The following is a 57671-nucleotide window of genomic DNA, read 5'->3' on the forward strand; positions in this document are numbered from 1 at the left end:
GCTTCCATGGGCGCATCCTCCTATGCCAAGATCGCCATCGCCGACCCCAAGGCCGTTGATCCGATCCTGACCTATACCGGCTCTGATGGCTCCAGCGGTTACTACACGATCATGGTTGCCCGCAAGGACAGCGGCATCAAGACGCTGGCTGATGCCAAGGGCAAAAAGATCGGCTTCGCCGATCCCGACTCCACCTCCGGCTTCCTGATCCCGAACGTTGCGATCCCGAAGGAGACCGGCGTTCCAGTCAAGGAATACTTCTCCGAAACCGGTTTCGGCGGCGGCCATGAGAACCTCGTTCTCGCCGTTCTCGACAAGAAGTTCGATGTCGGCACCACCTTCGGTTCGGGTGTTGGCAAGTGGGAAGAAGGTTACTCCGGTGGCAACCTTCACCAGATGGTCAAGAAGGGCAACCTCGACATGGACGATATCGTTCAGGTCTGGAAGTCGCCGCTGATCCCGAACGGCCCGCTTCTCGTTTCCAACAAGATCGGCGACACGATGAAGCAGAAGGTCGAAGACTTCTTCATGGAACTGCCGAAGAAGGATCTCGCATGCTTCCAGGGCTTCACCCAGGGCAAGAACACCGCCTACATCAAGGTCGATCCGTCCTTCTACCAGACGATCATCGACGCCCGTAAGTCCGTTATCGGCGGCTGATCCTGCGATCATATCCGGAAGCGGCGGTGCCCCACGGCGCCGCCGCTTTTGCCAATAAAGGAAAAGCGGCATGGCGACCACACTGCACAATGGTACCCTCTCGCCCGAGGGGTTAAGCGCATCGTCCAGGACGGTCATGCGCCATTATCAACAGCAGCTTGCGACACGACGAATCTATACCGTCATTTCGCTCGTGATCTTTCTCGTCATCCTCGCCGCCTCCCTGAATTTCGCCAATGCGGCCAATGCGGGCAAATTCTTCGAGCGCCTGCCCTATTTCTTCGATTTCATGAAGACCTTCGTGCCTGACAGTCCGCTGGAAATCTTCCGGGCGATGTTCGACCTGCCGTCGCCCTATGCGGATGGTTCGCTGAAATATAACTACGTCGCGGATCGCGTTTACATCACCGACGGTTTCTACATCCCGCACTTCATCTACCAGCTGATCATCACGCTCAATATTGCGCTGGTCTCGACAATCATCGGCACGAGTTTCGCCTTCGTGCTCTGCTTCTTCGCCTCCACCAATCTCGTCGGCGCCGGGCTCGTGCGCTGGGTGGTTCGCCGGATTATGGAAGTGCTGCGCGCCTTTCCCGAAATCGTCGTCGCCGGGCTGCTGACCGCCATCCTCTCGATCGGACCGATCGCCGCCATTATTGCGATTTCGGTCCATACGATCGGTGCGCTGGGTAAGCTCTTCTTCGAAGTGGTGGAAAATGCCGATATGAAGCCGGATGAAGGCTTGCGTGCCGCCGGTGCCAACTGGCTGGAACGGGTGCGTTTCGCCATCGTGCCGCAGGTTCTGCCCAATTTCGTCTCCTATGCGCTGCTGCGCGCCGAAATCAACGTGCGCGCTTCCACCATCATCGGCGCTGTCGGCGGCGGTGGCATCGGCGAAGTCTTCCGGCTTTCGATCGGTAACGATCACGCGTCAAAGACCTATGCCATCATCATCCTTTTGCTGATCACCATCATCGCCGTCGACCAGTTTTCCAGCTGGCTGCGCCGCAGGCTGATCGGCCAACAATCCTTCGAATTCGGACGGGGAGCGGCCTGATGTCGTCCAGCTTCATTCTCAACACCGCCGACCGCGAAAGACTGACGGCTGCATATCCCGGCGTATTCAACCGCAGTTTCATGCAACGGTATGGCCTGCTCGTCGGCCTTCTTGCCGTCACCGCCTATCTCATTGGCTGCTTTTTCTTCTTCAATGTCGGACCGGCCTTCATGCAGGGGCGGTGGGATCGCGCTTCGAGCTATATTCAGGACTGGTACTCCTGGCGCGCCCAACCGCGCCTGCGTTTCGAAGACGGCAAGGTTGAACCGCAATGGTCGAGCCGCGGACAATATCCGGTTGATGCAAAGATCGACTGGCTGCAGCCCCTGCCGGGTGGCGGTTACAGCGTCGTTTATAGGGGTATGGAAAACCGCCTCGACGTGACCCCGACTCAAGTGGATGTCTATATCGACGGCAGGAACTATCCAATTATCATCAACGACGACGGGGCTGTCGCACCACAGGGGATACCCGACGAAATCCAGCAGGACGGCAAGAAGGTCCTCGTCCATTATGGCTTTGCCGGTCAGGCAGAAATCCGTACCAGTCAGGTCTATGTCCAGCGCCGGTTCCTCGGATGGGCGAATTTCCTGTTCGACACCAAATCGGAATTCTGGGGCAAGGGTTATGGCGAGCTTGCCGCCCTTGCGCTCTGGGGAGAGCGGCTCGATCCCGCACGCTCCAATATCGGACATATGGTCGATGATTTCCTCGACAACAGCGTCTGGCAGCATGCCGATATTCTGTCCAAGCTGATGCAGACGCTGGTCATGGCCTTTGTGGGCACGCTGTTCGGGACGCTCGTCGCCCTGCCGCTCGCCTTCATCGCCGCCCGCAACATCACCGCCAACAGGGCAGCAAACTGGGGCATGAAACGTCTGTTCGACTTCCTGCGTTCCATCGACATGCTGATCTGGGCACTGTTCTTCACCCGCAGCTTCGGTCCCGGACCGATCCCCGGCATTGCCGCGATCTTCTTCACCGATACCGGAGCGCTCGGCAAGGTCTATGCCGAGGCTCTGGAAAATGTCGACGACAAGCAGCGCGAGGGCGTCAAGTCGGTCGGCGCATCCCCGATTGCAGTCAACCGCTTCGGTGTGTTGCCGCAGGTGTTACCGGTCTTCATTTCCCAATCACTCTATTTCTGGGAAAGCAACACCCGCTCCGCCACCATCATCGGCGCGGTGGGCGCCGGCGGCATCGGCCTGAAACTGCTAGAGGCGATGGGTACGAATGCCGACTGGGACAAGGTCGCTTATATGGTCCTGCTCATCCTCTTTGTCGTTTTCCTCTTCGACCACATCTCCAATTCTCTGCGTTCGCGGCTGATCGGCAAAACACAACACTAAGTCTGAAGGGATGGAATGGCGAACGTCGTAACGATGTTCGTCCTCTCCGCGGAACACCCGCGCAGTCCCGATTTATGCCAGTCGTCATCATCTCCGTCTGTGTCTTCAGCACATTCCGAAGCCTGCCGCATTTCCAATACGCTTTTTTCCCTCCGCATCATCATTCTGTCACGGAAACCAATTACCTCGCACTCCTGACCTTGCGGGAAGCTGGCGAGTCACGCCAAATAGCTTCTCATCCCTGGTCTCCCATGACACTAAAGAGTGCTTGCCGTGCGCTATGCCATCTATTTCTCTCCGGCTAAAGATCACCCGCTGACTGAGACAGCATCACGTTGGCTTGGCCGCAATGCATTTTCCGGCACGTTGCATGACGACAACGACGACTATGCCGACATGACGGAAGAGCCCCGCCGTTACGGTTTCCACGCGACCCTGAAAGCTCCTTTCGAACTTGCCGAAAAATATAGCGAGGCGGATCTGCTCTCGGCCTTCGGAGATTTCGCAGCCAGCCAGTCCGCCTTCGAAATTCCGCGCGTCGTCGTCGGTGCGCTTGGCCCCTTTTTCGCATTGGTCCCGGACCGCACCTATCAACCGCTGCAGGATTTTGCCGCCGAGATCGTCGATTATTTCGACCGGTTTCGCGCGCCCCTGTCCGAGACAGATATTGCCCGTCGGCGGCCACAGATGCTGACGGAGAGCCAGCGGCAAAATCTGTCTCTTTGGGGTTATCCGCATGTCATGGATGATTTCCGTTTTCACATGACGCTGACCGGCCGCATCGGCGAGAGCGAGCAGCCCGCCATGCGCGAGGTGCTTTCGGCGCGGTTTTCCGAATTCACCGATCGACCTCTCAGCATTTCCGGCCTTGCCTTGTTCATTGAAGAAACGCGCGGCGCGCCATTTACCGTTTATAGCTGGCGCCCCCTTGGCCAGCCTCCAAAGAAAGATGCGACCCCATGACCGAGCACGCCCTTTCCAATGCCCGTATCGTTCTGGAAGACGATATTATTCTGGGCTCCGTCCTGATCCGTGACGGCAAGATTGTCGATATCAGCGAAGGTGCCTCCAAAACCGGAGAAGATCTCGAAGGCGACTTTCTGATACCCGGCCTGGTGGAACTGCATACCGACCATCTGGAACAACATTATTCGCCGCGTCCCGGCGTGATCTGGGATAAGATCGCCGCCATTCAGGCCCATGACGCACAGGTCGCCTCTTCCGGCATCACCACCGTTTTCGATTGCCTGCGGCTCGGATCGGATGAGGATGGCGGCTTCAAAAAGGGCGAAATGCGCGAAATGGCTGACGCCATCGAGGCGGCGGCGGATCAGAACCGCCTGCGCGCGGACCACCTGCTGCATCTGCGCTGCGAAGTGGCTTCCGCTGATGTGCTTGAGCATTTCGAAGACTTCGAAACCGATCCGCGCGTGCGGCTGATTTCGCTGATGGATCACTCCCCGGGGCAGCGCCAGTTCCAGTCGATGGATCAATATATCTTCTATTATCAGAAGAAGCGCGGCTTGAGCGACGAGGCTTTTGCCGAATTCGTGCGTCGCCGGCAGGCTGCGTCGGCAGAATATTCCGCCAAGCACCGCGATTATCTGGCGGCCAGCTGCGCCAAGCGCGGCATTACGGTCGCAAGCCATGATGACGCCACCGAGGCGCATGTCGGCGAGGCGATCGGCCACGGCGTGAAACTGGCGGAATTTCCCACCAGCGTCGAGGCTGCAAAAGCCTCGCACAGCGCCGGCATGAGTGTGCTGATGGGGGCGCCGAATATCGTCCGCGGCAAGTCCCATTCCGGCAATATTGCGGCTCGCGATCTGGCCGAGATCGGCGTGCTGGATGTTCTTTCCTCCGACTACGTGCCGTTCAGCCTGCTCTTCGCGCCGTTCCTGCTCGCCGATCAGGTGGAAGCCATCAGCCTGCCGGAAGCGCTGCGCATGGTGACCGCCACGCCGGCACGCACGGTTGGCCTCGTTGACCGTGGCCGTATCGCGACGGGCTTGCGGGCCGATCTGGTGCGGGTCCACCGCGAAGATGGCGTGCCGGTCGCCCGTTCGGTCTGGCGCCAGGGCAAGCGCGTGGCATGACCCCCGATGGAAACGATAGCCGGCGCACATTGTCGCCCGGCACGATGATCGTAATTGTCGGCCCGAGCGGGGCCGGCAAGGACACGCTGATGGATTATGCGGCGGCACAGCTGTCCGGCCGCCCGGGTTTTCATTTCACGCGTCGCGTCATTACCCGCAGCTGCGATGCAGGCGGGGAAAATCACGATGCCGTTTCGATGCACGAGTTCAACCAGCTGGAAGAGGCGGGTGCCTTCGCGGTTTCCTGGCAGGCGCACGGTCTGAAATACGGTATTCCTGCTGCCGTCCATCGCCATATCGAAGCGGGAGACGTTGTCATCGCCAATGGGTCGCGCTCGGCGCTTGCACATTTTGGCACTGCCTTTTCCCGTCTGAAGGTTGTGAACATCGTTGCTCGACCGGATGTGCTGGCGAGGCGGCTGGAACAGCGCGGACGGGAAAGCCGGGACGATATTCTCCGGCGGCTGGAACGCAGCTCGCTGAACGTCAATGGAGATTTCGACGTTACGACCGTCGATAATAGCGGCGCTATCGAAGATGCCGGCCAAGCCATCATGCAGGTGCTGGAGCAAAGCGCAGACACCAATCGCACTTAAAATCCCGAAGCCGGGCTGCTCGACAAACGCTCTCTCAAAGCTTACCATCAGGCGACAATTTCCAAACATGGTACGCCAAGGCGAGGGATGCCCGAAAAGAGGGTCAGTGACGAGATAACTGTGGTGGCCGGTCTGGCTGCCGACGTCAGCAATTATGCCCGGTCCCGGGGCATCGATATCGTGCCGATATGTGCGGCTTTGGACATTGATCCAGCCACATTCAGCAGCCTGACGGAACGCATCAGCCTCGATAGATTTTCCCGCCTGCTCGAAACCTGCGCACTGATTTCCGGCGACGACGCCTTCGGTCTGCAATGCGCCTCCACCTTTCCGGCGGGTGCATCCGGCGCGTTCGGATATGGGCTGATCAGCGCACCGACGGTACGGGCGTTCCTTCGTTTTCTTCAGGACCATGTCTATTACGCCACCAACAACAGCAATTTCACCATGGTAACGGATGCCACGCAGGTAACCCTGTCATGGTCTTTCGCGCCGGTTATCGCCAAACGCGATCAATATGTGGATTTGTCCCTTGCCATCCTGGTGCAGCGTCTGCGTGATATTCTCGGAGACCGTATCAACCAGATAGAGATCGGTCTGGAGCGGCCGAAACCGAATAATATTCAGCTATTTAAAGAAAGAATGACCAGGCGCGTCAGTTTTTCCCAGCCGATCCATACCATGCGTCTTCCGATATCGCTTCTCGATGTGGTCAATCCGGCTGCGGATGAGCGGCTGTTCGAGTTGATGAACCTGCAATGCCGCATGTTGCGACCGGAAACATCGGCGGATGCGACCCATTTCATTGATCAGGTAAAGCGGTACATGCAGATGCGCCTCTCGGATACCGAGCTTTCACTCGGTGAGATCGCTCCTTATTTCAACCTGTCGGAACGCAGTTTTCAACGGCGGCTCGCAGAGCTCGGCACCAATCTCAACGAGATAAAGGACGCCATTCGCAAAAATGCCGGTTTCAAGCTTCTCGTGGAAAGCGATCTTCCTGTCTCCGACATTAGTTACAGGCTCGGTTATTCGACGCCCGGTGCGTTTTCGCGTTCCGTCTCCCGCTGGTTCGGGGCGACCCCGACGGATATTCGCAAGAAACACGCGCATCATTCCGCCGGATAATACATGTTGACGGCATCAATATTTCGCAATGACGCATTAAGTTTAAGAAATATTTCGGCGACCATCGCAATATGTGCCGAAACATAACAGTAAAACGGAAAACTTGGCGCGCGATGTTATTCTATCGGTGAGGCATATCACCTATTAGAGCGCCGCATATCCCCAAGGCGTGACGAAAACATTCCAGGGCCTTGAAGCTGCATTTTCCGCAAGATCGATTTTGTCTCTGGCGATATCGGTGTCGCAGTTCCTCTCAATGCTCAAAAATAGAGCGTCCGCGCCGGGATCGGCTGGCTGGGAAGCCAGCTTTTACTGCGTAATTCCCAATTCCGGATGAAACCTATTGGCGAATTTAGCGTTTCTGTTCGCGTGTAGACAGAGCGGTAAACGAGCTGGTTTCGGGGAATGAATCATTGCCTGATCGTGCGCCGGAAAGGCCAATCTATTTTGAGGCTGAAAGAAAATGTCTTCAAATACACCGCATGAACATCGCCAAACGCGTGAAATTATCCTTTCGGAGCGTGAGCGGCATTATCTGGGTCTGGTCGCGAGGGGCAAGCATCCCTCCCATGTCGCCTTGATGACGGGTGCTGACGAGGCGGACGTAAAGGATACTCTTGAGCGCGTGCGACACAGGCTGGGTGCGGCCAATCTGCTGAACGCCGTCAGCATCGCATTGCTGCGCGGCCTGATCGAGCAAGAGGCATAGTCGCCGTTTATATTCAAGCTTACGCGAAACGTCTCCTCCCGTAAGCTGAAAACCGAATGAGCAGCTTTCTGCGTCAAAATCCTTCCATATCAGTGGCGGGATGGCGGACCAAAGCGGACCGGACATGATGCCCGGCCCTATCGACGCGAATGTAAAGCAGCCATGTACGGTTTGCCCGGCGGGTCATATTCGACCCGCCGGGTTTTTATCATCACATCAGAGCGATTGAATTTCGGCCAGAATATCGCTTTCGATCACGATGCCGCTTTCCAGTGCCTGTTTGCGAATCCCCTGACTGCGGCGGCCGGGCAGACGCACATTTTCCTGCTTTTCTATCTCGCCGGCGATAAGCGCCAACCGCTCGGTAAAGGTCGCGCCGCCTGACGATACCGGGTCTATGGCGATGATCGTGTGGCCAAGAGAGGGTGGCGCTCCCTTGTCGTCCAGAAGCGAAGAAGCCTGGAATGCGAAGTTCCCGCCGGTAATCGCGGCGGCCATGATCTCCACCATCAATGCCAGCGCAGCGCCCTTGGCCTCGCCCGCGGGCACCATGGTTCCCTCTATTGCCTCTTCGGGATCGGTCGTCGGCCGGCCGTTTCGGTCGAGCGCCCAGTCGCCGGGTATCGTTTCACCCTTCTGGCGGGCGGCCATGATCTTCCCGCGAGCGACCTTGGAGAGCGCGAGATCGATGACCAGCGGATCGGCGCCGCTGACGGGCGTGGCGAAGGCGATTGGATTGGTTCCATAAAGCGGTTTGTTGCCGCCCCAGGGCGCCATGGATGCCGGCGCGTTGGCGAACATGAGTGCAACAAGGCCCATTTCGGCGATCCGCTCGACGGTCAGCGCCATAACGCCTGCATGATGGGAGCGGTGGATTGCGGCAAGCGCAATGCCCTGCTGCCGGGCCATTTCAGGCAATTCCTCGAGAGCGCAATCGATCGCCGGATAGGCATAACCGTGGTTGGCGTCAACCGAGAGTACGCCCGGCTTCACGCGGGTCGCTGCCGGACGCGCCTCGCCATCGACCTTTCCAACCCGCGCCTGCCGGACATAAACGGGGATACGGCGAAAACCGTGACCACCTTGACCGGCCGCCTCGGAGGCGACGAGTGCCTTTGCCACCGAACGGGCGTTTTGCGGCAGAACGCCGTTGCGCTCAAAGATAGAGGATACGAGATCCTCCGCCTCTGCGATTGAGAATTTCATTCCGGAATGCCTCTGCTCGTAAAGTCTCCAAGACCTACACCATCGAAAACATTCGCGAAATGTTATTCGCGCGCAAACCGCGCCGTACGCGCGGAATTGCGGGTGCGCCCCAAGCGGGACGGCCTAGCGGATGCTGATCGGCAGTGTGATCGTTTTGTTTGCGTCCGGAGGTGGAGCAGGCACAGGTGATGCGCTCTGAATCCATGCCGCAATCTGCTGGTCGATAGAGGAATCTCCCGTAGACTGCACAACGCTGACACCGCTGATGGCGCCAGCATCGTTGACCCGGAAGCGAACCGTCGCGGTCATAGCATCACTACGCAGAGACCGGGGCTTGCGCCGTTGAATATGCGAGCGGACCTTCGACCCCCATTTCGCCGGTGAGGCGGACGATGACGAGAAGAAGCCGGCGTTGCTGCGCGATGCCGCCGTCCGGTCGGACTGCTGCGCTTCAGCTTTTGCCGTTTCGCGAAAGTCCGAGGCCTGCTGCCGTTTGGGACGCTGGCGCTCGATCTTCTTTTTCTCTTCCGGCTCTTTCTTTTCCACCTTCTTTTCAACAGGTGGCGGCGGAGGACGCATGACGGGCAGAGGAACCTCGATATTGTCGAGTTCCGCCATCATCTGCTCCTGAACGGGATCGACCGGCTCGACGGGTTCGGAAATTTCCTGCGGTTCGACGATCTCCTCGACGGGCGGTTCGGGCAACTGCACCGGCTCTGGCGGCGGCTCTTCCGGAGCGGCTTCCTCCACCGGTTCGATGCTATCGCTCTTTACCTCTTCGGCGTCTTCGACATCCTGCGCCTGCGTCGTTTCTTCGGTGTGGACGGCTTCCGGTATCGCCGCCATTTCGATCATGATTGCGGCAGGCGGTGGCCCACCGGCATCCACCTCCTCGGGCTCCTGCATCAGATAATAGGCAAAACCGGCGTGAACGCCCAGCATGAGCAGCGCCGCGGCGGACCACAGCGTCACTTCCCCGAGACGGGAATGGCGGGCCTGCGGGTAGCCGTTTTCACTCATGGCGCGGTTCCCGGCGCTGCGGGTTGGCCAACGGTAGCGGGCTGCGATGCGGCAGCCGCGTTTTCCAGCCCTACAAGGGCGATCTTCAGATAGCCGGCATCTCTCAGCAGGTTCATGATTTCCATGAAGTGGCCGTAGTCGACGGCCTTGTCGGCCCGCAGGAAGATGCGCGTATCCTTCTTGCCGCCCGTCTGCCGGTCGATGGCGGCGGCCAATTCTTCGCGGGCAACCGCATCATTTCCCAGATTGAGCGACAGATCGTCCTTGACGGTCAGATAAAGCGGCTCTTCCGGGCGCTCCGCCGGTTTGGCAGTGGATGCCGGCAGATCGACATTCACATCGACGGTGGCGAGCGGCGCGGCCACCATGAAGATGATGAGCAGAACCAGCATCACGTCAATAAAGGGCGTGACATTGATCTCGTGGTTTTCGGAGAGATCGTCTCCGCTATTTTCGCGAATACCGCCAGCCATGGCCGATCACCGTCCAACCAGCGATACTGCGGGCTTGCTGGCGCTGCCCGGCGGAATGCGGCGGAAATCGAGGTCGCGGCTGACAAGGCGCTCCACGCCGGCTGCGGCATCCGCCAGCAGGTGGCGGTAACCGGTGATCGAGCGGGCGAAGACATTGTAGATGACGACAGCCGGAATAGCGGCGACAAGGCCGATGGCGGTGGCGAGCAGCGCTTCGGCAATGCCCGGCGCGACGACGGCAAGATTGGTCGTCTGCGATTCCGAAATGCTGATGAAGGAGTTCATGATGCCCCAGACGGTGCCGAACAGACCGACGAAGGGAGCAGTGGAACCGATGGTCGCCAGAACACCCGTCCCGCGCGACATGCGGCGGCCCGCATGGGTTTCGATACGCGAGAGCGCCGAAGAGACACGTTCCTTGATACCGCCGCCATCAGTATGGTCGACCACCGCATCGGAAAGCTGCATTTCATGGGTTGCCATGCGCAGCATCAAGGCTGCCGGACCGCCCTTCTTTTCAACCGCTTCGGTGGCCTCAGTCAGGGTTTTTGCCTTGCGAATGACCTTGAGCGTCGAGCCGGCGCGCACCCGCGCACCCGCAAGCTCGATAGACTTCGCGACCCAGACCGTCCAGGTGACCAGCGATGCGAAGGCAAGACCGATCATGACGCCCTTCACGACCCAGTCGGCCGCCATAAACATGCCCCAGGGAGAAAGGTTGTGCGGGATATCCGCTCGATGTTCAGCGCTCGCGGGTTCGGTGCCGAGAGGCTCTATCGGGGTCGCGGCTTCATTCGGCGCGGTCGTCTGGCCCGTCTGTGCGGGTTGCTCGGTTTGCGTCGGCTGCGGCGCCAGGCCTTCGGCTCCCGGTGCGGTATTCGTCGCAGGCTGAGCGGGTGCAGACTGGACTGCTGCGGGCTGAGTTGACTGAGGCTGCGAGGGTGCGGTGACAGCCGGCTGTCCCGGCGCCGTCGCGGAAGGCTGGACTGGCGCGGCGGCCGGAGCGCTCGGCGTTACAGGAGTTGTCGGCTGAACCGCTTCTGATTGCGGTGCGGGCTGTGCCTGGGTTTCCGATGCCGTCTGAGCGAAAACCGCGCCGGCATTCAAGCCGGCCAGCAAGGTGACAGCCATGGCAAGGGAGATATGCCTAGTTGTGTTTGCCTTGTTGAAGGATGCGGAAGAAGTTGAGGTCTCAGCTGACATAATTTTATCCCGGATTTCCGTCGATGAACTCATCCGCAGATTGACCGGTTCTTGAAAACCGGGGCCTTGAACGGATGCCGTCGTGAAAGCTTGACGTTCCGATAATAAACCTGAGTTCCTTTGACAACTATTATATTGTCAAAAGACGACTCGTAAACTCTTCTTTACAAAAAATTGACCGATCGACGGCTTTCAGCTGTTCTGCGAGGGCGAAAACTGTGCGACGAGCGCATGGCGGTCACCAGGATAGGTGACACGGACGCGGGTGACATAATCCGCCCCATGCCACGTCCGTCGATCGATGACCAGACAGGCAGCACCGGAGGCAATACCAAGCGCCGCCGCATTTTTACGGTCGGCCGAAACAGCGCTGATGCGGTGTTCGGCAGCGCTCCAGGGCACCATTTTCAGCAGCCACGTCCCCGGCCCGATCTGTGAAAAATCCGCAGCTTCCGCATCCGGAACGGCGGTAACATTGATGATGCGTTCCTCAAGGCAAAAGGGAACGCCGCCAGCGAAATGCGTGCAGGTGAGTTCCAGGATCTGGGCGTCGGCAGCAAGCGCCATGGCCGCACCGTCTTTTTCCCCCGCAGGACGCAGCCTTCGTTTGTCGAGATGGTAACTGTAGACGAGACCCAGCGCCTGCACCTCCCGTTCAATATCGTGGATTTCCAGAACGGCGGATTGCGCATGGGGTTGGCGAACGAAAGTGCCAAGCCGGCGGCGTCTTTCGATGAGTCCGCGCTGCACCAATTCACCGAGAGCCTTGTTCACCGTCATGCGTGAACAGGCATATTGCCTGGTCATCTCGTGTTCGAAGGGAATGCGATAACCCGGCGGCCATTCGCCCGACATGATGTGGCGCTCGACATCATTGCGGATGCGCTCATGCAACGATTTTTCTTGAAGATCGGCGCCAGCACTTCTCATCCCGATGCCTTTATCCTCCCCTTTCGCCTATCCATGGGCCGCAGCGGCAATCGCCTCACTGCGGATTTCCTCCGTAAGCTTCGCGCGCAGCTGCGAAAATTCCGGACTGGCCTTGATCGTGTAGTGACGCGGATGCGGCAGGTCGACCGGCGTGATCGACTTGATGCGACCCGGCCTTGCGGACATGGTCACCACACGCGACGCCATGAAGACCGCCTCTTCGATATCATGGGTGACGAAAATGACTGTCTTCTGCTCACGCTCCCATATGCCGAGCAGCAACTCCTGCATCAGACCGCGTGTCTGGTTGTCGAGAGCGCCGAAAGGCTCATCGAGCAGCAGAATTTTCGGGCCGTTCGCGAGCGCACGGGCAATGGCCGTTCTTTGCTGCATGCCGCCAGACAATTGTTTCGGCCAATGATTTTCGAAACCGCGCAGGCCGACCTTGTCGATATAGCTATCGACGATCTCCCATTTTTCCGTCTCGGCCACGCCGCGTTCGCGCAGGCCGAAGGCGACGTTTTCGCGGATCGTCAGCCAGGGAAACAGGGTGTAGGACTGGAACACCATCCCGCGATCCGCCCCCGGGCCCGTCACCGCCTTGCCGGACAGCAGGACTTCGCCGGTTGTCGGACGGTCGAGACCGGCGATGATGCGCAGCAAGGTGGATTTTCCGCATCCCGACGGGCCGAGGATGGTGACGAAATCATTGCGGGGGATTTCCAGATCGGTGGGCTGCAAGGCCAGTGTCGGCTGCCCGCCCTGCACGCCCGGAAAGGTGCGGCTGACGCCCTTGATAACGAGCTCGTTCATCAGGCAAGCCTCCAGGCGAAAAGCTTCCGGTTCAACGATTTGAACGCGAAATCCGAAATAAGACCGATAATGCCGATGACGATGATGCCGAAGATGATCTGCCCGGTCGCCATCAGCGCCTGACTGTTGATGATCATATAACCGATGCCCGAGGAGGCGCCGATCAGTTCCGCGACAATGACATAGGTCCAGGCCCAGCCGAGAACGAGACGGAGGATTTCCGCGATATCGGGCGCATTGGCAGGAATGAGAACACGGCGAACAACACCCCGATCCTTCGCACCCAGCGTATAGGCGGCCTCCACCAGATCACGCCGCGTGCCGGCGACAGCCACGGCCACCATCAGGATGATCTGGAAAACCGCGCCAATGAAGATCACCAGCAGCTTCTGCATCTCGCCGATGCCGGCCCAAAGAATGAGGAGCGGCACGAAAGCGGAAGCAGGCAGATAGCGCGCGAAGGAGACGAAAGGTTCCAGTAGCGCCTCAATGGGCTTATAGGCCCCCATGGCGATGCCGACCGGCACCGCGACGACCGAGGCCAGCACAAAACCGCCCACCACGCGCCAGATCGTCATGCTTATATCACTGGCAAACCCCTGATCGGTGAGGAGGTAGATGCCGTCCTTCAGCATGGTGATGGGGTCAGCCAGAAAGGTCGGCGATACGAAACCGCCCAGCGTGGCAAAGCCCCAGGCGAAAAAAAACAGCACGAAGAACAGGATGCCGAGAGCAATTCTCGCGCTGTTCCTGATAGGTTGAAGAGGTTGCATCTGTCGCCTGTCCGGAAAACCGGCGCGGCACCTTTGCCGCGCCATTAGAACGCCATGCGCGTTTCGTGACGCACAATCGACGCACTCACCTGTCTTTGGCTGCTAGATTCCCTGCAGGGAATGCGGCCGCCTTTTCTGTTACTTGATGAAGGACGTATCCGCGAGTGTCGAAAGATCGGGTTTCGACTTTATCACGCCGATTTCCAGCAGCAGATCCGCCGATTTTTCCGAGAATGTCTTGAATTCACCCTCGAAAAACTTCTGGTTGGCGGCCTTGTCCTGCCATTCGAGGAACTTTGCCGAAGCGGCAAAGGCCTCGCCGGTCTGCTTCACATCCGCGCCCATCGTCGCATAGGACTTTTCGGGATCGGCCTTGATGAGTTCGAGGGCCTGGAAATAGCTGTCCGCCAGGGCTTTCGCCGCCTGCGGATTGGCCTTCAGGAAATCCGTGGTGCAACCGAACGTATCCATGACGGCGGGATAATCCAGCGTCGTGGCAAGGATTTTACCCTTGTCAGGGGCGGCGCGGACAGTGGACAGATAGGGCTCGTAGGTCATGGCCGCGTCATTTTGACCGGCAACGAACGCCTGCGCGGCCGGCCCCGGTTCGAGGTTGACGACCTTGACGTCCTTCAGGGTGAGGCCGTTTTCCTTGAGGATCCAGGCAAGGAAGAAATAAGGCGAAGTGCCCGGCGCGGAAGCGGCAACCGTCTTGCCTTTCAGGTCTTCGACCTTTGCCACATCACTGCGCACGGCGATGCCATCGGCGCCATGCGATTTATCCATCTGGAAAATCTGGGTAGATTTCACGCCATTGGCGTTCCAGGCAATCCATGTTTCCACTGTGGTGGCTGCGCACTGGATGTCACCGGAAGCAAGAGCCAGATGGCGGCTCGCCTGCGGTATTTTCTTGATATCGACCTTGAGGCCATTCTTTTCGAAAATGCCGGCCTGTTTAGCGAGCGTCAGCGGCGCAAAACCGGTCCAGCCGGACATCCCGATCGTTACAGACGTCTCGGCATAGGCGGAAGCGGATGAAAAGAGCGCGGCGACTGTGGCGAGAACCCATGTTTTCTTCATGATCTGAACCCCTTTTGATTTATTTTTGTGCGATGTTGTTTTTCGCTTTATTTGAGGCATGGTAGGCAGGGATTTTGTATTTGTCTAGACAAAATAGAGGTTCCCGAGCGCCTCCAGAACGATTGCAAATGTACCGTCCGGCATTTTAGACATAGGATAACACGGCCCCACCCACAGGCCCGCCGTTTTTCCATATCGAGCGCTCCATGACCAGACAAAGACGCCGCAGTATCATCAGGGCAAGGCGAACCGGAACCGGAATTGCGCTGGTTGCCGCCATTTCCTTCATCGCGGGCATGACGGATGCGGTGGGCCTGCATATTTCAGGTGACTTCGTGTCGTTCATGACCGGTAACACCACGCGCGCCGCAGTCTCGATGGAGGCTGGCCTCTATTCTCATGCCGCGAAGCTGCTTTTCGCAATCGTTGCCTTCGTGGCGGGCAATGCCGGCGGCATCGTGGTGGCGCATAAGTTCGACCGGCGCATCTTCGCCGTTCTGATGGCGGTGGGATTGCTGGTAACAATTGCCGCGCTGCTCGGCGGCGAGACGTCCGCTCTTGCGCAGTTTTACCTCGTCGTTTTCGCCATGGGCATGGTCAACGCCGCCGTTGAGCACATTGAGGGACTGCCGATCGGGCTCACCTATGTGACCGGCGCGCTTTCCCGCTTCGGCCGCGGCATCGGCCGTTTTCTTCTCGGCGAGCGGAGCCTCGACTGGGGCATTCAGATCGTGCCATGGCTTGGCATGATATGCGGCGCGATCTGCGGCGCCGTTCTCGCCGCCACGCTGCAATCGAATGCCCTTTGGGTGGTTGCGGCCACGGTTTTCACCGTCGCCATCGCCACCTTCATCATTCCGCGCTCGCTTCGCCAGCGCTACAATCAAAGGGTCAAAATCCGGCGAATTACGCCCTGAAAATCGTCGTCGTCACTTTCGCGAGATGGTGACGAATTTCGTGCCGCGGACCCGCACCGTCATCAGGCAGGGTTCCTTGTCGGTACGCTCGCAATAACGCGGATGCATCTTCAGCACGAAAACCATGTTGCCGAACCGCTTGATGAAATCATAACCGTAAATCCGGGCCGTCGCGATCATCAGATAGCCGCCCTCTTTCACCTGGACATAGAAATTATAGGGGCATCCCTCGTCGTCGCAGGCGCGGCCTTTTTCGCCGTCGCAATCCAGAACGCCATGATTGACAACGGCATCCATCAGCCCGTCATTGTTGATATCCAGCCGTGTAACGAAATCGTCGCCGAAGGCCGCCACCCTGCACTCGTTGCGGAAATGATCCTTCTCGTAAATCTCCGGATCGTTCACCAGCTGCTGCTGCGCCGCGAGCGCCACCGGGAACATCAAGAGAACCAGCGCCTGAAGAGCGGCAACGAGAGCGATTCGCACGGCATTTTCCTTTGCATCCGTTTGAGTTATGGATGTTGCGATCATCCGGGCGGCCAGCCTAGAGTTTAGTGCTTGCGCGACACTGACGTGTTCGCTGCCCGTGTTCCGGGAGGAACCTTTTCATGACACTTCTCGGTTTTCTCGATTATGCCGGCGTCGCCGTGTTTGCCGCAACCGGCGCACTCGCCGCCTCGCGCAAACAGCTGGATCTGATCGGCTTCCTGTTTTTCGCAGCCGCAACCGGCATCGGCGGCGGTACGGTGCGCGATCTGGTACTGGGCAGAACGCCAGTATTCTGGGTGATAAACCCCACCTATATTCTCGTCTGCGTCTCGGTCGCGGTTCTGCTGTTCTTCACCGCGCATCTTTTCGAATCCCGTTATCGCGTACTGATCTGGCTCGATGCCCTCGGTCTGTCTGCCTATTGCGTCATGGGAGCAGCCAAGGGCCTTGCCGCGAGCGGCTCGGCAACCGTCGCCATCGTCACAGGCGTTCTGACGGCGACATTCGGAGGGGTGCTGCGCGATATTATGGCCGGGGAGCCTTCCGTTCTGTTGCGCCCGGAAATCTATATCACCTGCGCGCTTCTGGGTTCCTCCACCTTCATTATCGTCTATTTCTTCGGCGCACCGCTTTATGCCGCATCCGCCGCGGGTTTCCTGACAGCCTTATCCGTGCGCTCCGGTGCGTTGCTGTTCGGCTGGACTTTCCCACCCTATAAGGCCAAGCCCGGCAGACGGCCGGAAGACGTGATGAAGTGACCTGTCGAAAGAGACGCTGAAAACAGAAATGGCGCCCTTCGGCGCCATTTTCATATCCGTCATCAGATAGAAGCGTCAGCCGCGCTTGCGGCGAAGGCGGATCACCACGTCCACATGGGCGATTTCCATGCCCTCGGGCGCTTCCGGCAGATTGTCGATCTGAAGATTGTTGACGGGAATATCGAGAACCTCGTTCTCACCTTCCACGAAGAAGTGATGGTGATCCGAGACGTTAGTATCGAAGTAGGTGCGCGCACCTTCGACGGCCAGAACTCGGATCAGGCCGGCTTCGGTAAACTGGTGCAGCGTGTTGTAGACCGTGGCGAGAGAAACGGGCACGCCAGCGGTGACCGCCTCGTCATGCAGCTCCTCGACCGTCAGGTGGCGATCACCCTTTGCGAAGAGAAGATCGCCCAAAGCAACGCGCTGGCGCGTGGGCCGCAGCCCCGAGCGCCGCAGCCTCGTTCCGATATCCAATGTGGCGTCAAATGCCATGCCATCCCATTCCAAACAGGGGTATGAAACCCGTCAATTGCAATAGCATATATCTTTTGCAGGGATTGCTTTCAATAGTTTCAGCGCCGCCGAGTGTCGCAAATGGCTGCAAACCGGCCATTCCTGCAAATTTCCTCTGGTTCCAGCCGGATGGTTCCTGTATGCGGACGGCATATTGAGGTAATGACTTCGGCAAAGAAGGTTCTGAAGACAAAGAATGGGGGCGAAACCGCCTCTGCCCTTGCAGCGCTTCATTTTGAACCTAACTTGCTCTAGTGAAGTCGATCAACACCAGTGATTGGGGAAGTGAAAGCGGTATGGCAACGAGGCAATCAAGTTACAATTACGAGGAGATCCTGTCCTGCGGTCGCGGCGAATTGTTCGGCCCGGGAAATGCACAGCTCCCATTGCCCCCCATGCTCATGGTCCATCGCATCACCGAAATTTCCGAAACCGGTGGCGCGTTCGATAAAGGTTTCATCCGCGCCGAATACGATGTCAGCCCCGACGACTGGTATTTCCCCTGCCATTTCCAGGGCAACCCGATCATGCCGGGCTGCCTCGGCCTTGACGGCATGTGGCAGCTGACCGGCTTCTTCCTCGGCTGGCTTGGCGAAGAAGGCCGCGGCATGGCGCTTTCCACCGGCGAAGTGAAATTCAAGGGCATGGTTCGCCCTCACACCAAGCTCCTGCAATATGGTATTGATTTCAAGCGCGTGATGCGCGGCCGTCTGGTGCTTGGCACCGCCGATGGCTGGCTGAAGGCGGATGGTGAAACCATTTATCAGGCATCGGATCTGCGGGTCGGCCTGTCCAAGGAAAAGTCTGCCTGAGGCAGACGAAATAATCGAGACAAACGCCGGACGGCCTTAAGTCGCCCAGCCGAAATCTAAAGAAAAGGTCCCTTTGATGAGACGAGTTGTTGTCACCGGCCTCGGTATTGTTTCCTCCATCGGCGGTGATGCCGCTGAGGTCACCGCGTCGCTGCGCAATGCCAAATCCGGCATTTCTTTTTCGCCGGATTTTGCCGAACACGGTTTCAAGTGCCAGGTCTGGGGCAAGCCGTCTCTGGACCCCACCGATCTGGTCGATCGTCGCGCCATGCGCTTCCTGTCGCAAGGCGGCGCTTGGAACCACGTCGCCATGAAGCAGGCAATCGCCGATTCCGGTCTCGAGGAGAGCGACATCAGCGGCAATGAGCGCACCGGCATCATCATGGGTTCGGGCGGTCCTTCCACCCGCACCATCGTTGAGGCCGCCGATATCACGCTGAAGAACAACAGCCCGAAGCGCATCGGTCCCTTTGCCGTGCCGAAGGCCATGTCCTCCACCGCTTCGGCCACGCTCGCGACCTGGTTCAAGATCCACGGTGTCAACTACTCCATCTCTTCGGCCTGCTCCACCTCGGCGCACTGCATCGGCAACGCCGCCGAAATGATCCAGTGGGGCAAGCAGGACGTGATGTTCGCCGGCGGCCACGAGGATCTCGACTGGTCGATGTCGAACCTTTTCGACGCCATGGGCGCGATGTCGTCCAAATACAACGAAACACCCGACGTCGCCTCGCGCGCCTATGACGTCAACCGCGACGGCTTCGTCATCGCCGGCGGTGCGGGCGTTCTGGTTCTGGAAGAGCTGGAGCATGCGAAGGCACGCGGTGCAAAAATCTATGCCGAAATTGTCGGTTATGGCGCGACCTCGGACGGTTACGACATGGTTGCCCCGTCAGGCGAAGGTGCAATCCGCTGCATGCGGCAGGCGCTTGCCACCGTGAAGGGCGACATTGACTACATCAATACCCACGGCACCTCGACGCCGGTCGGCGACAGCAAGGAAATCGGCGCGATCCGCGAAGTTTTCGGCGACAAGATCCCCCACATCCAGTCGACCAAGTCTCTCACCGGCCATTCGCTGGGTGCGGCCGGCGTGCAGGAATCGATCTACGGCCTCTTGATGATGCAGGAACGCTTCATCGGCGAGAGCGCGCATATTTCCGAGCTCGATCCGGAATTTGCGGGCGTTCCGATCGTTCGCAGCCGCATCGACAACGCCAAGATCGACACCATCCTCTCCAATTCCTTCGGCTTCGGCGGCACCAACGCCACGCTCGTCTTCCAGCGTCATAACGGATAATTGCCCATGAACGGCATCATGCAGGGTAAACGCGGCCTCATCATGGGCGTCGCAAACAATCATTCGATCGCCTGGGGTATCTCCAAGGCGCTTGCAGCACAGGGCGCGGAGCTGGCTTTCACCTATCAGGGGGAAGCGCTCGGCAAGCGCGTGAAACCGCTCGCCGCCGAACTCGGTTCCGATTTCATCGTGCCATGCGATGTCGAGGATATCGCCTCGGTCGACGCCTTGTTCGCGACCATCCGCGAAAAATGGGGCTCGCTGGATTTCATCGTCCATGCCATCGGCTTTTCCGACAAGAACGAGCTGAAAGGCCTCTACGCGGATACGACGCGCGAGAATTTCAGCCGCACCATGGTCATCTCCTGCTTCTCTTTCACGGAAATCGCCAAGCGCGCTGCTGAGTTGATGACCAATGGTGGCTCCATGCTGACCCTGACCTATAATGGTTCGCAGCGCGTCATTCCGAACTACAATGTCATGGGCGTCGCCAAGGCGGCTCTCGAGGCGTCCGTGCGTTATCTCGCCGCCGATTACGGCCCGCGCGATATCCGCGTCAACGCCATTTCGGCCGGCCCGGTCCGCACGCTGGCAGGTGCCGGCATCTCGGATGCACGCGCTATCTACGCGTGGAACCAGAAAAATGCACCGCTGCGGCGGACGGCTGACATCGACGATATCGGCGGATCCGCACTTTATCTGCTGTCCAGCATGTCGCGCGGCGTGACCGGCGAATGTCATTACGTGGATTGCGGTTACAATATCACCTCGACACCCACGCTTGAGGTTCTCTCCAAGGCAGACGCGGAATAAGCCTACCTTTCGCAATCAACAAAGCCCGGCCCTGTGCCGGGCTTTTTATGCGCCGTATCGATTTTGGAAATCACTAAAGTATAGTTTATCGAAGTAACTGATTTTAAACATCGGGTGGTTATGGTCCGCAACAAATTCAACGGTTGCGCTCGCCGCATATTCTTAGAGATCGATATCGCCTCATGCGACTGGCCAGACTGAAGCCATTGCTGGAAAAATTGGGAGTCTCGCGCGACGGGACAGCGGCTATCGAATTCGCGATACTCGCAATACCCTATTTCCTCGTCGTCTTTGCGATCATCGAGACCTTCGTCGCCTTGATGGCGGAACAGGTCGTCGCCAACGCCACCGAGACCATGGCGCGGCGTTTGCGCACTGGGCAAATCAGCAGCTCGATTTCGAAAGAGGATTTCCGCAAGAGTTTCTGCGACGAAGTTTCAGTGATGATTACCTGCTCGGATGAGATCGATAAAGAACAGAAGCTCTATATCGACCTTCGCTCCTTTGCCGCCTTCAAGGATATTCCGACCACGATACCGCTGAAGGCCTATGGCGAATATTACGATCTCGATACCGCTCAATTCGGCTTCACGCCGGGCGGGCCGGAAACCATCAACATGTTGCGTGTCTATTATCGCTGGCGTGTCGTTGCCGATATCATCCGGCCATATCTCACAAAAATACGTCCGGCCGATGGATCGATGCCCTCACATTTCCTCATCGTCGCGACAAATGCGTTCATGAATGAGAAATACATCACAGGCGGGGGCTCATGATGGCAGGGCTGGTGTCCGTTGCGGCAAACGGCAAACGACGCCTGGTTGCGCTCGTTTCACGCTTTGCCAAAGATCGCCGTGGCGTGGGCGCGGTGGAGTTCGCGATCCTCTTTCCGATATTGCTTGCGCTTTATCTAACCTCTTTCGAATTAACGATCGGATACAATACCTACAAGCGGGCAAGCACCGCCGCAGCCTCCATCAATGATCTGATATCGAAAACAGGTTCCGTCGATAAGACCTATCTCACGGGCATGCAGGACGTCGCAGCCGCCGTGTTTGCGCCCTACAGCACCAAGGGTCTGCAGCTGAAGATCAGCGGCATCAAGATCGACGCGCAAAAACAGGCGAAAATCACCTGGTCCTGGGATGAGAAAAATCAGAGACCCTATGCGGTGGGTTCACCGGTCGCCGTTCCGACGCGCCTGCTGGTGGAAAACAGCTTTCTCATCCACGTCGAACTTTCCATACCGCATGAATTGTTGATGTTCATGCCCGACATTGCCTCGTCCGGAGTAAAGTCGATCACGATCGGGCGGGAGTATTTCTTCAAGCAGCGCGACGCCGAGACCGTCTGCACCAATTGCTGAACCAATCGGTGCGTCAAGGCGGTCCCGTCATGGCAATCGTCAGTAGACGTCGCGCAGATAACGTTTTTCGCGCTTCAGCCGGTTCACATACTCGCTTGCCGCCTCGGCGGAGATGCCGGCCTCTTCGCTGACGATGCCACGCAAGGCATCGTCGACATCCTTCGCCATACGGGTCGCGTCGCCACAGACATAGAAAAAAGCACCCTCTTCAAGCCATTGATAGAGCGCCTTACCGTTCTGCCGCATGCGGGTCTGGACATAGATCTTTTCCGCCTGATCTCGTGAAAAGGCGAGGTCGAGACGGGTCAGAACGCCATCGCGACTCATGTCGCCAAGCTCGTTTTCATAGATGAAATCCGACTGCCGGTGCTGATCACCGAAAAACAGCCAGTTTTTGCCCTTTGCGCCTCTGGCTTGCCGTTCCTGCAAAAATGCCCGGAATGGCGCGATGCCCGTGCCCGGCCCTACCATGATAACAGGCGCATCATTGTCCTGCGGCACACGAAACGCCTTGTTCGGCGAGACGAAAATCCCGGCACTCTGCCCGGCCTCCACGCGGTCGGCAAGATAGGTGGAGCACACGCCCCCACGCTCACGGCCTTCGGCGCGATAACGCACGCTGGCGATGGTCAGATGCACGCTGCTTTTTGCAACCAGCGGGCTGGAGGAGATGGAATAGGCGCGATGTTGCAGCGGCTTCAGGAATGTCACGAATTCAGCAACATCAAATAGCGGCTTTTCGCCGAGATTGATGAGGTCGAGAATATCCTTGCTCCAGAGAAAGGCGGCGAGCTGCTCCCTATCTCCGTTTGCAAGAACATGGCTGAGTTCGTCATGCCCAGCCCGCTTGCCGATCTCGGCGACGAGTTCGCGCGAGGGCGTCGATATCTCGAACCTGTTGAGAAGCGCATCGCCGACCGGACCGTCCAGCCCGGCGATTTGGCTGTCCGCAGCCGCTTCGAAGTGTTGCAGCAGCGCGCCGACCAGTTTCGGATCGTTCAGGGGCACGACGCCAAGAGCGTCACCCGCCTCATAGTCCAGACCGCTTTCGCCGAGGTCGAATTCGTAGTGGCGAATTTCCTTGGACGAGCCGGTACCGGACAGGCGACGATTGACGCTTACTTCAGCCGGATAGGGATTTTTGCGGCTCCAGCCCTGTTTTTCCCGCACGGGCGGCTCGGCGACATCGGGCATGGTGACAGATGCCGTATTGCCGCCATCGACAGCAACCGCGAGCGGCAGCGTCTCGCCGATCCATGCGGCGGCGGCGTCCTCGAAGTCGATATCGCAGTCGATACGCGTCTTCATACGCTTGCCACCGAGTTGTTCGAACCGCGTATCGATCAGCTTGCCCGCCTGGCAGAAGCCGTCATAGCCGGTATCGCCGAGCGCGAGGACGGCAAAACTCATCCCGTCCAGACGCGGCGCGCTGTCAGCGGTGAGCGCTTCCCAGAAAAGCTGAGCATTGTCAGGCATTTCACCTTCGCCATATGTCGAGGTGACGACAATGACGCGCTTCATGGCGCCGAGACCGTCCATCGAGACATCGTCCAACGCCGTCACCACCGGCTGCATGCCCTGCGCGCGGGCGGCTGCGGCGATATCCATCGCCAGCACCTCAGCATTGCCGGTCTGGGTGCCGAAAAGAATATTCAGCATATTGGCCTTGGCATTCGGAGCGGCCGCAGCAACAGATGTCTCCATGCCGATGGCTGCACGGGAATGGAGCCCCGCCAGAAAACCGGAAAGCCATGCGCGCTGATCACCGTTGAAGGGCGCGTCCTCGGGAATATAAGGTATCTTCATCATGCTGCCCTATGGCTGGATGCGATGGCGAGGTCGGGAATAGCGCGGGCTGCGAAAAGCTCCTCGAAGCCCGGCAGACGGCCAATCTTCTCGATGTTTTTCCGGTTCTGCTGAATGATCCAGCCATAGGTGCCGGGGCTGTCCACCGACAAGGTGTTCCTGCGCGCCAGCGCCTGCTTGTAATCGTCGAGACGTTTGGCGGCGATCATCACCGCGAGCTGTTCATCGCTATGGTCTGAAAGCGCCTCGCGGGCATATTTCAGCAGCCGCTGCATCAGCGCATAGTCTTCCGTAAGAATGAGATTGCGCACGGCTTTTTCAATAGCCGGGTCGGAAGGACCCGGCGCCGTCGGCACCCGCTGGAGGGCGATCGCCTGCGCCATGCTCAACACCGTGTAGTTATTGAGAAGCGCATACATCTCCTCCGTATCCGTCTCGCCATAACCCGGCACCCTTCCGTTCAGGACGGCCTTGCGGTCGCGATAGGCGAGCTTGAACTTGCGCAGTTGATGGGCGGCAAGCGCGGATGCCAATTCCTCCAGCAGTTCCTTGCGGGGCTTCGCCTTCAGAATCTCGTCGCTATCCTGATAAAGCAGCAGGGCGCGTGGCATGCCATAGACGAAATTATGCTGTTCGCTTTCCCAGTTTTCCAGAAGCCATGCCGCCTTGGCCGAGCCGGTCTCCGCGACATGCCAGGCCAGAAGCTGGTGCACAGCCTGATGATGGATCGCGGCCTGCTCATCCTCACCGGTGATCGAGCCGAGCAGGATGGAATCATGGCTGATCTTCTTTGGCAGATCGCCATAGGGATCATATTGATAAACGAAACCGCCGCTCATGCCGTTGCCGAAACCCTTGCCGAAGCTGCCAAGGTTCAGCACCGCGCCGTTGGTCATATATTCGCAGGCGAAATCACCCACGCCTTCGACGACAGCGGTGGCGCCGGAGTTACGCACTGCGAAACGGTCTCCCGCCTGCCCTTCCACGAAGGTGCGGCCGCCGGTGGCGCCGAACAACGCGAAATTGCCGACCAGCACATTACCGCCCGCCTCTTCGGATCCGCCGCCGGGTGAGCGCACGACGATGGTGCCGCCGCAGGCGCTTTTGCCGACACCGTCATTGCAGGTGCCGGTATGAACCATGACCATGCCGTCATTGCAGAAGGCGCCGAAGGACTGACCGGCCGAACCCGACGTCTCGATACGCACCGAACCCGCCTCCAGGAACCGGCGGCCACGGCTGTCCCGCTTCACGGCCGGAAGCGCATCCGCCTCTTCGTCGGAAAGTTCGTGGTTCAGCATGCGTTCAATATCGACGGCGAGCTGGCCGCCGACGCTCTTGTTGCAATTATTCAGGAAGCGATTGCCGCCCAGCTCGATTTTTTCCCGCTTGCTGTCCACCAGAGCCGAGCGCACGAGTTCGATGAAGGCATCGTCCAGCCCAAAATCCTTTTCCATATAGACAGGGCTGTCGATCTTCACCTCTTCGACCACGGCAAGCATTGCCCGGAGGTCAAGCTGGCCGACGCTTGCCGGGTGATCGAGGAGGTGGAGAAGATCGGAACGTCCGCGTGCTTCCCGCAGCGAGCGCAGCCCGAGTGCGGCCAGAATCTCACGCGTTTCATGGGCGATATTCATGAGATATTGCGCCAGCGCGCGCGGATCGCCGTTGAAAGCCTCCTGATTGGTGGTGAGACCGGCCGGGCACTTGATGTTGCAGTTCTTCGCCATGACGCATTTCAGCATCATCAGCGCCGTGGTGCCGAACTCGAAGCTGTCGCCGCCGAGTAACGCCGACTTCACGACGTCGCTGGCCGTCTGGTGTGCGCCGGAACAACGCAGCAGCACCTTGGAGCGCAGGCCGGTGGCGCAGAGCGCCTGGTGCACCTCGGCAATGCCGATTTCTGCCGCACGGCCGGTATATTTGAGGCTGGTGACGGCCGCCGCCCCCGTGCCGCCGGTATTGCCGGCGACATTGATGACATCGGCCCCCGCCTTGGCGACGCCGACCGCGATCGTGCCTATCCCTTCCGACGAGACGAGCTTGACGATGACGCGCACGCGCGCCGCCTTGGCGTCATGGATGAGCTGAGCCAGATCCTCGATGGAATAGGTATCGTGATGCGGCGGCGGCGAGACAAGCTCGACACCCGGCGTGCCACCGCGTGCGGCGGCGATTTCCACCGTTACCTTGGGAGACGGCAACTGCCCGCCCTCGCCTGGCTTTGCGCCCTGACCGATCTTGATCTCGATCTCTTCCAGCATCGGATCGGCAAGATAACCGGCCCAGACGCCGAAGCGGCCGGAGGCGAACTGCTTGATGCGCGAGGCACGGATAGTGCCGTAGCGGGATATATGTTCGCCGCCCTCGCCCGAATTCGACATACCGCCGACCATGTTGGTGCCATGGGCAACCGCCTCATGGGCGGCTGCGACCAGCGCGCCGTGACTCATGGCGCCCGATGCCAGCGTCCTGGTGATCTCGCTCGCCTTTTGCACTGTCTCGAGCGCAATGCTGTCAGGTGCGGTGCGGATCAGCGACAGATAGGTGAAAGCTTCGCCCTTCGCCTGAACCAGAAGCGCGCCGCCCTCCAGCCAATGGCCGGCAATATCCTCACCGAAACGGTCGAGCAGCGACTGACCGAGTGCGGCAAGCCGGGCAAGGTCGTGACCGTGCGGTCCGGTCAATTGCAGCCGGAACGCACCTTCGCCTGCATTTTCGCAGAGCAATCCGCGCACCATGAAGCTGTTGTTGCCACGTCTGGAAAAGCGCCCCATTTCGCGGCGGAAGTCCTCGGCCGAACCGGCAAAGGTCACATCGGCCGGCAATTCAAGAACATCACGAAGGGCTGCCGGACGGCGGGCCCTTTCTTCCGCCATCATGCGGGCAAACGCGCGGTATCCGGGCGTTACCTCGAATGCGTCGATCGCCTCCGGGGTCAGCCGGTCAAAGCTGTTGTGATAATAGGCCGCATCGTTGAGACCGAAGGCATCTTCCATCCGGTTAAGCGGCAGCAGACGCAAGGCGTCCTCATTTTCGGTTCCCTTGTCGAAACCGATCTTTTCCTCGGTCATATCCACGAAACCGCGTACCGCCGTCGTGCCATAGGAATGGCCAGCACCTTCCGCACGCTCCTTGAAGAGACCGAGCAGCGGAATGTCGTTTTCGTCCTTCACGGACAGCGCTTTGTGGTGCCAGTCCACGACTGCCTGCGCGATGACGGCGAAGTTGACGCCGCCGACCGGTGTCTTCACATTCGGGAAATAACGCTTCAGCACCGCATCGTCAGTATCGAGGAAATTCGGTTCGAAGAACTCGCCGCCGATATAGCTTTCCGCCGTGCACAACCCGACCTTGCCCATGGTCTTCATCAGCGACTTTTCAGCCGCCTTGGCGAAGCGCTTGAAGGCCTTGTCGGCGTCGGCACCGAATTTCTCCTCGGCGCGGAACTGCACGCCGAGTGGGTAGACAGCCGAAGCCCCGAAGCCAAGGCTTGCCGCGATGTGGTGCGAGGACGAAAACTGCCCGCTTTCAACGATCAGCGACACGCGCAGCCGTAAACCCTCCTCGATCAGCCGCTGGTTGATGGCGGAGACGACCATGATCATCGGCAGAGCTGCACGGCCCGCCGAAACATGCCGGTCGGTGATGATGGCGATGCCGCCTTCCTCCGCCGCGAAAGCCACAACTTCATCGCAGAGCCCGTCGATTGCCTGCCGTAGCGCGGCTTCGTTGGCCTCCGCAACATCCAAGACCGGCGAATAGAGCATTTCGAAACGGCGAAGAGGGGTCTCCGACTGCTCGCGAATGCGCAACATATCGAGATGGGTCAGGATCGGGGAGTGCACGACGATCTGGCGGGCCTTCTTCGCACCGCTGTTCGGCTTCGCACCGAGGGCGACACGCAACGTCATGCCATCGGCCTCACGAATACTGTCGAGCGGCGGATTGGTGACCTGCGCGAAACGCTGTGAAAAATACTTCGCGACGCCGCCTTCCTGATCGGACAGCGCGTTGATGGCATTGCCATATCCCATCGCCGAAATTTTTTCCGCGCCGGAGGCCAGCATCGGGTCCATCAGGAACTTGAAGCTTTCCTGATTATGCGAATAGGCGACATAACGCTGGTGCCGTTCCAGATCGCCATTGTAACGTAGTGGCGAGCCCTGCTTTTCAGCGGGCACTTCCGGCAGATCGTCCAGCAGGACACGGGCTTCGCGCAGCAGAGATGAATAATCGCGGCGTGAGGCGAGAAGCTCCAACGCCTCGACGGTGGAAAAGGCACGCCGCTCGGCGTGGTCGTAATAAAGCATGCCGCCCGCCTCGATACGACCGCGGCGGATGACGCTTTCCGCCGGAAAGGCGATCTGCCCCGCCTCCGACATGACGCAGAGATAATCTTCCGTCTCGACGGTGCGTAAAGGGCGCAGGCCGAGGCGATCGAGACGGGCGCCGATGATGTTGCCGTCGCCGAAGATCAGCGCGGCCGGACCGTCATTCTTCTCCTCATAGAGCGAGAAATATTCCAGCATCGCCTTGACTCCCGGCGAGAGAGTATCGTCGTTTTCCCACGCCGGCGGCATCATCGAGACCACGGCAGTGACGAGGTCTAGACCATCCTCCATCACCCGCGCCTGCAATGTCTGGTCCAGACGGCAGCTGTCCGACTGGCCCTTCGGCCTGACGATGCTGGCATTCTTCGCCAACGCCACGGCCGCTTCAGACAGCCGGTTCTTCTTGTCGGTGTTGAGCTCACCATTATGCGCCATCAGGCGAAAGGGCTGCGCCATGGAGGGATGCGGATCGGTATTGGTGGAAAACCGCGTGTGGAAATACATCGTATGCACTTCATGGCGCGGATCGGTGAGGTCGCAGAAATAAGGCATGACCTCGTGCGAGTTCAGACGCCCTTTGAGCACCTGCGTGCGCGCGCTGAGCGACAGTGGGTAAAAACCGGCGAGATCAGGCACGGTATAGGCCAGCGCTTCGATGGCGAGCAGCGCCTTGTGGATACGCCAGTCGAATTCGGCAGGGGTGCCGCATTCGGCCGGAGCCGAAAAGACCCATTGCCGGATCGGCAACTGGTAACGGATGGCGGCAGGGCGGATGGCCGCGTCATTCACCGGCACGTCGCGGACGATGAGAGTCGAAAACCCCTGCTGCTGCAGCGCGCTGCCGATAATGCCAACCGCCTGTTCATGGAAAGACGGGTTCTGCGGCAGGAAAAAATTGCCGACGCCAAACCGGCCGGCCTGCAAGGTATCGTTGCCCGTCAGCTTCTGGAAAAAGGAGAGCGACAGATCCATCGACACGCCCGCACCGTCACCGACTCCTTCCGCCGACATGCCGCCGCGATGCGGCACGGCACAGAGAGCCTCGTGGCCGCGCTTCAGCACCTCATGTGTCTGCATACCGTCCTTGCGGGTGATGAAACCCACGCCACAGCTGCTTTTCTCAAAAGCCGTATCGTAAAGGCCGAATTTTTGCTCCGTCACGCTCAAGGTTTTCTCCTCTCGTTGCGCATTCCGCGCGGCATCACCCTTTTCCCGAAACCCGGCGCGTCAGCCGGCACTCTGCGGGCGGAGCCGCAGGCGACCTGGCCGCTCCTCTTCTTCTGCTTATCGGCGTTTAATGGCGCGAACGGTCGTTTTGCGGCCGACAAACGGCGTGGCGGCGCTGGCCGCTTTCTCGCAAATAATGATCGTCGTCGTTCGCATCGCGTTCCCTGATGGCCGGCTTTCCGGCGGTGAGGCACACTGAATTACGTCAGTATTGCTTACATAATATTTCATGATCGACTGAGTCAAGATTAAAATCGACCTGGCGCAATAAAAAAACAAAAACGCCGCGAAATCCGACAGGATTCCGCGGCGCGATGGGTGCAGGGATTTTTAAATTGCCCAGATCACTCCGATGGCATGTCCAGCGTGCGGCTGAACCAGAGGGCGATCAGCGTGCAGAGTGCACCCGACATCAGGTAAATGCCGACGGCGAAAAGACCGAATTTGGACGAAAATCCGAGCGCGACGAGCGGTGCGAAACCGGCGCCGATCAGCCAGGAAATATCCGAGGTGAGCGATGCGCCGGTATAGCGGTACTCACGGCTGAAGCGGGAAGCAAGCGCGCCGCCCGCCTGACCGAAGGACAGGCCAAGCAGAGAAAAGCCGATCAGGACGAAGAGATAGCGGCCAATATCGCCCGAACTCAGGAGAACGGGTGCCACGAGGCTGAAGAGCCCGATCAGCACGGCCGCAACAGCCAGAAGCTTCCGCCGGCCGATCCGGTCGGCCAGAATGCCCGAAACCACGATCATGCCGCCGGCGATGATGGCGCTGACGAATTGCACGAACAGGAAGTCCGACACACGCTGGCTGGTGTTGAGCGAAACCCAGCTCAGCGGAAAGACCGTGACGAGATGGAAGAGCGCAAAGCTCGCCAGCGGCACGAAGGCACCCGTGACCACCACCGGAAACTGTGAACGTAGCATCTTGAACATGGGGCGCGGTTCCAGTTCGTGCTGCTCCAGCATGGCCTGGAATTCCGGCGTCACGATCATGCGAAGGCGGGCAAAGAGCGCGAGAACATTCAGCGCTAGCGCCACGAAGAACGGGAAACGCCAGCCCCAGGCGAGGAATTCCGCATTGGAAAGCTGCGTCACGAAGACGATGAAGAAGGCGCTGGCGAGACCGAACCCCATGGCCGCACCGATCTGCGGCATCATGGCGTACCATCCGCGCTGCTTCTGCGGTGCATTCATGGCGAGCAGCGAGACAAGACCGTCCCATGCGCCGCCCAGACCAAGACCCTGGCCGATTCGGAATACAGCCAGCATGACCGGCGCGAGCATGCCCGCTTCCGCATAGGACGGAAGAAAGCTGATCGCCATCGTGGAACCACAGAGAGTGAAGAGGGCAGCCATCAACTTAACGGCGCGCCCGAACTTTCGGTCTATCTGGAGGAAGATCAGCGAACCGATCGGCCTTGCGATAAAGGCCAATGAGAAAACCGCGAAGGAATAGAGCGTGGCCGTTAGCGGATCGACGAAGGAAAAGAAGACGTGGGGGAAAACGAGCGCGGAGGCGATGGCGTAGATGAAAAAGTCAAAAAACTCCGTCATTCTCGCGAGAATGACTGCAATCGTGATGCGATCCGGATCGACCTTGACGGGACCGGCCCCGTGTCCGTTCGCTTCCGGCGCCTGCCCAAAGGATGGAGCAGCATTCGTATAACTCATAATATCCCTCCTGCGTCATGGACGAACCATTTCCTGTAACGCGCCGGCTCCTCATCCGTTGCGTTACGATGCGACGGATTGTCACACGCACCCTACGTAACGTCAATTGAAGTTTGGCAATAAAGGGTTGCCCAGTCAGCCGACCATGCGATAATGCACGGGCTCCGTCCTAAACGCAGCTCTGCCCGAGACATGGTGCATCGCGAAGGTTTCGCTGCACCGCGACAATATACCTCATTCTAAAAATGATGTTCGGCAATTATTCGCGGCATAATCCAAACTGTACGAGTTCAAAGAACGTGCGCACGATCAAAAAAATCCTATCCGCCCTTCTGGCAATCCCGGCTCTGCTGCTGCTCAGCGGCTGCAACCTCGTCGTCATGAACCCTTCGGGCGACATCGCGATCCAGCAGCGCGATCTTATCATCACGTCCACGGTTCTGATGCTGCTGATCATCGTCCCGGTCATTGCCCTGACGCTGTTCTTCGCATGGAAGTATCGCGAATCAGGGAAGGCTGAGGATTACGATCCCGAGTGGCACCACTCCACCCGCCTGGAAATGGTGATCTGGTCGGCTCCGGTCGCCATCATCCTGATGCTCGGCACCGTGACCTGGATTTCCACGCACCGTCTCGACCCCTATCGCCCGCTGGAGCGTATCGACGAGAACCGCCAGGTGACCGCCGAAACCAAGCCTATCACGGTAGAAGTGGTGGCCATGGACTGGAAGTGGCTGTTCTTCTATCCCGAACTCGGCATTGGCAGCGTCAATGAATTCGCCGCTCCGGTCGATGTTCCCATCAATTTCAAGATCACCGGCACGACGGCGATGAACTCCTTCTTCGTTCCCGCGCTCGCCGGCCAGATCTACGCCATGGGCGGCATGCAGACGAAGCTGCACGCGGTCATCAACAAGGAAGGCGTTTATGACGGCTTCTCGGCCAATTTCTCCGGCCCAGGTTTCTCGCACATGCGCTTCAAGTTCCATGGCCTGAGCCAGCAGGGCTTCGATCAGTGGGTGGCGAAGGCGAAAGAAAGCGGCAAGGGCTTCGGCCGTCAGGAATATCTGGAATTCGCCAAGCCTTCCGAACGCGAACCGGTACAATATTTCGCTTCGGTCGATCCCGAACTCTACAGCGCCATCCTCAACCGCTGCGTCGAGCCGAACAAGCTCTGCATGCGTGACATGATGCATATCGACGCCAATGGCGGCGGCGGCAAGGAAGGCATCGACATCGCCAAGGCGCTGAATTCCGTCGTCTGCACGCCGCTTGCGCCCTTTGGCGTCGCCAGCGGGCCCCAATCCACTCCGGCTGCGCTCGAAGGACAGACTTTCGAACCTGCGGCGCTGCCGGAAACGAAACAAGTCGCTGGCTGACGGATACGTCCCGGCATTATGCGGCGCGGCCAATGGCTGCGCCGATCTTATGTCTTAGAATCGCAAGAGGCTAAAAATGATCGTCAATTCCGATCAAACGTCGTTCCTGTTCGGGAAGCTGACATGGGAGTCCATCCCGCTTCACGAGCCCATTCTTGTCGCGACCTTCGCGGCCGTGGCTCTGGGCGGTATCGCCGTCGTCGGCGCCCTCACCTATTTCCGCCTCTGGGGCTATCTCTGGAACGAATGGTTCACGAGCATCGATCACAAGAAGATCGGTATCATGTACATCATTCTGGCGCTCGTCATGCTGCTGCGCGGTTTCGCAGATGCCATCATGATGCGCGTCCAGCAGGCGATCGCGTCTGGCGGATCGGAAGGTTATCTTCCGCCGCACCATTACGACCAGATCTTCACCGCCCATGGCGTCATCATGATCTTCTTCATGGCCATGCCGATGATCACGGGTCTGATGAACTTCGTCGTACCGCTACAGATCGGCGCCCGCGACGTTTCGTTCCCCTTCCTCAACAACTTCTCCTTCTGGATGACCACGGCCGGCGCCGTCATCACCATGATCTCGCTGTTCATCGGTGAATATGCGCAGACCGGCTGGCTGGCCTATCCGCCGCTCTCCGGCATCGATGGAAGCCCCGGGGTCGGGGTCGATTATTATATCTGGGGTCTGCAGATCGCCGGTGTGGGAACGACGCTATCGGGCATCAACCTGATCGTGACGATCATCAAGATGCGCGCGCCTGGCATGACCATGATGCGCCTGCCGATCTTCGTGTGGACATCGCTGTGTTCGAACATCCTGATCGTGGCCTCCTTCCCGATCCTGACCGGCACGCTGGCGCTTCTCACCCTCGACCGTTACGTTGGCACCAATTTCTTCACCAACGATCTCGGCGGCAATCCGATGATGTATGTCAACCTCATCTGGATCTGGGGCCATCCCGAAGTCTATATTCTGGTGCTGCCCGCCTTCGGCGTCTTCTCGGAAATCGTCTCGACCTTCTCCAACAAGCGCCTTTTCGGTTACGCCTCGATGGTCTACGCCACGGGCGTCATCACCATCCTCGCTTATATCGTGTGGCTGCACCACTTCTTCACAATGGGTTCCGGTGCAAGCGTCAACGCTTTCTTCGGCATCACCACGATGATCATCTCGATCCCGACGGGCGCGAAGATTTTCAACTGGCTCTTCACCATGTATAAGGGCCGCATCAAGTTCGACGTTCCGATGCTCTGGACGATCGGCTTCATGATCACCTTCGTCATCGGCGGCATGACCGGCGTTCTTCTTGCCGTTCCGCCGGCGGATTTCGTGCTGCACAACTCGCTGTTCCTCATCGCCCACTTCCACAACACCATCATCGGTGGCGTCGTGTTCGGTGTGCTTGCGGGCATCGTTTACTGGTTCCCGAAAGCCTTCGGTTACCGGCTCGATCCGTTCTGGGGCAAGCTGTCCTTCTGGTTCTGGTTCATCGGCTTCTATTTCGCCTTCATGCCGCTCTACATTCTCGGCCTGATGGGCATCACCCGCCGCCTCAGCCAGTTTGAAGACAATTCGCTACAGATCTGGTTCGTCATCGCCGCCTTCGGCGCCTTCCTGATCGCGCTCGGCATCGCCTCCTTCGTCATCCAGCTCATCGTCAGCTTCCTCAATCGCGAAAAGCTGCGTGACGTGACCGGCGACCCCTATAACGGCCGTACGCTGGAATGGTCGACGTCGTCGCCGCCGCCCGCCTACAACTTCGCCTTCACGCCGGTCATTCACGACGTGGATGCCTGGGCGGACATGAAGAAGCGCGGTTACCACCGTCCGCAGGAAGGGTTCATCCCAATCCATATGCCGAAGAACACCGGCGCGGGCGTCATCATCAGCGCCATCAGCGTCGTCCTCGGCTTCGCCCTGGTGTGGCATATCTGGTGGCTTGCCGCGCTTTCGATGCTCGCCATCATTGCAGTCTCGATTGCCCACACCTTCAACTACAACCGCGAATACTACATTCCGGCTTCCGACGTTTCGACTGTCGAGGCTGAGCGTACAAAGCTGCTTGCAGAACAGGCGTAACGAATATGGCTCATGCACCTGCACAAAGCGCCAGCGGCGCTGAACCACCGGTCTTTTACCTGAAGGAAGACCACCACCCGGAGAACGGCACGTCGCTGGGCTTCTGGCTCTACCTGATGAGCGACTGCCTCATCTTCGCGACGCTGTTTGCCACCTATGCCGTTGTCGGCCGCAGCTATGCGGCCGGTCCTTCGGGTGCGGACCTGTTTGATCTCAAGCTGGTCGCCATCAATACCGGCTTCCTGCTTTTCTCCTCCATCACCTATGGCTTTGCCATGCTGGAAATGGAAAAGCAGAAGGTAAAAACAACGCTGATATGGCTTGGCGTGACCGGCCTGTTCGGCCTCGCCTTCCTTGCCGTCGAACTTTACGAGTTCCACCACCTGATCGCGGAAGGTGCGGGCCCGCAGCGTTCGGCGTTCCTGTCGGCCTTCTTCGCGCTGGTCGGCACGCACGGCCTGCACGTCACCTTCGGCATCATCTGGCTCGTCACGCTGATGTTCCAGGTCGGCAAACATGGCCTCATCGCGGCGAACAAGCGCCGCCTGATGTGCCTGTCGATGTTCTGGCACTTCCTTGACGTCATCTGGATCGGCGTCTTCTCCTTCGTTTACCTCATGGGAGTTCTTTGATGAGTTCCGAAGCACACGCACATCACGACGCGCATGGCGACGACCATCATCACCATGATGGTGCGAGCCACGGCACCTTCAAGAGCTACATGATCGGCTTCGTCTTGTCGGTCATCCTGACGGCGATCCCCTTCTGGCTGGTCATGGGCGACGTTCTTGAAAACAAGACCCTGCTGGTCATCGCCATCATGGGTCTCGGCGTCATCCAGATCTTCGTTCACATGATCTACTTCCTGCACATGGACACCAAGTCAGAAGGCGGCTGGACCTTCATGGCGCTGATCTTCACCGTCGTGGTGCTCCTGATCACGCTCTCCGGCTCGCTCTGGGTCATGTACAACATGAACAAGAACATGATGCCGCTGCACATCGAGGATGTGAAAAACCTGCCCTGAGCAGCATAGACCAACGGCCTGCCGGGGTTCCGGCGGGCCACCTTTGCGCCAACACATAGCCCCATGAATCGTCGTGCGATTTATGGGGTTATTTGCTGGAGGATGCCCCGGTGGACGCCAGATGGCCTTTGCCGCTCGCCGCGGCTTCCCAAGGACTGTGACATGAGTGAAACCACACCAAATAACCGGCGAATCCGCCCTGCTGCGATCGTCGTCCTGCTCCTGACCATTGTCCTGACGGGACTGCTGCTGGTCCTTGGCACATGGCAGGTCAAACGCCTTTCCTGGAAGCTCGATCTCATCGAGCGCGTCGAAGCCCGCGTCCATGCCGATCCCGTCGACGCCCCTGACGCCAAAGAATGGCCGGCGCTCGGCGATCCGGCGGAATACGAATATCGCCGTGTGAAACTGTCCGGCACCTTCCTCAATGACAGGGAGGTTCAGGTCTATACGGTCACGGATCTCGGGCCCGGTTACTGGGTGATGACGCCGCTCCAGCGCGACGATGGCTCCAACATCATCGTCAATCGCGGCTTCGTGCCGTCCGACAGGCGCGACCCATCCTCCCGCCAGGAAGGCGAACCGGACGGAAACGTCGAGATCGTCGGGCTGATGCGCGCGCCCGAAACCGGCGGGCTTTTCCTGCGCACCAACGATCCGGCAAATGGCCGCTGGTATTCCCGAAACATTCCGCAAATCTCGCAGGCATCCGGCCTGTCCGATGTCGCGCCGTTCTATGTCGACGCCGATGCGACACCCAATCCGGGCGGCCTGCCGGTCGGCGGCAAGACCATGCTCACCTTTCCCAACAACCACCTCTCCTATGCCGTTACGTGGTATATTCTGGCGGCGATGGTGGTGGCCGCAGGGTGGTATGTCCTGCGCAACCTCAACGCCCCCAAACCGAAACGGGACGAGGACTAAGCAGCCGGTTTTACCGGATGGTTCATAAAAGCACTTCCTTCTTCACGTTTTGCTGATCTATAACGACAGTTCGGCCTGACATTGCCCGTCGGCGCATTTTGTTTCGGTGAGTTATGGCAAGAGCATTTCTTCTCGTTCTGGATTCCTTTGGCGTCGGCGGCGCACCCGACGCGGAGCGCTATGGCGATCTTGGCGCAAACACACTCGGCCATATCGCGGAATTCTGTGCAGCGGGCGCTGCCGATAAAGCGGGACTTCGCGCCGGTCCGTTGAAGCTGCCGAACATGTGTTCGCTCGGCCTACTGGAAATCGCCAGACAGGCAAGCGGCGACATTCCCGCCGGCATGGAACCGCCGGAGCGCATTTTCGGCCTGCACGGTTCCGCCAGCGAAATCTCCAAAGGCAAGGACACACCTTCCGGTCACTGGGAGATCGCCGGTACCCCCGTCACCTTCGACTGGGGATATTTCCCAACGCAAGGCGATGCATTTTCGCCTGAACTGGTGGAAGCGATCTGCAGGCAAGCCGATATTCCGGGCATTCTCGGCAATTGCCATGCTTCCGGCACCGAGATCATCGCTGCGCTCGGAGAAGAACATATCGGGACCGGTAAACCGATCTGCTACACCTCCTCCGATTCCGTTTTCCAGATAGCCGCGCACGAAACGCATTTCGGTCTGGAGCGGCTCATCTCGCTCTGCGAGACGGTGCGCAAGCTGCTCGATCCGCTGAATATCGGCCGCGTCATCGCCCGCCCCTTCATCGGCGAAACGGTCGCGACCTTCGAGCGCACCGGCAACCGCCGCGATTTCTCCGTTCTGCCGCCTGAACCGACCCTGCTCGACAGACTTGTGGAGGCCGGCCGAAAAGTGCACGCCATCGGCAAGATCGGCGACATCTACGCCCATCAGGGTGTGACGCGCGTCATCAAGGCAAATGGCAACAGCGCCCTGATGGATGCAACACTGCACGCTATTGACGAAGCCGAAAACGGCGATCTTGTCTTCACCAATTTCGTCGATTTCGACATGCTCTACGGCCATCGCCGCGATGTTGCCGGTTATGCGGCGGCGCTTGAAGCCTTCGATGCGCGTATTCCGGAAATCCACCGCAAGATGGCACCGGGCGATGTAGCGCTTCTCACTGCCGACCATGGCTGCGATCCCACCTGGCGGGGCACGGACCATACACGCGAAAGGGTGCCGATCATGGCATTCGGACCGGGCATTCGCTCGCGCGATGTCGGCATCCGCTCAAGCTACGCCGATATCGGCGAAAGCATCGCCCACCATCTTGGCATCGAGGCCGGTTCTCACGGCAGGAGCTTCATTTGACATCGCATTTGCTGAAAGCGGAAATTCACTGCCACATCGAAGGTGCGGCCCCGCCCGCCCTTGTCGCTAAACAGGCGGAGAAATACGGCATCGACACCAGCCGCTTTCTGCGGGACGGCCAATATGTCTGGTCGGATTTCGCCGAATTCATCCGTTGTTACGATGCGGTGGCGCAGGTGTTCAAGACGGATGAAGATTATGCCGTCCTGACTGAAACCTACCTGACCGAACTTGCGCAAGCCAATACGATCTATAGCGAACTGATCATTTCGCCCGATCATGGCGACCGCATCGGGCTTGGCGCCGACGCCTATCTGGCCGGCATTGCCGAAGGCATCCGCATCGCCAAGGAAAAGACCGGCATCGAAACCCGCATCATCGTCACCGGTGAACGCCACTTCGGTCCGGAACGGGTGATCGCCGCGGCCGAATATGCGGCGCGCGCCCGGCATCCGCTGGTAACCGGCTTCAACATGGCGGGCGAGGAGCGCATGGGCCGGGTTGAGGACTATGCCCGCGCTTTCGATATCGCCCGCGATGCGGGACTTGGGCTGACCATTCATGCCGGTGAGGTCTGCGGACCGGAAAGCGTTGCCGACGCACTCGATCTCGTCAAACCGTCGCGTATCGGCCACGGCGTGCGCGCCGTTGAAGATGCCGCTCTCATCTCCCGGCTGGTCGAGACGGGAACGGTTCTTGAAGTCTGCCCCGGCTCGAATATCGCGCTCGGCGTCTATCCCGATTTCGCCAGCCACCCGCTGAAAGCTCTGAACGATGCCGGCGTGCGTGTCTGCATCAGTTCCGACGACCCGCCGTTCTTCCTCACCTCGCTTGCGCGGGAATATGCGCTCGCTGCGGAGACTTTCGGTTTCAGCGATGCCGAGATCAACCGCATGACCCGCACCGCGCTGGAATGCGCCTTTGTGGACGAAGCCACCCGCGCACGGCTGCTCGCACGGATCGATCAGTCCTGAGCTGTTGTTGACAGGGTAAAACCGCGAAGAAGGCTTGCGAAAAACGTGCTTTCGGTGAATTACAGGGCATAAGATAAAAGGAAGGCCAGTTTCATGGACGGCGTCACAGTCATCGAACATCCGCTGGTGCGGCACAAACTTACCATCATGCGCAAGAAGGAAACTTCCACGGCCGGCTTCCGCCGTCTGCTGAGGGAAATTTCGACGCTGCTCTGCTATGAAGTGACGCGCGACCTTGAGATGACGATGGAAACCATCGATACGCCGCTCGAAACCATTCAGGCACCGGTGCTCGAAGGCAAGAAGCTGGTTTTCGCTTCCATCCTGCGCGCTGGCAACGGCCTCCTGGAAGGCATGCTCGAGCTCGTGCCTTCGGCGCGTGTTTCCCATATCGGCGTTTATCGCGATCATGACACGCTGGAAGCTGTCGAATATTACTTCAAGGCTCCGGAAAGCCTCGATGCGCGCCTGATCATCGTTGTCGATCCAATGCTGGCAACCGGAAACTCCTCCATCGCCGCCGTTGAAAAGCTGAAGGAGCGCGGTGCGAAGAACATCCGTTTCCTGTGTCTGCTGGCGGCCCCCGAAGGCATCAAGAACTTCCGTGAAGCGCATCCCGATGTGCATATCTATACCGCCGCCATCGACAGCCATCTGAACGAGAAGGGTTATATCGTTCCCGGCCTCGGCGATGCTGGCGACCGCATGTACGGTACCAAATAACACCGTTCATCATTACTTAACCGTTTGAGCCATTCGCCGCACGCAACGCGGCGGATGGCTTTTTCTTTTACGATTTCAGCATGTTTTGCGTCTATTCTCGGCAAGGATAACCCCGCCCTTTGAGGAGAAACGACTTGCTGGCGCGCGCGATTTTCCTGCTTGTTGGCATTTCCCTCGGCGCAACGCAAATTCCGGCGCTGGTGGAAAAATTTCAGCCGCGCCCGGAAGCAGGCGCCGAGAAAGCGGAAGCCAGACCCGAGGCGGCCAAACCGGAGTCCGTTTCCCTCGGCGGCGTCAATCTGAAAGCCGATGCTCGCGGCCACTTCAATGCCGCCTTCCGCATCAACGGCAAATCCTTCGACGGCCTTGTCGATACCGGCGCTTCCATGGTCGCCATCAACGAGACGATTGCGCGCCGACTCGGTTACGGGGTCAATAGCCTCGATTTTAAGTATGCGATTTCAACGGCCAACGGCCAGACCATGGCCGCCTATGTGAAGCTCGACCGGGTGGAAATCGGCGCTATCCGGGTTCAGAATGTCGACGCCATGGTGCTGAAGGACAATGCGCTTAGCAACATGCTGATCGGCATGAGCTTCCTCAAGCAATTGTCATCATTCAAGGTATCGGGCGGCGAAATGCGGCTGGTCAGGTGATCCTCTCAAGAACCACGTTGCCGATCTCTGTCGCAGCGTCATCAATCCCGTAACAAGCCGCAATCATTTCGGCGGCGTGTTCCGCTTCTTCTTTCGAGGCAGCATGGACTATCGCGACAGGCTCGCCCTTTTCCACTTTTGTGCCGAGCGGCAGGATGTCAGAAATACCGACCGCAGCGTCAACGGTATCCGACGGCTTTCTTCTACCGCCGCCAAGCTCCACAACCACCATACCGAGATCGCGGGTCGCGCAGGATGAGAGCCAACCGCTGCGCGGAGCCGAGACCGGGAGAGTGACCGGCGCGGACGGCAGGTAATGGGACGGGCGTACAACGAAATCCGAAGGCCCGCCGAGTGCTGAAACCATCCGCGCAAAGACCTCCATGGCCCGGCCGGAGGAAAGAGCGGCCAGCGCCAGCGCCTCGCCTTCATCAAGCGTAGTCGCGCTCCCGGCCTGCGCCAGCATTTCCGCAGCGAAGGCGAGCACGACCTTTTCGAGACGGGTTCCCGCTTTGCGACCAGCCAGAAAGTCCAGGCAATTAACGATCTCGACCGCATTACCGGCTGCATCGCCAAGCGGCTGGTTCATGTCGGTTACCAGCGCCGTCGTCGGCAGGCCCGCGCCATTCGCCACATCGACCAACGCGCGAGCCAGATTGCGGGCATCCTCCACATTCTGCATGAAGGCGCCGTTGCCCACCTTCACATCCAGAACCAGCGTCTGCAGCCCGGCCGCAAGCTTTTTCGACAGGATGGAGGCCGTGATCAGCGGTATGGAATCCACCGTCGCGGTCACATCGCGAATGGCGTAAAGACGTTTGTCGGCGGGAGCGAGATCACCCGTCTGGCCGATGATGGCGCAGCCGACCGTCTTTACCGTCCGGCGAAACAACATCTCGTCCGGCGTGACGTTGTAACCGGGGATCGCTTCCAGCTTGTCCAGTGTGCCGCCGGTATGGCCAAGGCCCCTGCCGGAAATCATCGGCACGGCAAGACCGCAGGCGGCAACGATGGGCGCGAGCATCAGGGAGACATTATCGCCGATGCCGCCGGTGGAGTGCTTGTCCGCCACCGGCCTGCCGAGATCGCTCCAGGACAGGACCTCACCGCTGTCGCGCATCGCCAGTGTCAGCGCCACCATCTCATCCCGGCTCATGCCGCGGAAGAACACCGCCATGGCAAAGGCAGCCGCCTGCCCTTCCGAGATGCCGTCTTTTGAAAGCGCCTCTATGAAAGCGGCAATCTCCCGAGGCTCAAGTAACAGGCCATCGCGTTTGCGCCGGATGATTTCCTGCGGGATCAAGCTCAATACCCGCTGGCGGCCCTGGCGGGCTCGCCGCCGGCCAGCACGTTCAGCACATCATCGAGGACACCCGACGCGCCGAAACGGAAGGTGGACGGCATGGCCCAGTTGGGCGCCATGATGGTTTCCGCAAGCCTCAAGTAAAGCGTGGCGTCCTCCACCGTGCCGATGCCGCCGGCGGGCTTGAAACCCACCTTCTGCCGGCTGTCGCGGATCGCCTGCAACATGATGTCGGCGGCCTCCAGCGTGGCATTGATGGCAACCTTGCCAGTCGAGGTCTTGATGAAATCGGCCCCTTCGGCAATGGCGAGTTCGGATGCGCGACGGATCAGCGCCTTGTCCTTCAACTCGCCGGTTTCAAGAATAACCTTGAGCAACACAGGTGCCGCGCAGGCCTTGCGAACGGCAGCCACCATGTTCGAAACCGCCGTTTCATCGCCTGCTATGAACTTTCGATAGGGAATGACCAGATCGATTTCGTCAGCGCCGTCGCGGATCGCCGCCTCGGTTTCCGCAACCACAGCCGCGATGTCGAGATCGCCCGAAGGAAAATTGACGACCGTGGCGATGCGGATAGCATGGTCTTTTCCGAAAGCAGCACGGGCCTGCGCCACGAAGCGCGGCCAGATGCAGATTGCGGCCGTATTGCCGTATTCCGTATGGGCCCGCTGGCACAGAGCGGCGATCTGCTCGGGCGTGCAATCTTCCTTGAGATTGGTCAGGTCCAGCAAGGACAAAGTGAGGGCAGCCGCTTCGCGCGGACGCTGGAGTTCCATGGTCACGCTCCTCCTGCGATCATTTCCTTTAGGATGGCGGCAAGCCTCTTGCCACCCACGGGAGCCATATCCTTGGTTTCTTCATGGCTCAGTTCCGCGCCGGTCATGCCGGCACCGTAATTGGTAATAACCGATGCGGCGGCAACGCGCATCCCGAAAAAGCGGGCAAGGATGACTTCCGGCACGGTGGACATGCCGACGGCATCCGCCCCCAGCAGCCGCGCCATGCGGATTTCCGCCGGAGTTTCGAAGCTCGGGCCGGAAAACCACATATAGACGCCGCCAAACAATGGCACCGTCGCGCGGATGGCGGCGTTGCGCATGGCAAGCATCAGATCAGGATCGTAAGCAGTGGTCATGCCGACGAAGCGACGGTCGCTTTCTTCACCGATCAGCGGGTTCATGCCGGAATAGTTGATGTGATCGGTGATCTGCATGACTGAACCGGGCGGCATATCCTGCCTGACCGAGCCTGCCGAATTGGTGAGGATGAGCGACTGCACGCCGAGACCAGCCAGCGCTTCGATGACAACCCGCATCGCGGACGGATCGCCCTTTTCGTAAAAGTGCACCCGACCGGAGAGCATCATGACCGGCTCACCACCGAGATAACCGGCCACCAGCTCGCCCGCATGGCCGGAAACACCGCTTGCGGGAAAACCGGGAAGCTCGGCATAGGGCACGCGGATCGGATCGCTGACCTCTTCCACCAAAGAACCCAAACCCGAGCCGAGGACGATGGCTACGCGCGGCATTAGGCCGTTCAGGCGCTCCACCAGAATATCGATCAGCGTATCCGGCATCAGGGCAGCTCTGTCTTGAAGCTGAAGGGCAAAAGCTCTTCCATGGTCATGACCTTCTGGACGCCAGTTTCGTCGCACAGATAGACTCGCGTTTCCGGCGTGGCAAATTCGGCGATCTTCTGCCGGCATCCGCCGCAAGGCGGGCAGAGAGCCAGCTTTTCAGCAATGACAGCGATCTCGCTGATCTTCTTTGCCCCACCCATGATCATGGCGCTGATCGCAGAAGGTTCGGCGCACCAGCCCTGCGGAAAAGAGAGGTTCTCGATATTGGCGCCCTTGTAAATCTTCCCGTCTTCCGCGCGGATCGCCGCGCCGACCGGAAATTTGGAATAAGGCGCGTGCGCAAAGGCCATGGCCTCCACCGCCGCCTCGAACAGCGCATGGGATTTTGGGTCGGAGGACATGGATTTAACGCTCCTTTGCATAGGCAACGCCACCGGCCTTGGGGGGCTTGGCGACGCCGATGAAACCGGCAAGCAGAATGCAGGTCAGAATATAGGGCATGGCCTGGAAAATCTGCACCGGCACTTCGCCGATACCGGGCACGGATTTGCCCTGCATGAAGTTAGCGAAGGCGTCCAGAAAACCGAACAGCAGGCAGGCGAACATGACCGGCACCGGCTTCCATTTCGCGAAGATCAGCGCTGCCAGCGCGATATAGCCCTTGCCCGCCGACATGTTGGCGATGAAGGCCGCCGATTGCGCAACGGCAAGATAGGCACCTGAGAAACCGCAGAGAAAGCCGGCGACGATGACCGCGCGGTAACGCATCCACGTCACCGAAATGCCCGCCGTATCGACGGCACCCGGGTTTTCACCGACAGCGCGCAGTCGCAGGCCGAAACGGGTGCGGTAAAGCACCCACCAGGACAGCGGTACCGCCAGAAATGCCAGATAGGTGAGGATATTGTTGCCGGAAATGACATTGGCATAAAGCGGGCCGATGAAAGGCACTTCGCGCATCGCATCCGCGCCGGGTAGGATGATCGGCGCAAAACGGCCCTCTGCCGACAATTGCGGCGTTCGGCCGCCCTGCCCGAACCAGGCCTGCCCCAGAACAACCGTCAGGCCGGCGGCGATGAAATTCAGCGCCACGCCGGATACGATCTGGTTGCCACGGTTAGTGATGACGGCAAAACCATGGGTCAGCGAGAACAGAATGGAGATGGTGATGCCCGCCAGCAGACCGGCCCAGGGATTGGCCGTGATATAGGCCACACAGGCGGAAGCGAAGGCCGCCGCCAGCATCTTGCCTTCAAGGCCGATATCGAACACGCCAGCGCGCTCGGAAAAGAGCCCAGCGAGCGCGGTGAAGAGCAGCGGGATAGTGAGACGGACGGTCGAGCCGAGGATGCTGACCAGCATATCGAAAAAATCCATATCAACTCACCCCTTTGCCAAACGCTGGTAGATGCGCACAACCGCCGGCCGGTACATATATTCCAATGCGCCTGCGAAAAGGATCACCAGACCCTGGATGACAACGATCATCTCACGGGTGATGTTCGGCATCTCGAAAGAAAGATCCGCACCGCCCTGATAGAGAATACCGAACAGCAATGCCGAAAAGATGATGCCAAGCGGATGGCTTCGCCCCATCAGCGACACGGCGATACCGACGAAACCCGCACCGCCGACGAATTCCACCTGCAGGCGGGCGGAAGCGCCCATGACCGGGTTCAGCGCCATCATGCCCGCCAGACCGCCGGAAATCAGCATGGCGATGATGACAGTGCGCGCATATGGAATGCCGGCATAGACGGCGGCCGACGGGCTGATGCCGAGCGTGCGCATCTCATAACCGAGCTTGGTGCGCCAGATCAGAACCCAGACAAGGAAACACATGACCAGCGCGATGATGAAGGAGACGTTGAATGGCGCCGGCCCGAGCTTGAGGCCGAACAGCGCCATCAGCCAGTCAAGCTTCGGCAATTGCCCGCCCGGCAGAAAAGTGCGTGTTTCCGGCGCCATTTTGCCCGGCACGATCAGCACATTCACCAGCAGATAGACCATCAGCGCAGCCGCGATGAAGTTGAACATGATGGTGGTGATGACAACGTGGCTGCCGCGTTTCGCCTGCAGCCAAGCCGGAATGAAGGCCCAGGCCGCGCCGAAAACCGCAGCGCCGATGACGGCGAAAGGCATCGTCACATACCACGGCACGTAACGGTCGAGCGCCAGCGCCACCAGCGCGGCACCCAGACCGCCAATATAGGCCTGACCTTCGGAGCCGATATTGAACAGGCCGGCATGGAAAGCCACGGCGACGGAGAGACCGGTGAAGATGAAGCTCGTCGTGTAGAACAGCGTGAAGCCGATGGCGTCGCCGCGGCCGAGCGCTCCTTCGATGAGAAGGCGGAGCGCCGCCAGCGGGTTTTCCCCGATCGACCAGACAACGAGGCCGGAAATCAGGAAGGCGGTGACGACGTTCAGCAACGGCAACAGGCCATAGCTGATCCAGTTTGGTAAGGGAACGGAAGCGGTGCTCATTCATGCCTCATGCGGCGATGCCGGCCATCATCAGGCCCAGCGTCTGTTCTTCGGCTTCCGCCGTTTTCTCTCCAACGATACGGCCGGCGAACATGACCATGATCCGGTCCGAAAGGGAACGGATTTCATCAAGTTCGACCGAAACCAGCAAAATCGCCTTGCCGGCATCGCGCATTTCGATAATGCGGCGATGGATGAATTCGATAGCGCCAATGTCCACGCCGCGGGTCGGCTGGCCGATGATCAGCATCTTCGGGTCGCGTTCGATTTCGCGGGCGACGACGATCTTCTGCTGATTGCCGCCGGAAAAATTGGCGGTCTTCAGCTGCGGGTTCGGCGGGCGGATATCGTATTTCTCGATCTTTTCGACCGCATCCTTGCGGATCGCCTCGGGGTTGAGGAAGGGCCCTTTGCCGTATCGCTCATCATGGTGATAACCGAGGATGGAGTTTTCATATTCCTCGAATTTCAGCACCAGCCCCATATGGTGGCGGTCCTCCGGGATATGCGCGAGGCCGAGCCTGCGCAAAATTGCCGGATCGGGGCGGTCCACCTTCCGGCCATCCACCCATATCTCGCCCGAATAGGGCTTGCGGATCCCGGCTATGGCTTCGAGCAATTCCGACTGACCATTGCCCGCCACACCGGCAATGCCGACGATTTCACCGGCGCGGACATCAAGAGAGACATCATCCACCATGGTGACGCCACGGTTGTCCTTGACAGTCAGATTGCGGATGGAGAGCAGAACATCGCCCGGCGTCGTCTCACCCTTCTCCACCCGGAGCAGCACGCGGCGACCGACCATCAGCTCAGCCAGTTCCTCGACGCTGGTTTCGGACGTCTTGCGGGTTGCCACCATTTCGCCGCGGCGCATGACGGAGACGGAATCCGTGATCGCCATGATCTCGCGCAGCTTGTGGGTGATGAGAATGACGGTCTTGCCCTGCTCACGCAGAACGCCGAGGATCTTGAACAGGTGATCCGCCTCAGCCGGCGTCAGAACGCCGGTCGGCTCATCGAGGATCAGGATTTCGGCGCCGCGATACATGGCCTTGAGGATTTCGACGCGCTGTTGCAGGCCGACCGGCAGTTCCTCGATCACCGCATCCGGATCGACTTCCAGCCCGTAATCGTCCTCGAGGCGCTTTAGCTCCCTGCGGGCCGCCGCCCGCCCCTTGGCAAGCGATGCGCCACCTTCCGCGCCCAGCATAACGTTTTCCAGCACGGTGAAATTTTCCACCAGCATGAAGTGCTGATGCACCATGCCGATGCCGGCATTGATGGCCGCCTGGCTGTCACGGATCGCGACGGGCGCGCCATTCACCCGGATTTCACCGGCATCCGCCTGGTAAAAACCGTAAAGGATCGACATCAGGGTCGACTTCCCGGCACCGTTTTCCCCGATGATGCCGTGTATCGTACCCTTGGCAACGGTCAGGTTGATATTCTTATTGGCGTGAACGGCACCGAATTTCTTGTCGATGCCCACGAGTTCGATTGCTGGGTCCATACTCAAACCGAAACCTTTCCGAAGGCTGGATATGAAAAGGGCGCAAGATGAAAAACATCATGCGCCCCAGTCAGATATCATATCATTTCGGGCAGGAATTGTCCGCCATATAGTCATGGACCTTGACGGCGCCGGAGATGATATCGGCCTTCGCCTTGTCCACGGCGGCGGTCATTTCCGGCGTGATGAGCGCCTTGTTGTTGTCGTCGAGGGCATAGGCCACGCCATCTTCCTTGACGCCGAGCGCAACGATGCCGGGGGTGAACTTGTCGTCCTTGGCATCCTTGTAGGCGTTATAGACAGCCAGATCGACCCGCTTGACCATCGAGGTCAGAACGGAACCCGGATGCAGATGGTTCTGGTTGGAGTCAACGCCGATGGAGAGCTTCTTGTTATCGGCGGCAGTCTGCAGAACGCCGAGACCAGTCGCACCGGCTGCCGAATAGATCACGTCAGCGCCCTGATCGATCTGGTTCTTGGTGAGTTCACCGCCGCGCACCGGATCGTTCCAGGCTGCACCTGTCGTTCCGGTCATGTTCTGGAAGACTTCGATCTTGTCGTTTGCCGCCTTTGCACCCTGGGCGTAACCACAGGCGAACTTGCGGATCAGCGGAATATCCATGCCGCCGATGAAGCCGACCTTGCCGGTCTTGGAGGCCATGCCGGCCAGAAGACCGACGAGGTAGGAACCTTCATGCTCCTTGTAGACCACGGAGCGGACATTCGGCAGCTCAACGACGGAATCGACGATCACGAACTTGGTGTCGGGGAATTCGGCTGCGACCTTTTCCATGGCCGAGGTCCAGGCGAAAGAAACGGCCACGACCGGGTTGAAGCCCTTGCTGGCGAAGTTGCGGATGGCCTGTTCGCCCTGCGTGTCGCTGGTCGGTTCGAAGTCACGGAAATCGATGCCCGTTTCCGCCTTGAACTTTTCAGCGCCGGCCGCAGCGGCCTCGTTGAACGACTTGTCGAACTTGCCGCCCGTGCCATAGACCAGCGCCGGCTTGATATCGGCGGCCAGCGCGGAAGCCGACATTGCGGCAAGCGCAAAAAGCGTCAGAAGGGATTTTTTCATTGTGCAGCCCTGTTGTTGCAATTGATATTTTAAGGGTCCTCCCGCAATCCCGTTTACCGGGAATGTCTGCGGAACCGCCAGCCGTTATCCCGGCTGTGCTTGCCTCATATCCTTGCATGGCTCAATGAAAAATTCATCCGGTTTTTTTGACCCGGTGGAAAAACTTTATTCTGGCGCTTTTTTGGTCTTTCCACCGGAGCGACCTGCAAAAAAACTAGTCGATATTGCAGCTTACGCCGGTTCCCCTCAGGCCGCAGTAGCCACCGGGGTTCTTGGCAAGATATTGCTGGTGATAGTCCTCGGCGTAATAAAACGTTTCAAGCGGCCCGATCTCGGTGGTGATGGTAGCGCCATGACCGGCATCGTTGAGGGCCTCCTGAAAGGCATCCCGCGCCTTCTGTGCCTGCTGCAACTGCCCTTCCGTCGTCGCGTAGATGGCGGAACGGTAGGTCGTGCCGACATCGTTGCCCTGCCGCATCCCTTGAGTCGGATCATGCTCCTCGAAGAATATCTTCAGCAGGCCCGAAAGCGAGATAACCGCCGGATCGTATACAACCTTGACCACTTCGGCGTGGCCCGTCTGGCCGGTCGTCGTCTCCTGATAGGTGGGGTTGCGGGTGAAGCCGCCGGCATAACCAACCGCCGTCACCCAGACACCCGGCGTTTTCCAAAACAACCGTTCCGCACCCCAAAAGCAGCCCATGCCGAGATAAATGGTTTCAAGTCCCTCAGGATAAGGCCCCTTCAAGGGCCGGTCATTGACGAAATGGGCTTCCGGCACCGCAAGCGCCTCTTCACGGCCGGGCAAGGCGGTTTCTTCTGTCGGCATCGTGGTTTTTTTTGAAAGCGTATCGAACAGGAACATTCGGTCCTCCATGCGGCAAGTCCGCCGCTTTTCATGGTTCACGTCTGCGGGCGCATCCTTTCGACAGACACAAAGTCAGGCCGATAAACGCCTCATCGCCTTGTGTTTCCTGTAACCCGCCATCCAGCAGAGCAGCGAAAGCGCCAGGGAAACGGCAAATGCGGGCACCGCCGACAGGGCATTTTCAATGAAGCGCCACGCTTCAGGGTGAATATAGTGAGCCATGGCCGCTTCCACCATGGTGCGGGAAGCAGGAAGAAGATAGTTCCAGACGGACAGGACGCCAGCGATGTTGACCGAGGATGTGGAAACCGAACGGATCGAATCGAGCACGCCCAGAAAAACCGCCGCAACGAGGAAAAGAAAGCTCAAAAACCGCAAAAAAGCTTTCATCAGAGACACCTCGCTTACGATCTGTCGGTCAGACAGACATATTTTCAAATCTATAATGCATCGATAAAGGCGGGAAAACCGGTTTGCAATCGCATCGGAACACAGGAAATTGCCGACATTTCAAAAAACTGTCAGATTCGTGTTGATCCCTGCGAATTCATCGGTATATATCGCGCCGTTCCAGTGATTTGCATTCTTCAAAACATGCAGATTTGAAAAAGGACAGGTGGCCGAGTGGTTTAAGGCGCACGCCTGGAACGCGTGTGTGCGTGAAAGCGTACCGTGGGTTCGAATCCCACCCTGTCCGCCATTTCACCCCACCCCGATACCGTTAAAATCCGGTCTCAACGGGTCGTTCGCCGCGATGCCGACCGGCAACGCCGCGAAGAGCCCGAGCCGCATTTTCCCGCTTCCGCAAGCCGTGATGGCTATGCTTCTGCACAGACAGGGGTTTCTTGCGCTTTTTTGCTGCGCTTCCCCCTGTCTTGCGCCTTGCAGCAGGAAAAATCGCTCCTTATATACGCCGCATAACAGCAGCGAAGGCTGCAAATCCAAGTCAAGGAGTTGCCACAAGAATGCCTCACGGGGTTCCGGCAGCTCGCTTCAAGGAGAGAAGAGCATGGCAAAAGTAATCGGTATCGACCTTGGCACGACCAATTCCTGCGTCGCAGTGATGGACGGCAAGGACACGAAAGTAATTGAAAACGCGGAAGGCGCGCGCACCACGCCGTCCATGGTGGCATTTTCCGACGATGGCGAGCGCCTTGTCGGCCAGCCGGCCAAGCGCCAGGCGGTCACCAACCCGACCAACACCCTGTTTGCGGTCAAGCGCCTGATCGGCCGCCGTTATGAAGACCCGACCGTCGAGAAGGACAAGGCTCTTGTTCCCTTCGAGATCGTCAAGGGTGACAATGGCGACGCATGGGTGAAGGCGCAGGACAAGCCCTATTCCCCTTCGCAGATTTCCGCGATGATCCTTCAGAAGATGAAGGAAACGGCTGAATCTTATCTCGGTGAAAAGGTCGAGAAGGCCGTTATCACCGTTCCCGCCTACTTCAACGATGCGCAGCGCCAGGCAACCAAGGATGCCGGCCGCATTGCAGGTCTCGACGTCCTGCGTATCATCAACGAGCCGACTGCGGCAGCACTCGCTTATGGCCTCGACAAGAAGGACGGCAAGACCATCGCCGTTTACGACCTTGGCGGCGGTACCTTCGATATTTCCGTCCTGGAAATCGGCGACGGCGTCTTCGAAGTGAAGTCCACCAACGGCGATACCTTCCTTGGCGGTGAAGACTTCGACATGCGTCTGGTCGAATATCTGGCCGGCGAGTTCAAGAAGGATCAGGGTATCGACCTGAAGAACGACAAGCTCGCTCTGCAGCGCCTCAAGGAAGCTGCCGAAAAGGCAAAGATCGAACTTTCCTCCTCGCAGCAGACCGAAATCAACCTGCCGTTCATCACGGCCGATGCTTCCGGTCCGAAGCACCTGACGCTGAAGCTGACCCGCGCCAAATTCGAAAGCCTGGTTGACGATCTGGTGCAGCGCACCGTCGCACCGTGTAAGGCAGCGCTCAAGGATGCCGGCGTTTCCGCTTCCGAGATCGACGAAGTCGTTCTCGTCGGTGGCATGAGCCGCATGCCGAAGGTGCAGGAAGTCGTCAAGCAGCTGTTCGGCAAAGAGCCGCACAAGGGCGTGAACCCGGATGAAGTGGTCGCCATGGGCGCCGCCATTCAGGCTGGCGTTCTGCAGGGCGACGTCAAGGACGTTCTGCTGCTCGATGTGACCCCGCTGTCGCTCGGCATCGAAACGCTGGGTGGCGTTTTCACCCGTCTGATCGATCGCAACACGACGATCCCGACCAAGAAGAGCCAGACCTTCTCGACCGCCGAAGACAACCAGTCGGCCGTGACCATCCGCGTCTCGCAGGGTGAGCGCGAAATGGCGCAGGACAACAAGCTGCTCGGCCAGTTCGACCTCGTCGGCCTGCCGCCGGCACCGCGTGGCGTTCCGCAGATCGAAGTGACCTTCGATATCGACGCCAACGGCATCGTGCAGGTTTCGGCGAAAGACAAGGGCACCGGCAAGGAACAGCAGATCCGCATCCAGGCCTCCGGAGGTCTCTCCGACGCCGACATCGAAAAGATGGTGAAGGACGCCGAAGCCAATGCCGAGGCCGACAAGAAGCGTCGTGCGGGTGTGGAAGCCAAGAACCAGGCCGAAAGCCTCATCCACTCCACCGAGAAGTCGGTGAAGGAATATGGCGACAAGGTTTCCGAAACTGACCGCAAGGCTATCGAAGACGCCATTGCCAGCCTGAAGACCGCCGTCGAAGCCGCTGAGCCGGATGCAGACGACATTCAGGCCAAGACCCAGACCCTCATGGAAGTTTCCATGAAGCTTGGTCAGGCCATCTACGAAGCGCAGCAGGCCGAGGCCGGCGATGCTTCCGAAGAAGGCAAGGACGACGTCGTCGACGCCGACTATGAAGAAATCAAGGACGACAAGAAGTCCGCTTAATCGCGTGACTTTCCGTCTCCTGACAATTTATGCAAGACATCCGGCTGCCGACGTGCAGCCGGAAATCCATTTGCGAGGCTTGTTAACTGAATGGCGAAAGCAGACTTTTACGAAACACTTGGCGTCAGCAAGACTGCGGACGAAAAAGAGCTGAAAAGCGCCTTCCGCAAACTCGCGATGAAATACCATCCGGACAAGAACCCGGACGATGCCGATTCCGAACGGAAATTCAAGGAAATCAACGAAGCATACGAGACGTTGAAGGACCCTCAGAAACGAGCGGCCTATGACCGTTTCGGCCACGCCGCATTTGAAAATGGCGGCATGGGCGGCGGCGGCATGGGTGGCGGCGGTTTCGCCAATGGCGGCTTCTCCGACATCTTCGAGGACATCTTCGGCGAGATGATGGGTGGTGGCCGTGCGCGCCGCTCTTCCGGCGGGCGCGAACGCGGCGCCGATCTTCGCTACAACATGGAAATCACGCTGGAAGAGGCCTTCACCGGCAAGACGGCGCAGATCAGGGTTCCTACCTCGATCACCTGTGATGTCTGTTCGGGCTCTGGCGCCAAACCAGGTACACAGCCGAAGACCTGCGCTACCTGTCAGGGTTCCGGCCGCGTGCGCGCAGCACAGGGCTTCTTCTCGGTGGAACGCACCTGCCCCACCTGCCATGGCCGCGGGCAGACGATCTCCGATCCGTGCGGCAAGTGCCATGGTCAGGGCCGTGTAACGGAAGAGCGCTCGCTCTCGGTCAACATTCCCTCGGGCATTGAAGACGGCACCCGCATTCGCCTGCAGGGCGAAGGCGAAGCTGGCATGCGCGGCGGTCCGGCGGGCGATCTTTACATCTTCCTGTCCGTGCGTCCGCATGAATTCTTCCAGCGCGACGGCGCCGACCTTTATTGCACCGTGCCGATCTCCATGACGACGGCGGCGCTCGGCGGCACTTTCGATGTCACGACGCTCGACGGCACCAAATCGCGGGTTACGGTTCCGGAAGGAACCCAGCCGGGCAAGCAGTTCCGTCTGAAGGGCAAGGGTATGCCGGTGCTGCGTTCAGCGCAGACGGGCGACCTTTATATCCAGATTCAGATCGAGACGCCGCAGAAACTCAGCAAGCGGCAGCGCGAGCTGTTGCAGGAATTCGAGCAGCTCTCCTCCAAGGAGAATAATCCGGAATCGACGGGCTTCTTTGCCCGGATGAAGGAATTCTTCGACGGCTGATCGCTGCCGCTTCCCCGCTTTTAGAACGCCGCCGCCATCAGGGACTGGCGGCGTTTTCGTTTCTGGCTCAACCGGAAAAGCCGCCCTCTTCCAGATATTGCCGCTCCTCCGGTGTCGTTTCTCGCAACAATATCTTGTTACGATGCGGAAAGCGGCCGAAACGCTCGATGATATCGCGATGTTCTTCGGCATGGTGAAGATAAAGCCCGCCAAGCGGATGGTTCAGGACGCAGGCACGCTGCTGGGCCTCGATATCTTCGGCATGGGAAAAGGGCAGATAGAAGAACACCCGCAAATCCTCACTCACCGCCTGATCATGCCCGCTGTGGATGGCCTCATCGGCAAAAAGCCGCGCCAGAGGATCGGTCGCATACATGTGCGCGGTGCCGCGAAAGCAGTTGCGCGGAAACTGATCCAGCAGAAGCATCAGCGCGAGGCTGCTTTCCGCGTCCTCCAGCCAGTTGTCCAATTCACGTCTTGCGGCCGCAAAATGGGCGTCGCGGAAACGGTCGTGAAAGCGGTTGTCGAAGGCGGCGTCCTTGTCGAACCACTTCTCCGGTCCGGCCTTCTTCCAGAAATCGACGATATCGGCGGCTAGCTCGGCGGTGTCGTTTTTCATTGGCTCTTCCCTGTCAATAATGCGGCGGCCGGGTAATTGCAGGCGCGTCCAGCGATTGCTCTTCGAGGCTCAGAAACCTCTCCGTCAGGCGGTCCAGCTTGGCACGGGTCTGCTCCACCACCTTCCACTGCTCCGCCAGCTGATCAGAGAGTTCTTCTATCACCTTCGCCTGATGCGCGGCCGTTTCCTCGAGTATGATGATGCGTTTTTCGGTTTCCGACGTCATATCGACCTCTCTTTCCAGCCCTTCCTTGGGCGTAAAAGCTTGGGAGTCAACCATATGTCGCTTTGGTGAAGCAAATTCGTCATGGCGATCCGGAAACGAAAAAAGCCGGCGGTGTTTCCATCGCCGGCATCCGAGTCTTTGGCATTCCTCAGTCTTCTTCTACGAAAACCTCTTCGCGTTTCTTCTTCACGCTGGGCAGAAAGACGACGATCAGCACGGCCAACGCGATGAAAAGCAGGGTGGCGCTGATCGGCCGGGTGACGAAGGTCGATGGATCGCCACGCGACAGAATCATGGCGCGCCGCAGGTTCTCCTCCAGCAGCGGACCGAGCACGAAGCCCAGCAGCAACGGTGCAGGTTCGCAGCGCAGTTTCACCAGCACATAGCCAATGAAGCCGAAGAAGGCGACGGCATACAGATCGAAGACGTTGGAATTGACGCTGTAGACCCCGATGGCACAGAAGGCCATGATGATGGGGAACAGCACGTAATAGGGTACCGTCAAGAGCTTCACCCACAGCCCGATCAAGGGCAGGTTGAGGATGACGAGCATCAGGTTGCCGATCCACATGGAGGCGATGATGCCCCAGAACAGCGCCGGCTGTTCGGTCGCAACGTTCGGACCCGGCACGATACCCTGAATGATCATCGCGCCAATCATCAGCGCCATGACCGGATTGGCGGGAATGCCAAGCGTGAGCAGCGGGATGAAGGAGGTCTGCGCACCCGCGTTGTTTGCGGATTCCGGACCGGCCACCCCGGCCACCGCGCCATGCCCGAATTCTTTTGGGTTCTTGGAGACGCGTTTTTCAACCGTATAGGATGCAAATGCCGCAAGGATGGCACCACCACCCGGCAGAATACCGAGTGCCGAACCGATGACAGTGCCGCGCAACACCGGACCGATCATGGCCTTGAAGTCCTCCTTCGACGGCATCAGGCTGCTGACTTTGGCGATCAGCACAGAGCGGGTCCGCTCGTTTTCGAGATTGCGCAGAATCTCGGCGATACCGAAGACGCCAACGGCCACAGCCACAAAGTTCAGACCGTCGGCATATTCGCGAATACCGAGAGTGAAGCGCGGCGTGCCGCTGTAAATATCCGTGCCGACCAGACCGAGCAGCAGGCCGAGCACGACCATGGCCAGAGCCTTGACGATGGAGCCATGGGCGAGCGCAATGGATGAGACGAGGCCCACGACCATCAGCGAGAAATATTCCGCCGCGCCGAACTCCAGCGCGATCGCCGTCAAGGGCGGCGCGAAGATCGCCACAAGGAAGGTGGATACCGTGCCGGCAAAGAACGAGCCGATGGCGGCGATGGCAAGAGCAGCCCCCGCCTTGCCCTTGCGCGCCATCTGATAGCCATCGATGGCGGTAACGGCAGAGGAGGATTCGCCGGGCATGTTGATCAGGATGGCCGTGGTCGAGCCGCCATATTGCGCGCCGTAATAAATGCCGGCGAGCATGATCAGCGACGAGACCGGTTCGAGCTGGAAGGTAATCGGCAGCAGCATGGCGATGGTCGCCGTCGCACCGATGCCGGGCAGCACGCCGATCAAAGTGCCGAGCAACACGCCGATAAGGCAGAAGAACAGGTTTGCCAGCGAAGAAGCCGTGACGAAACCGAGAGCGAGATTATCGAGCAAATCCATCACGGCACCTCAAAATTTAAGCCACGGACCGAAGCGCTGGAACGGCAGGCCGAGACCGTAGTTAAAAACAGCGACGGAAAAGACCGTGATCGCCGCGGAAAGAATGACCGCCATGACCGGGCTCATCTTGTGCGAGGCGAAGGAAGCGATGAGGGCGCTGAAAAAAAGTGCCGGAACGAAACCGAGACCCCGGACAGTGAGGCCGAAGAAGATCGGGGCGGGCAGAATGAAAAATATCCCCCGCCAGGCAATCGCGCCGATAGCCTCACCCTGTATGCGCGTGGACCGCATGAATATCACCCCACCGAGCAGGACCAGAATGATCGCCAAAACAAGCGGGAAATAGCCGGGTCCCATTCGGAATGCGCTCCCAATCTCCAGCCCATAGGACTGCAGAGCAAAAAATGCGCCAAGCCCGATAAAAATTGCCCCGCAGACTGCTTCGGCAGGGTCAATAAAAAACGACTTCATGAAAGATGCCCCTCCACTGCGGCCGGCAACCCACCGTCCCGCGCGTTAAATCGATGGCAAAAAACCGGCGGCATGACGCCGCCGGTAATTCTTTCAGCCATCAGTCGGCATATTGGCCGGCAGCTTCGATCACCGGCTTCCAGCGGGCGATTTCGCTTTCAAGCTTGGCCTTCAGCGCCGCAGGCGTCGCATCGCTTTCAGAGGAAGGCGTGGTGCCGAGTTCAGCAAAACGAGCTACGACATTCTCGTCCTTCAGCGCGGCCTGCAGCGATTTGGAGAGCTTTTCGTTGATTTCGGCAGACGTGCCCTTCGGCGTATAGATGCCGTGCCAGATACCTACTTCGAGCTTCGGCAGGCCTGCTTCGACAACCGTCGGCACATCCGGAAGCACGTCCAGCCGCTTGGCCGTGGTTACGGCATAGGCTTTCACGGTTCCGCCCTGAATCTGCTTGGTGGTGTTGGTGGTCTGGTCGCACATGATGTCGACCTGGCCGCCGAGAAGATCGGTCATGGCCGGACCTGTGCCCTTATAGGGAACGGTGACAAGCGGTGTCTCTATGGCGCTCATGAACAGCATGCCGCACAGATGCGAGGCGGCGCCGATGCCGGCATTGGCGACGGTCACCTTGTCCTTGTTCGCCTTGGCATAGTCGATCAGACTTTTCAGATCCGTCGTCTCGAGGGTCTTGCGCGACAGGATGGTCATCGGCACTTCGGTGACCAGACCGACATATTCAAAGGCGTTCAGCGTGTCATAGGCGAGCTTGCGGTAGAGCGTGGCGCTGGTCGCCATGCCGATATGGTGGAGAAGAACGGTATAACCGTCCGGATCGGCCGATGCCACGCGACCAGCACCCAGCGTGCCGCCTGCGCCGCCGACATTTTCGACGATGATCTGCTGGCCGAGGTCCTTCGACATGGATTCAGCGACAAGACGCGCGACCGTATCCGTGGGGCCGCCAGCGGAAAAGGGCACGACCATAGTGATATTGCGCTCTGGATAGTTCTGAGCGGATGCGGACAGCGCAAAAAGGGAAACGGCAGCGGCAGCAGCAAGGCCGGTGACTGTCTTCAGTATTTTCATCGATTCCTCCCGGATGAAAATGTTCGCCACTTCAGCCGCGCATGCTCCTCCATGGCGACCGGGGTGAGATATTTGCGATCCGGGATCACCGTTCAGCAATGGCGGTCTTGTCGTGCGGTGCGCTTTTATTGCCATCCCGGACGGCAATGGGTGGATTTCTACCCATAAGGAATGATCTATGGGTGGAAATCCACCCATCAGACCTCGGTCATGTGCCGGCGCAGGCCGTATTTCTGCATTTTTTCGTACAGCGTTTTGCGCGAAATGCCGAGATTTTCATAAACGGATTTCAGATTTCCGCCGTGCACGGCGATTGCGTGTGCGATCAGGCTTTTTTCATAAGCCGCAACCCGTGTGGCAAGGGCCGCTTTTCCGTCATCATGAAACGGCAGGGAGGCTTCGGACACATCGCTTTCCAGACCGAGAACGAAACGGTCTGCGGCATTGCGCAGT

Annotated in this window: 55 protein-coding genes and 1 tRNA gene (2 of these 56 only partly in view); 27 read left to right on the top strand and 29 right to left on the bottom strand. The window is 59.0% G+C overall.

The features are described 5' to 3' along the window. From phnD to PL599_RS18250, 8 genes are all read left to right on the top strand, one after another. Positions 1-660, top strand: the 3' portion of a protein-coding gene (gene phnD, locus PL599_RS18215; RefSeq protein ID WP_269824880.1) for a phosphonate ABC transporter substrate-binding protein. Its footprint begins 246 nt before the window's first position; the window shows 660 of its 906 coding nt (coding positions 247-906); its start codon lies beyond the left edge, outside the window; it ends in the stop codon at positions 658-660. A 70-nt stretch (positions 661-730) separates the two neighbouring features. Continuing rightward, a complete protein-coding gene (gene phnE / locus PL599_RS18220) occupies positions 731-1717 on the top strand; it encodes a phosphonate ABC transporter, permease protein PhnE (RefSeq protein ID WP_269824881.1) in 987 nt (328 codons plus the stop codon). Further along, on the top strand, positions 1717-3066 hold the full coding sequence (gene phnE, locus PL599_RS18225; protein WP_269824882.1) for a phosphonate ABC transporter, permease protein PhnE: 1350 nt from the start codon (positions 1717-1719) through the stop codon (positions 3064-3066). The genes phnE (PL599_RS18220) and phnE (PL599_RS18225) overlap by 1 nt, the downstream gene beginning before the upstream one ends. 264 nt (positions 3067-3330) lie before the next feature. Continuing rightward, positions 3331-4029, top strand: coding sequence for a DUF1045 domain-containing protein (locus PL599_RS18230; RefSeq protein WP_269824883.1), 699 nt, complete (start codon positions 3331-3333; stop codon positions 4027-4029). Continuing rightward, positions 4026-5162 (top strand): alpha-D-ribose 1-methylphosphonate 5-triphosphate diphosphatase, encoded by a 1137-nt coding sequence (locus PL599_RS18235; RefSeq protein ID WP_269824884.1) that lies wholly within the window; start codon positions 4026-4028, stop codon positions 5160-5162. Before PL599_RS18230 ends, PL599_RS18235 begins: the two co-directional genes overlap by 4 nt. Continuing rightward, the gene (phnN, locus tag PL599_RS18240; protein WP_269824885.1) at positions 5159-5758 is read left to right on the top strand and encodes a phosphonate metabolism protein/1,5-bisphosphokinase (PRPP-forming) PhnN; all 600 of its coding nucleotides are present in this window, start codon (positions 5159-5161) and stop codon (positions 5756-5758) included. Before PL599_RS18235 ends, phnN begins: the two co-directional genes overlap by 4 nt. Before the next feature lie 87 nt (positions 5759-5845). Then, positions 5846-6886 (top strand): AraC family transcriptional regulator, encoded by a 1041-nt coding sequence (locus PL599_RS18245; RefSeq protein ID WP_269824886.1) that lies wholly within the window; start codon positions 5846-5848, stop codon positions 6884-6886. Between the two features lie 463 nt (positions 6887-7349). Then, positions 7350-7595 (top strand): transcriptional regulator, encoded by a 246-nt coding sequence (locus PL599_RS18250; RefSeq protein ID WP_077984540.1) that lies wholly within the window; start codon positions 7350-7352, stop codon positions 7593-7595. Between the two features lie 216 nt (positions 7596-7811). Here the strand turns inward: PL599_RS18250 and PL599_RS18255 are convergent, their stop codons facing one another. The 8 genes from PL599_RS18255 to PL599_RS18290 form a co-directional block, all read right to left on the bottom strand. Next, on the bottom strand, positions 7812-8801 hold the full coding sequence (locus PL599_RS18255; RefSeq protein ID WP_077984541.1) for an Ldh family oxidoreductase: 990 nt from the start codon (positions 8799-8801) through the stop codon (positions 7812-7814). 123 nt (positions 8802-8924) lie between these two features. Further along, entirely contained in the window at positions 8925-9821 is an 897-nt protein-coding gene (locus tag PL599_RS18260) for a TonB family protein (RefSeq protein ID WP_269824888.1), read from the bottom strand. Next, on the bottom strand, positions 9818-10294 hold the full coding sequence (exbD, locus tag PL599_RS18265; RefSeq protein WP_137409572.1) for a TonB system transport protein ExbD: 477 nt from the start codon (positions 10292-10294) through the stop codon (positions 9818-9820). The genes PL599_RS18260 and exbD overlap by 4 nt, the downstream gene beginning before the upstream one ends. Before the next feature lie 6 nt (positions 10295-10300). Continuing rightward, positions 10301-11497, bottom strand: a complete 1197-nt coding sequence (gene exbB, locus PL599_RS18270) for a tonB-system energizer ExbB (RefSeq protein ID WP_269824889.1) — start codon at positions 11495-11497, stop codon at positions 10301-10303. Positions 11498-11689: 192 nt separating this feature from the next. After that, positions 11690-12427: a histidine utilization repressor gene (gene hutC, locus PL599_RS18275; RefSeq protein WP_077984544.1), complete on the bottom strand. Its 738-nt coding sequence runs from the start codon at positions 12425-12427 to the stop codon at positions 11690-11692. A gap of 27 nt (positions 12428-12454) precedes the next feature. Further along, complete coding sequence (locus PL599_RS18280; protein ID WP_142913779.1) at positions 12455-13240, bottom strand: ABC transporter ATP-binding protein; 786 nt, start codon at positions 13238-13240, stop codon at positions 12455-12457. Then, positions 13240-14013, bottom strand: coding sequence for an ABC transporter permease (locus PL599_RS18285; protein ID WP_269824890.1), 774 nt, complete (start codon positions 14011-14013; stop codon positions 13240-13242). Before PL599_RS18285 ends, PL599_RS18280 begins: the two co-directional genes overlap by 1 nt. 138 nt (positions 14014-14151) lie before the next feature. Beyond that, positions 14152-15093: an ABC transporter substrate-binding protein gene (locus tag PL599_RS18290; RefSeq protein ID WP_271359519.1), complete on the bottom strand. Its 942-nt coding sequence runs from the start codon at positions 15091-15093 to the stop codon at positions 14152-14154. 206 nt (positions 15094-15299) lie between these two features. Here PL599_RS18290 and PL599_RS18295 point away from each other — a divergent pair, with 206 nt between their 5' ends. Beyond that, a complete protein-coding gene (locus tag PL599_RS18295; protein ID WP_137409569.1) occupies positions 15300-16010 on the top strand; it encodes a YoaK family protein in 711 nt (236 codons plus the stop codon). A 12-nt stretch (positions 16011-16022) separates the two neighbouring features. On the opposite strand, the gene PL599_RS18300 is transcribed toward PL599_RS18295, so the two are convergent. Further along, on the bottom strand, positions 16023-16541 hold the full coding sequence (locus tag PL599_RS18300; RefSeq protein WP_137409568.1) for a hypothetical protein: 519 nt from the start codon (positions 16539-16541) through the stop codon (positions 16023-16025). Positions 16542-16618: 77 nt separating this feature from the next. Between PL599_RS18300 and PL599_RS18305 the strand changes: the two genes are divergently transcribed. Continuing rightward, a complete protein-coding gene (locus PL599_RS18305; RefSeq protein WP_077984550.1) occupies positions 16619-17257 on the top strand; it encodes a trimeric intracellular cation channel family protein in 639 nt (212 codons plus the stop codon). Positions 17258-17332: 75 nt separating this feature from the next. On the opposite strand, the gene irrA is transcribed toward PL599_RS18305, so the two are convergent. Then, positions 17333-17752, bottom strand: coding sequence for an iron response transcriptional regulator IrrA (gene irrA / locus PL599_RS18310; protein ID WP_003507276.1), 420 nt, complete (start codon positions 17750-17752; stop codon positions 17333-17335). 317 nt (positions 17753-18069) lie between these two features. Here irrA and fabA point away from each other — a divergent pair, with 317 nt between their 5' ends. From fabA to PL599_RS18335, 5 genes are all read left to right on the top strand, one after another. Then, positions 18070-18585, top strand: a complete 516-nt coding sequence (gene fabA / locus PL599_RS18315; RefSeq protein WP_077984552.1) for a 3-hydroxyacyl-[acyl-carrier-protein] dehydratase FabA — start codon at positions 18070-18072, stop codon at positions 18583-18585. Between the two features lie 76 nt (positions 18586-18661). Next, positions 18662-19885: a beta-ketoacyl-ACP synthase I gene (gene fabB / locus PL599_RS18320; protein ID WP_137409567.1), complete on the top strand. Its 1224-nt coding sequence runs from the start codon at positions 18662-18664 to the stop codon at positions 19883-19885. 6 nt (positions 19886-19891) lie between these two features. Continuing rightward, entirely contained in the window at positions 19892-20698 is an 807-nt protein-coding gene (gene fabI / locus PL599_RS18325) for an enoyl-ACP reductase FabI (RefSeq protein ID WP_142913783.1), read from the top strand. A gap of 182 nt (positions 20699-20880) precedes the next feature. Then, positions 20881-21474 carry a TadE/TadG family type IV pilus assembly protein gene (locus tag PL599_RS18330; protein WP_077984555.1) on the top strand — a complete coding sequence of 198 codons (594 nt, stop codon included), beginning with the start codon at positions 20881-20883 and terminating at the stop codon, positions 21472-21474. After that, positions 21471-22064: a TadE/TadG family type IV pilus assembly protein gene (locus PL599_RS18335; protein ID WP_137409565.1), complete on the top strand. Its 594-nt coding sequence runs from the start codon at positions 21471-21473 to the stop codon at positions 22062-22064. The genes PL599_RS18330 and PL599_RS18335 overlap by 4 nt, the downstream gene beginning before the upstream one ends. A 39-nt stretch (positions 22065-22103) precedes the next feature. Here PL599_RS18335 and PL599_RS18340 read toward each other — a convergent pair whose 3' ends face one another. The 3 genes from PL599_RS18340 to PL599_RS18350 all read right to left on the bottom strand — a co-directional run bounded on the left by PL599_RS18340 (position 22104) and on the right by PL599_RS18350 (position 31104). Further along, on the bottom strand, positions 22104-23873 hold the full coding sequence (locus PL599_RS18340) for a sulfite reductase subunit alpha (protein ID WP_332909362.1): 1770 nt from the start codon (positions 23871-23873) through the stop codon (positions 22104-22106). After that, positions 23870-29371: a glutamate synthase-related protein gene (locus PL599_RS18345; RefSeq protein WP_333782297.1), complete on the bottom strand. Its 5502-nt coding sequence runs from the start codon at positions 29369-29371 to the stop codon at positions 23870-23872. Before PL599_RS18345 ends, PL599_RS18340 begins: the two co-directional genes overlap by 4 nt. Before the next feature lie 404 nt (positions 29372-29775). Then, positions 29776-31104 carry an MFS transporter gene (locus PL599_RS18350; protein WP_077984559.1) on the bottom strand — a complete coding sequence of 443 codons (1329 nt, stop codon included), beginning with the start codon at positions 31102-31104 and terminating at the stop codon, positions 29776-29778. Positions 31105-31352: 248 nt separating this feature from the next. On the opposite strand from PL599_RS18350, the gene cyoA reads away from it, so the two are divergent. The 9 genes from cyoA to PL599_RS18395 all read left to right on the top strand — a co-directional run bounded on the left by cyoA (position 31353) and on the right by PL599_RS18395 (position 40201). Next, the gene (cyoA, locus tag PL599_RS18355; RefSeq protein ID WP_269824906.1) at positions 31353-32483 is read left to right on the top strand and encodes a ubiquinol oxidase subunit II; all 1131 of its coding nucleotides are present in this window, start codon (positions 31353-31355) and stop codon (positions 32481-32483) included. 76 nt (positions 32484-32559) lie between these two features. Continuing rightward, the gene (cyoB, locus tag PL599_RS18360) at positions 32560-34563 is read left to right on the top strand and encodes a cytochrome o ubiquinol oxidase subunit I (RefSeq protein WP_269824893.1); all 2004 of its coding nucleotides are present in this window, start codon (positions 32560-32562) and stop codon (positions 34561-34563) included. Between the two features lie 5 nt (positions 34564-34568). After that, entirely contained in the window at positions 34569-35195 is a 627-nt protein-coding gene (cyoC, locus tag PL599_RS18365; RefSeq protein WP_173987824.1) for a cytochrome o ubiquinol oxidase subunit III, read from the top strand. Further along, positions 35195-35590, top strand: a complete 396-nt coding sequence (gene cyoD, locus PL599_RS18370; protein ID WP_003514416.1) for a cytochrome o ubiquinol oxidase subunit IV — start codon at positions 35195-35197, stop codon at positions 35588-35590. The genes cyoC and cyoD overlap by 1 nt, the downstream gene beginning before the upstream one ends. 162 nt (positions 35591-35752) lie before the next feature. After that, the gene (locus PL599_RS18375) at positions 35753-36514 is read left to right on the top strand and encodes an SURF1 family protein (protein WP_269824894.1); all 762 of its coding nucleotides are present in this window, start codon (positions 35753-35755) and stop codon (positions 36512-36514) included. Positions 36515-36627: 113 nt separating this feature from the next. Then, positions 36628-37848 (top strand): phosphopentomutase, encoded by a 1221-nt coding sequence (locus tag PL599_RS18380; RefSeq protein ID WP_173987822.1) that lies wholly within the window; start codon positions 36628-36630, stop codon positions 37846-37848. After that, positions 37845-38822 (top strand): adenosine deaminase, encoded by a 978-nt coding sequence (locus PL599_RS18385; RefSeq protein WP_269824895.1) that lies wholly within the window; start codon positions 37845-37847, stop codon positions 38820-38822. The genes PL599_RS18380 and PL599_RS18385 overlap by 4 nt, the downstream gene beginning before the upstream one ends. 93 nt (positions 38823-38915) lie before the next feature. Next, positions 38916-39545 (top strand): uracil phosphoribosyltransferase, encoded by a 630-nt coding sequence (upp, locus tag PL599_RS18390; protein WP_077984565.1) that lies wholly within the window; start codon positions 38916-38918, stop codon positions 39543-39545. Positions 39546-39679: 134 nt separating this feature from the next. Beyond that, positions 39680-40201, top strand: coding sequence for a TIGR02281 family clan AA aspartic protease (locus PL599_RS18395; RefSeq protein ID WP_269824896.1), 522 nt, complete (start codon positions 39680-39682; stop codon positions 40199-40201). Here PL599_RS18395 and deoA read toward each other — a convergent pair. The 10 genes from deoA to PL599_RS18445 form a co-directional block, all read right to left on the bottom strand. Continuing rightward, the gene (deoA, locus tag PL599_RS18400; RefSeq protein WP_142913792.1) at positions 40194-41510 is read right to left on the bottom strand and encodes a thymidine phosphorylase; all 1317 of its coding nucleotides are present in this window, start codon (positions 41508-41510) and stop codon (positions 40194-40196) included. The two genes, PL599_RS18395 and deoA, sit on opposite strands and share 8 nt — an antisense overlap. Then, positions 41507-42280 carry a deoxyribose-phosphate aldolase gene (gene deoC / locus PL599_RS18405; protein ID WP_077984568.1) on the bottom strand — a complete coding sequence of 258 codons (774 nt, stop codon included), beginning with the start codon at positions 42278-42280 and terminating at the stop codon, positions 41507-41509. The genes deoA and deoC overlap by 4 nt, the downstream gene beginning before the upstream one ends. A 2-nt stretch (positions 42281-42282) precedes the next feature. Further along, entirely contained in the window at positions 42283-43083 is an 801-nt protein-coding gene (locus PL599_RS18410) for a purine-nucleoside phosphorylase (protein WP_137409555.1), read from the bottom strand. Next, the gene (locus PL599_RS18415) at positions 43083-43487 is read right to left on the bottom strand and encodes a cytidine deaminase (RefSeq protein ID WP_077984570.1); all 405 of its coding nucleotides are present in this window, start codon (positions 43485-43487) and stop codon (positions 43083-43085) included. Before PL599_RS18415 ends, PL599_RS18410 begins: the two co-directional genes overlap by 1 nt. Positions 43488-43491: 4 nt before the next feature. Continuing rightward, positions 43492-44463 (bottom strand): ABC transporter permease, encoded by a 972-nt coding sequence (locus PL599_RS18420; RefSeq protein WP_077984571.1) that lies wholly within the window; start codon positions 44461-44463, stop codon positions 43492-43494. Positions 44464-44469: 6 nt separating this feature from the next. Further along, a complete protein-coding gene (locus PL599_RS18425; protein WP_077984572.1) occupies positions 44470-45573 on the bottom strand; it encodes an ABC transporter permease in 1104 nt (367 codons plus the stop codon). Between the two features lie 7 nt (positions 45574-45580). Beyond that, entirely contained in the window at positions 45581-47086 is a 1506-nt protein-coding gene (locus tag PL599_RS18430; RefSeq protein ID WP_137410933.1) for an ABC transporter ATP-binding protein, read from the bottom strand. Between the two features lie 82 nt (positions 47087-47168). Beyond that, entirely contained in the window at positions 47169-48161 is a 993-nt protein-coding gene (locus PL599_RS18435; RefSeq protein ID WP_269824897.1) for a BMP family lipoprotein, read from the bottom strand. 214 nt (positions 48162-48375) lie between these two features. Next, the gene (msrA, locus tag PL599_RS18440) at positions 48376-49026 is read right to left on the bottom strand and encodes a peptide-methionine (S)-S-oxide reductase MsrA (protein WP_269824907.1); all 651 of its coding nucleotides are present in this window, start codon (positions 49024-49026) and stop codon (positions 48376-48378) included. Between the two features lie 75 nt (positions 49027-49101). Next, positions 49102-49419: a hypothetical protein gene (locus tag PL599_RS18445; RefSeq protein WP_142913793.1), complete on the bottom strand. Its 318-nt coding sequence runs from the start codon at positions 49417-49419 to the stop codon at positions 49102-49104. A gap of 220 nt (positions 49420-49639) precedes the next feature. On the opposite strand from PL599_RS18445, the gene PL599_RS18450 reads away from it, so the two are divergent. The 3 genes from PL599_RS18450 (at position 49640) to dnaJ (ending at position 53164) form a co-directional block, all read left to right on the top strand. After that, positions 49640-49729: transfer RNA gene (locus tag PL599_RS18450), tRNA-Ser, on the top strand. Between the two features lie 309 nt (positions 49730-50038). Next, on the top strand, positions 50039-51940 hold the full coding sequence (gene dnaK / locus PL599_RS18455; RefSeq protein WP_077984580.1) for a molecular chaperone DnaK: 1902 nt from the start codon (positions 50039-50041) through the stop codon (positions 51938-51940). Between the two features lie 90 nt (positions 51941-52030). Further along, complete coding sequence (dnaJ, locus tag PL599_RS18460) at positions 52031-53164, top strand: molecular chaperone DnaJ (RefSeq protein ID WP_077984581.1); 1134 nt, start codon at positions 52031-52033, stop codon at positions 53162-53164. A 67-nt stretch (positions 53165-53231) separates the two neighbouring features. Here the strand turns inward: dnaJ and PL599_RS18465 are convergent, their stop codons facing one another. The 6 genes from PL599_RS18465 to PL599_RS18490 form a co-directional block, all read right to left on the bottom strand. Next, complete coding sequence (locus PL599_RS18465) at positions 53232-53783, bottom strand: DUF924 family protein (protein ID WP_137409551.1); 552 nt, start codon at positions 53781-53783, stop codon at positions 53232-53234. 13 nt (positions 53784-53796) lie between these two features. After that, complete coding sequence (locus PL599_RS18470; RefSeq protein WP_077984626.1) at positions 53797-54009, bottom strand: SlyX family protein; 213 nt, start codon at positions 54007-54009, stop codon at positions 53797-53799. A 148-nt stretch (positions 54010-54157) separates the two neighbouring features. Further along, positions 54158-55663, bottom strand: coding sequence for a tripartite tricarboxylate transporter permease (locus PL599_RS18475; RefSeq protein WP_142914269.1), 1506 nt, complete (start codon positions 55661-55663; stop codon positions 54158-54160). A gap of 9 nt (positions 55664-55672) precedes the next feature. Then, a complete protein-coding gene (locus PL599_RS18480) occupies positions 55673-56134 on the bottom strand; it encodes a tripartite tricarboxylate transporter TctB family protein (protein WP_269824898.1) in 462 nt (153 codons plus the stop codon). Positions 56135-56234: 100 nt separating this feature from the next. Then, the gene (locus PL599_RS18485; protein ID WP_077984628.1) at positions 56235-57218 is read right to left on the bottom strand and encodes a tripartite tricarboxylate transporter substrate-binding protein; all 984 of its coding nucleotides are present in this window, start codon (positions 57216-57218) and stop codon (positions 56235-56237) included. 197 nt (positions 57219-57415) lie between these two features. Continuing rightward, positions 57416-57671, bottom strand: partial view of a sigma-54-dependent transcriptional regulator gene (locus PL599_RS18490; protein WP_269824899.1) — the 3' portion only. Its footprint extends 1091 nt past the window's final position; the window shows 256 of its 1347 coding nt (coding positions 1092-1347); the start codon falls outside the window, past its right edge; its stop codon occupies positions 57416-57418.

The sequence above is a fragment of the Agrobacterium sp. ST15.16.055 genome (genome assembly GCF_027956555.1).
In the GTDB taxonomy this organism is placed as follows: Bacteria; Pseudomonadota; Alphaproteobacteria; order Rhizobiales; family Rhizobiaceae; genus Agrobacterium; species Agrobacterium salinitolerans.

Bases quoted from the DNA above. Each gene is read 5' to 3' on its own strand.
- phnE (WP_269824881.1), top strand. From the start codon at position 731: ATGGCGACCACACTGCACAATGGTACCCTCTCGCCCGAGGGGTTAAGC.
- phnE (WP_269824882.1), top strand. From the start codon at position 1,717: ATGTCGTCCAGCTTCATTCTCAACACCGCCGACCGCGAAAGACTGACG.
- PL599_RS18235 (WP_269824884.1), top strand. From the start codon at position 4,026: ATGACCGAGCACGCCCTTTCCAATGCCCGTATCGTTCTGGAAGACGAT.
- phnN (WP_269824885.1), top strand. From the start codon at position 5,159: ATGACCCCCGATGGAAACGATAGCCGGCGCACATTGTCGCCCGGCACG.
- PL599_RS18245 (WP_269824886.1), top strand. From the start codon at position 5,846: ATGCCCGAAAAGAGGGTCAGTGACGAGATAACTGTGGTGGCCGGTCTG.
- PL599_RS18250 (WP_077984540.1), top strand. From the start codon at position 7,350: ATGTCTTCAAATACACCGCATGAACATCGCCAAACGCGTGAAATTATC.
- PL599_RS18255 (WP_077984541.1), bottom strand. From the start codon at position 8,801: ATGAAATTCTCAATCGCAGAGGCGGAGGATCTCGTATCCTCTATCTTT.
- PL599_RS18260 (WP_269824888.1), bottom strand. From the start codon at position 9,821: ATGAGTGAAAACGGCTACCCGCAGGCCCGCCATTCCCGTCTCGGGGAA.
- exbD (WP_137409572.1), bottom strand. From the start codon at position 10,294: ATGGCTGGCGGTATTCGCGAAAATAGCGGAGACGATCTCTCCGAAAAC.
- exbB (WP_269824889.1), bottom strand. From the start codon at position 11,497: ATGTCAGCTGAGACCTCAACTTCTTCCGCATCCTTCAACAAGGCAAAC.
- hutC (WP_077984544.1), bottom strand. From the start codon at position 12,427: ATGAGAAGTGCTGGCGCCGATCTTCAAGAAAAATCGTTGCATGAGCGC.
- PL599_RS18280 (WP_142913779.1), bottom strand. From the start codon at position 13,240: ATGAACGAGCTCGTTATCAAGGGCGTCAGCCGCACCTTTCCGGGCGTG.
- PL599_RS18285 (WP_269824890.1), bottom strand. From the start codon at position 14,013: ATGCAACCTCTTCAACCTATCAGGAACAGCGCGAGAATTGCTCTCGGC.
- PL599_RS18290 (WP_271359519.1), bottom strand. From the start codon at position 15,093: ATGAAGAAAACATGGGTTCTCGCCACAGTCGCCGCGCTCTTTTCATCC.
- PL599_RS18295 (WP_137409569.1), top strand. From the start codon at position 15,300: ATGACCAGACAAAGACGCCGCAGTATCATCAGGGCAAGGCGAACCGGA.
- PL599_RS18300 (WP_137409568.1), bottom strand. From the start codon at position 16,541: ATGATCGCAACATCCATAACTCAAACGGATGCAAAGGAAAATGCCGTG.
- PL599_RS18305 (WP_077984550.1), top strand. From the start codon at position 16,619: ATGACACTTCTCGGTTTTCTCGATTATGCCGGCGTCGCCGTGTTTGCC.
- irrA (WP_003507276.1), bottom strand. From the start codon at position 17,752: ATGGCATTTGACGCCACATTGGATATCGGAACGAGGCTGCGGCGCTCG.
- fabA (WP_077984552.1), top strand. From the start codon at position 18,070: ATGGCAACGAGGCAATCAAGTTACAATTACGAGGAGATCCTGTCCTGC.
- fabB (WP_137409567.1), top strand. From the start codon at position 18,662: ATGAGACGAGTTGTTGTCACCGGCCTCGGTATTGTTTCCTCCATCGGC.
- fabI (WP_142913783.1), top strand. From the start codon at position 19,892: ATGAACGGCATCATGCAGGGTAAACGCGGCCTCATCATGGGCGTCGCA.
- PL599_RS18330 (WP_077984555.1), top strand. From the start codon at position 20,881: ATGCGACTGGCCAGACTGAAGCCATTGCTGGAAAAATTGGGAGTCTCG.
- PL599_RS18335 (WP_137409565.1), top strand. From the start codon at position 21,471: ATGATGGCAGGGCTGGTGTCCGTTGCGGCAAACGGCAAACGACGCCTG.
- PL599_RS18340 (WP_332909362.1), bottom strand. From the start codon at position 23,873: ATGATGAAGATACCTTATATTCCCGAGGACGCGCCCTTCAACGGTGAT.
- PL599_RS18350 (WP_077984559.1), bottom strand. From the start codon at position 31,104: ATGAGTTATACGAATGCTGCTCCATCCTTTGGGCAGGCGCCGGAAGCG.
- cyoA (WP_269824906.1), top strand. From the start codon at position 31,353: ATGTTCGGCAATTATTCGCGGCATAATCCAAACTGTACGAGTTCAAAG.
- cyoB (WP_269824893.1), top strand. From the start codon at position 32,560: ATGATCGTCAATTCCGATCAAACGTCGTTCCTGTTCGGGAAGCTGACA.
- cyoC (WP_173987824.1), top strand. From the start codon at position 34,569: ATGGCTCATGCACCTGCACAAAGCGCCAGCGGCGCTGAACCACCGGTC.
- cyoD (WP_003514416.1), top strand. From the start codon at position 35,195: ATGAGTTCCGAAGCACACGCACATCACGACGCGCATGGCGACGACCAT.
- PL599_RS18375 (WP_269824894.1), top strand. From the start codon at position 35,753: ATGAGTGAAACCACACCAAATAACCGGCGAATCCGCCCTGCTGCGATC.
- PL599_RS18380 (WP_173987822.1), top strand. From the start codon at position 36,628: ATGGCAAGAGCATTTCTTCTCGTTCTGGATTCCTTTGGCGTCGGCGGC.
- upp (WP_077984565.1), top strand. From the start codon at position 38,916: ATGGACGGCGTCACAGTCATCGAACATCCGCTGGTGCGGCACAAACTT.
- deoC (WP_077984568.1), bottom strand. From the start codon at position 42,280: ATGGAACTCCAGCGTCCGCGCGAAGCGGCTGCCCTCACTTTGTCCTTG.
- PL599_RS18410 (WP_137409555.1), bottom strand. From the start codon at position 43,083: ATGCCGGATACGCTGATCGATATTCTGGTGGAGCGCCTGAACGGCCTA.
- PL599_RS18415 (WP_077984570.1), bottom strand. From the start codon at position 43,487: ATGTCCTCCGACCCAAAATCCCATGCGCTGTTCGAGGCGGCGGTGGAG.
- PL599_RS18420 (WP_077984571.1), bottom strand. From the start codon at position 44,463: ATGGATTTTTTCGATATGCTGGTCAGCATCCTCGGCTCGACCGTCCGT.
- PL599_RS18425 (WP_077984572.1), bottom strand. From the start codon at position 45,573: ATGAGCACCGCTTCCGTTCCCTTACCAAACTGGATCAGCTATGGCCTG.
- PL599_RS18430 (WP_137410933.1), bottom strand. From the start codon at position 47,086: ATGGACCCAGCAATCGAACTCGTGGGCATCGACAAGAAATTCGGTGCC.
- PL599_RS18435 (WP_269824897.1), bottom strand. From the start codon at position 48,161: ATGAAAAAATCCCTTCTGACGCTTTTTGCGCTTGCCGCAATGTCGGCT.
- msrA (WP_269824907.1), bottom strand. From the start codon at position 49,026: ATGTTCCTGTTCGATACGCTTTCAAAAAAAACCACGATGCCGACAGAA.
- PL599_RS18445 (WP_142913793.1), bottom strand. From the start codon at position 49,419: ATGAAAGCTTTTTTGCGGTTTTTGAGCTTTCTTTTCCTCGTTGCGGCG.
- dnaK (WP_077984580.1), top strand. From the start codon at position 50,039: ATGGCAAAAGTAATCGGTATCGACCTTGGCACGACCAATTCCTGCGTC.
- dnaJ (WP_077984581.1), top strand. From the start codon at position 52,031: ATGGCGAAAGCAGACTTTTACGAAACACTTGGCGTCAGCAAGACTGCG.
- PL599_RS18465 (WP_137409551.1), bottom strand. From the start codon at position 53,783: ATGAAAAACGACACCGCCGAGCTAGCCGCCGATATCGTCGATTTCTGG.
- PL599_RS18470 (WP_077984626.1), bottom strand. From the start codon at position 54,009: ATGACGTCGGAAACCGAAAAACGCATCATCATACTCGAGGAAACGGCC.
- PL599_RS18475 (WP_142914269.1), bottom strand. From the start codon at position 55,663: ATGGATTTGCTCGATAATCTCGCTCTCGGTTTCGTCACGGCTTCTTCG.
- PL599_RS18480 (WP_269824898.1), bottom strand. From the start codon at position 56,134: ATGAAGTCGTTTTTTATTGACCCTGCCGAAGCAGTCTGCGGGGCAATT.
- PL599_RS18485 (WP_077984628.1), bottom strand. From the start codon at position 57,218: ATGAAAATACTGAAGACAGTCACCGGCCTTGCTGCTGCCGCTGCCGTT.